This window comes from Nocardioides exalbidus, assembly GCF_900105585.1.
Classification (GTDB): domain Bacteria; phylum Actinomycetota; class Actinomycetes; order Propionibacteriales; family Nocardioidaceae; genus Nocardioides; species Nocardioides exalbidus.
Genome location: NZ_FNRT01000002.1, coordinates 848,324 through 903,960, shown reverse-complemented (window position 1 = coordinate 903,960; position 55,637 = coordinate 848,324). Strand labels below are relative to the sequence as shown.

Here is a 55,637-nt window from a genome sequence, read left to right as displayed (position 1 = left end):
AGGGCCTGCCCGTGCTCGGCATCTGCAACGGCTTCCAGATCCTCTGCGAGTCGCACCTGCTGCCCGGTGCCCTGATCCGCAACGACCACCGCAAGTTCGTCTGCCGCGACCAGCGGCTGCGGATCGAGCGCGTCGACACCCCGTGGACGTCGGCGTACTCCGCGGGCGACGAGGTGACCATCGTCCTCAAGAACGGCGAGGGCGGCTTCGTCGCCGACGAGGCGACGCTCGACATGCTCGAGGGCGAGGGCCGGGTGGTCGCGCGCTACCTCGACGACAACCCGAACGGCTCGCTCCGCGACATCGCCGGCATCTCCAACGAGCGCGGCAACGTCGTCGGCCTGATGCCCCACCCCGAGCACGCGGTCGAGGACCTCACCGGTCCCGGCACGGACGGGCTCGGCTTCTTCACCTCCCTCGCCTCGCAGGTCTTCGCGTGAACGCTCGCTGGACCCCCACCCGTCTCTACCGCCTCGTCGCGCGCGCCGAGGCGGTCACCTGGGCGCTGCTCCTGACGGGCATGTTCCTCAAGTACGTCACCGAGACCACCGAGCTCGGCGTCCGCGTCGGCGGCATGCTCCACGGCGTGGTGTTCATCGCCTACTGCCTGACCACCGTGCTCCTCTGGGTCGACCAGAGGTGGACGCCCGGCCGCCTCGCGCTGGGCCTCCTCGCCGCGATCCCGCCGTTCGTGACGATCCCCTTCGAGCGGTACGCCGAGCGCGCGAGCCTGCTGGGTGACGCCTGGCGGCTGCGCAGCGAGTCGCCCACCGGACTCCTCGAGAAGCCGACAGCGTGGCTGCTCCGCCGCCCGGCCCAGGGCCTGCTCGTCGGGGTCCTCGCCGTCGCCGGCCTCACCGGCGTCGCGCTGGTCGTCGGCCCGCCCGCCTGACGCCCTCCCTCGTGGTTTCCCCGCTCATGCGGTGAAACCGAAACTTCCAGGGTCTTGCAAACCCCCAGAAGTCCGGGAATCCCCGCAGAGGCGGGGGAATCGGGAAAGCAGGACGCGTCAGCGGCCCTGCTGGAGCTTGTTCCAGGTCTGGGCCGTGGCCACGCCGGAGACGGCGATCCTGAGCCGTGACTGGTACGCCTTCAGTGCGGCCTCGGTCTTGGCATCGAACACGCCGGTCGCCCGGAACTTCCCGGCGCCCGCCGCGTTGAGCGCGCGCTGGAGCCGGTTGACCGACTCGTCGGCGGAGCCGCGCTTGATCGTCGTACGCGCCCCGGCGGAGAGCAGCGCGATCCAGTGGCGCTTCTCGAAGGTGTCGGTCGGGGTGAACCGGCGGGCCGCCTGCCAGGCGCGGGCCGAGGCGATCGTCGCGGCGTCGTAGGAGCCCGAGATCGGGCCGGCGTAGGCGCCCTGCTCGGTCAGCAGGCACTGCAGCACCTTGACCCGGGTCGCCTGCGCGGAGGCGGGGGAGAGCGTGGGGTACTTCCAGAAGCCGAGCTTCGTGCCGGGGCACCGACCCTCGGGGCGCGCGACGGAGCCGGCGCCGAGGTCGATGTAGTTGCTGTCGATGTTGATCGTGACGCCGCCCCACGTCTCGTTGTGGCCGCCCCTGTACTGCTTCATCCGGCCACCGGGACGCCACCCGTCCTCGGGGATGTACGTCGTCGAGGTGTTCGCGGCGCCGTCCCAGCGGGCGATCCAGATCCGGTCCGGCAGTGCGAACTGGCCGGGGCGCTGGGTGCGGGCGTCGTCGAGCATCTTGATGCCGGAGCTGGCGCTGGAGTAGAAGCCGGCGACGTAGCCGAGCTCCTTGATCCGCGTGACCCACGCCGACGTGAAGACGAGCGCCGACTCGCGGCAGGCGATGTTCGTGAGGTCGAAGCCCTCCAGGTCGTACCAGATCGTGCTGCCCGGGCCGATGCCGTACGCCGTCGCGTCGGTGGCGTTCTTGTCGGCCTCGACGACGCCCTGGGCGGCCGCGGTGGCGTAGCCGCCGACGGGCTTGGCGGAGATCGTGAAGTCGTCCTTGTAGCGCGGGAAGCGCGGCTGGCACGACGCCTGCGGGCCGAGCGCGATCGGCAGCAGCCGCCAGCCGCGGGCGACCTGCGTCGCGACCCAGGTGGGGCTCAGGTTCGGCTGCGACCGGCACGCGCGCGAGTCGCCGGAGATGTAGATCCCGACCGCGGAGTAGGGCGACTTCGTCCACCAGGTGTCCATCGCGGACTGGGTCGGGGCCAGGCACTGGTCGAACCCGTAGCCGGTGAAGTCACCCGGCGTGGCGAGCGCGACCTGGCGCTTCGAGGCCAGCCGCTGGGTGCTCGCCGGCTCCCCGGCCGTGGCCGGGGCCGACGCGACGACCGGCGTGACGAGGACGAGCGTGAGGAGGGCGAGGACGAGGCGACGCATGCGGTGACTCCAGGGGATGGACTGGCGCGAGCAGCGGCCAGACAATCACACGAGTCACACCCGTAACAGGCCTTCTCGTGAACTACAGTCGTGTAGTTCAGGCGTCGCTCGTGGGCACCTCGTCGAAGATGAAGTTGCCCTTGGCCTCTTCCTCCTCGATGAGCTCCTCGAAGGCCAGCGCGAGGTCCTCCTTGTGCTCCTCGAACATCTTGGTGAGGTGGCCCTGGAGGAGGGCGCCGTTGGGGGACTCGCCGGAGAAGACGTTGTCCCACGTGTCCTCGCCGCCCTTGATCTTGCCGACGAGCTCCAACATGTCGTCCCCCAGCTCGCCCGACTCCGCCTGCTCCTCGAGGGCTTCCTTCTCCTCGTCGGTGAGCAGCGGCTTCGCGTTGAGCTGGTCGACGGTCGCCTTCAGGTCGGCCAGGCTCGCGGTCAGGTCCTCGCGGGCGGCGCTGATCGCCTCCAGGATCTCGGCCTGGCTACGGGGGTCGCTCATGAACGGGATTATGCCGTGACGACCGTCGGCGCCACGGGTGCGGCGGGCTTCTGGCCGACCGTCGGCGTGGTGATCGTGCTCGGGTCGCGCGTGACGCTGGACGGCGCACCGGTGGCGGTCGGCGCGCTGGGCGTGGAGACCGGGGCCTTGTCGCCGTCGAAGAAGTTCTTCACGGTCTCGATGAGGGACTTGACCTGCTTGAGGATGTTGATGAACTTCATGATCGCCTTGTAGGCCTTCATCACGGCCTGGAACGCCTGGAACACGGCCTGCACCACGCGGGCCCAGCCGACGCCGGGGATGCTCATCGTGGCGAGCGCGGACGACACCGTCTGCACGGCCGACTTCACGCACTGCACGACGGAGAGCGCGGTCTGCCAGGCGTCGCGGCAGATCTGGACGATGTTCTGGCCCATCTGGATGAGCTGGCCGGCCTGGGTGTTGAGCGAGCCGACCCAGGTGCCGATCTGCTTGATGGCGGCGTCGGAGGTCGAGCCCTGCCAGGTCTTGGTGATCGTCTGGCCGCCGCTCTGCAGGTTGGCCGCGACCCCCTTCATCGAGGTGCCGAGGCTGCCGAACGAGGAGCCCTGGCCGGAGGCGCTGACGACGTCGCCGCCGATCTTCTCGGCGAGCTCGGCGCGGATGTCGAAGCCGGTGAGCATGCGCACGAGGTCGCACACGGTGTCGTAGGGGAAGCCGAAGCTGATCCTGGGGAGCTCGCCCTCGGTCGGCGCGGCCCGGCGGATCGTGGTGTCGGCGACGTCCCAGAAGCTGGTCGAGCCGTCGCGCGCGTCGACGCCGGTGGCGTTGTGGCGCCGGACGATGCCGTCCTCGGTGAGGGTGAAGTCGCGGGCGGTGGCACGCAGCGCCTCCGCGTGGTCCTTCATGCCGGTGCCGTTGTCCTCGAGGGACTGGTTCACCGAGGGGAGCAGCGCGTTGTAGGCGCCCATCATGGTCTCGAGGATGGGGCCGAAGTCGCTCTGGACCAGGCTGTTGCCGCCGTTGCGGGCGATCCCGGTGAGGTCGTCGCTCGCCCGCTGGACCTGGGCGGACCAGGCATCGAGCTCCGAGAGGTCGACGGTCATCACGGCATTCATCGCAGCTCCTGGCTTTCCGAGAGGGACACTGGCTTGTGCTGGCTGACTTCCCCGAACTCCGAGCCGCGAAACCGCCGGCCCTGAATTGTTTACCGAGCGATTTGTTTACCCACAGGTTCGCCGGTCGGGTGTTTGGGCCTCGCCCGCGGGGGTAGGCCGCAAGGGTGAGCGCAACCGGAAAGCGATCCCTGATGCAGGTGGAGCCGACCAAGCTGGTCGAGCTCGCCGAGTCGTCCGAGAGCACCCTTGCCGCGATGCAGCAGGACTGGGCGCTCGCCGTCGACCAGCTCGCGAGCGCGTGTGCGGAGCTCGGCGACGCCGACGGCATGCGCAACGTCGCAGCGTCGTACGCCGACTCGCTGACCGACGCGGGCGAGACGCTCGCCGCGCTGTCGGAAGCCCTCGGCCTCGGGGTGGCCGGGCTCATCGACGCGGCGCGCGACGCGGTGCGCGCCGACGACACGGTGGCCGGCGAGCTCGATCGGGCCGCCTCGCAGATCGGCTCCAGCGAGATGGGTCGGATGCCCAGCCCGGGGGGTCGCTGACGTGCCCGCCAACGCCTGGGAGCTCCGTGCCGACGTCCGACCGCTTGAGGCGGCGGCCGTGCGGTGGGAGGAGCTCAGCACCCTGATGACCCGCCGTGGCGACGAGATCGTCACCGCGGCCCGTCGCGCGACCGAGGGCTGGGACGCCGAGGCCGCCGAGAGCTACGACAACCACCGTCGCCAGGTGCTGGTCAACCTCGACCGGTTCACCACCCTCGCCCTGCAGATCGCCGGCTCGTTGCGCGGGATCAGCGCGATCATCACCGCGGCCCAGGTGGAGCTCGACCAGTCCTGGGCCAAGGTGGCCCTGATCCCCCACGAGGTGGTCGGCGAGTCGCGCTACCTCGTCTTCCGGCCCTCCGAGGACGACGACCGCGGCAAGGTCACCTCGGGTGAGCAGGAGACCGGCGAGATCCGTCGCCGGATGAGTGCCACCCTCGACCAGGAGAGCGGCCGGCTCCGCACCGCGCGTGCCGAGTTCGTCATGGTGCGCACCGAGCTCAAGACCCTGGCGGGTGGCTTCTTCCCCGCCGGCACGGAGCCGGGCGAGGACGTCACCGGCGTCGGCTCCGTCCCGCCGGCGTCGGCGTCGACGTCCGTGCCCGGATCGGCGCAGGCGGGCATCGCCGCGCTGCCCCCCATCGGTCCGATCTCGGTGTCGATGCCCGACCTCCAGGGCGTCTCCGGCAACGTCGCGCCCTTCGTGGCCAGCGCAGCCGGCGGCCTGCTCGGGCGCCGCGGCGACAAGAAGCCGTCCAGCGGCACGCCGCCGATGGGCGGGATGGGCGCCGGCGCGATGGGTGCCCGCGCGGGCACGATGTCGCGCGGCATGGCGAGCGGCCGTTCCGGTCCGACCCGGCTCGCGACCCCGAAGCTCGAGGGCCAGGCCGGCGCGCGCGGCACCGCCGCCGGCGGGTCGGGCGGGTCGGCGGCCGAGGACGAGGCGACCCGCGTCGCACGCGAGAAGGAGGCCGCCAAGGAGGCCAAGCGCGCTGCGCTGGAGGAGAAGCGCGCCGAGCGCGCCGCCCGCAAGGCCGAGCGCGAGCAGGAGAAGGACGAGGAGAAGAAGCGCTTCGACGGCGTGCCGACCGAGGAGGTCACCGTCGGCTCCGACGCCGAGGCCGACGACGAGCTCGGCGACGAGCTCGGTGAGGAGCTCGACACGGACGCCGGCGCCGACGGCGGTGCCGAGGGGGCTGCGGACCGCGAGGGGCGTACGACCGCCGAGACCGGCTCGGAGCCGAGGGGCTCGCGCCGGTAGATTGTCGCCGTGCCCGACACGAGCGCCCCGCAGTCCACCCTGACCACGTCCGGCGCGACCGGCACCCTCGACACGGTCGCGATCGCCGCGACCGACGCCGAGCGCGAGCAGCCGTGGGCCGAGCTCGGCCTCAAGGCGGACGAGTACGCGCGGATCCGCGAGATCCTCGGCCGCCGCCCGACGAGCTCCGAGCTGGCGATGTACTCCGTGATGTGGAGCGAGCACTGCTCCTACAAGTCGACCAAGGTGCACCTCAAGCAGTTCGGTGAGATCCCGCAGGAGACGCCCGTCGGCAAGATGCTGGCCGGCATCGGCGAGAACGCCGGTGTCCTCGACATCGGCCAGGGCTACGCCGTGACCTTCAAGGTCGAGAGCCACAACCACCCGTCGTTCGTCGAGCCCTACCAGGGCGCCGCGACCGGTGTCGGCGGGATCGTCCGCGACATCCTCGCGATGGGCGCGCGGCCGGTCGCCGTGATGGACCCCCTCCGCTTCGGGCCGCTCGACGCGCCCGACACCGCGCGGGTGCTGCCCGGGATCGTGGCCGGCGTCGGCGGCTACGGCAACTGCCTCGGCCTGCCCAACATCGGCGGCGAGGCCGTCTTCGACGAGACCTATGCCGGCAACCCGCTCGTCAACGCCCTCTGCGTCGGCGTGCTCCGCCACGAGGACCTCCACCTCGCCAACGCCTCCGGCACGGGCAACCAGGTCGTGCTCTACGGCGCCCGCACCGGCGGCGACGGCATCGGCGGGGTGTCGGTGCTGGCGAGCGAGACCTTCGACGAGGGTGGTCCGGCCAAGCGGCCCAGCGTGCAGGTCGGCGACCCCTTCATGGAGAAGCTGCTCATCGAGTGCACCCTCGAGCTCTTCCGGGCCGGCGTGATCGCCGGCATCCAGGACCTCGGCGGCGCCGGACTCTCCTGCGCCACCTCCGAGCTCGCGTCCGCGGGTGACGGCGGCATGCACGTCGAGCTCGACCGCGTCCCGCTGCGCGACTCCACGCTCGCTCCCGAGGAGATCCTCATGAGCGAGTCGCAGGAGCGGATGATGGCCGTCGTCGAGCCCGGTGACGTCGAGGCCTTCATGGCCATCTGCGAGAAGTGGGACGTCGAGGCGGTCGTCGTCGGCGAGGTCACCGACACCGGCCGGCTGCACATCGACTGGCACGGCGAGCGCGTCGTCGACGTACCCCCGCGGTCCGTGGCGCACGACGGTCCGACCTACCAGCGCCCCTTCGCCCGCCCCGACTGGCAGGACGAGCTCCAGGCCGACGACGCCTCGCGCCTGCCGCGTCCGGCGTCCGGCGACGAGCTGCGGGCCACGCTGCTCCAGCTGGTCGCCTCGCCGAACCTCGCCGACAAGTCGTGGATCACCGACCAGTACGACCGCTACGTCCAGGGCAACACGGTCCTGTCGCAGCCGGCCGACTCCGGCATGGTCCGCGTCGACGCCGACACCAACCTCGGCGTCGCGGTGTCCACCGACTGCAACGGCCGCTTCGCCAAGCTCGACCCCTACACCGGCGCGCAGCTCGCGCTGGCCGAGTCGTTCCGCAACGTCGCCACGGGCGGCGCGCGGCCGCTCGCGGTCTCCGACTGCCTCAACTTCGGCTCGCCCGAGGACCCGGCCGTGATGTGGCAGTTCGCTGAGGCCTGCCGCGGCCTCAAGGACGCCTGCCTCGAGCTCGGCATCCCGGTCACCGGCGGCAACGTCAGCCTCTACAACCAGACCGGCGAGACGGCGATCCTGCCGACGCCCGTGGTGGCGGTCCTCGGCGTGATCGAGGACGTGACGCGTCGTACGCCGACCGGCTTCCGCGCCGCGGGCGAGCGGGTCTTCCTGCTCGGGTCGACCGCCGACGAGCTGTCCGGCTCCGAGTGGGCGCACGTCGTGCACGGCCACCTCGGCGGCCTGCCGCCGCGCCTCGACCTGGCGGCCGAGCAGGCGCTCGCCTCGCTCCTGCAGGACGCCTCGCGCGACGGCGTCGTCACCAGCGCCCACGACCTCGCCGACGGCGGCCTCGCCCAGGCGCTCGCCGAGTCGACCTTCACCGGCGACGTCGGCGTCCAGGTCTCGCTCGCCTCGGTCGCCGACGACGCGTTCGTCGCGCTCTTCTCCGAGTCGACGGCCCGCGTGCTAGTGACGGTGACCGACGAGCAGGCCGACGCCCTCGTCGCGCTCGCCCAGCAGCACGGCGTGCCGCTCACCCCGATCGGCCGCACGGGCGGCGACACGATCTCGGTCGAGGGCGTCTTCGACCTCCCCGTCGCCGAGGCCAAGGCCGCCTGGCGCGCGACTCTGCCGGCGGTGCTCGGCGCCTGACGGCGGCTCGGCGGGGCAGACTGCCCCTCGTGCGTACGACGATCGCGACCCTCGCCCTGCTCCTCCTCGCGCCGCTGCCGGCGGGCGCGGCGCCCGCGACCGAGCGCGCCGTGCCGGAGGGGGCACCCGACGGGCTGGCCGTCACCGGCTACGCGCTGCCCAGCACCCCTCCGGAGGTCATCGGGCGTGACGCCGGCGCGCTGACGACGGTCACCGTCGCCGCGGTGTCGCTGCGACCCGACGGCGCGTCGGTGACCCGGCCCGACGACCGGGTCGCCGCCCTGGTCGAGTCGACCCACGCCGTGGGGCTCCGCGCCGAGCTGCTCGTCGGCAACTACAGCGACCGCCTCGGCGGCTTCGACCCCGACGCGCTCTCGGCCCTGCTCTCGTCCGACGCCCACATCGGCGCGGTCGCCGACAGGCTCGCCGCGCTCGTCCGGGCCGGTGGGTGGGACGGCGTCAACGTCGACCTCGAGCTCGTCCGGCGCCGCGACTCCCGAGGTCTGGTGGCCTTCGTGACCGCGCTCCGCGAGCGGCTGTCCGACACTGCCTCGGTCACGATCGACGTGTCGGCGTCCAGCACCTCGTCGGCGTACCTCTCCCGGGGGTACCGGATGGCCGAGCTCGCTGCCGTGGTCGACGCGATCCAGCTCATGGCCTACGACCAGCACGGCCCCGGCTGGTCCGGTCCCGGGCCGGTCGGTGGCCTGCCGTGGGTGGAGAAGAGCGTCGCCGCGGCCCTCGAGCTGGTGCCGGCCGACAAGCTCGACCTCGGCATCGCGGGCTACGGCTACCTCTGGAACCCCGACGGCACCGGCCGGACCCTAACCGTCAAGGCCGCCCGGAACCTCGTCGGCCGCGCGGGTGGCACGGCCCGCTGGCGCGCCGGCGCGGGGGAGTGGTCGGCCCGCCTGTCCGGCGGCCGTCGGGTGTGGTGGTCCGACGGCAGGTCGTACGACGCCCGCGCATCGCTCGCCGCCGGCCTCGGCCTCCGCGGCACCGCCATCTGGCGCCTCGGCTCGGCCGGTCCGCTGGACTGACGCCGTACTTCGCACCCGAGTCTCCCGCTTCGGCACCCAGATTTCGGCCGACAAGCGGGGGAGTCACCGGATATCCGGTGACTCCCCCGGCAGAGCGGGCCAGACCTCAGCTCGAGCGACGCATCGCCCGCACCCCGACCCAGAGCCCGAGCGCGGCGACCACGGCGGCGCCGGCGACGCCCTGGAGCACGACGTCGGCGGGGAAGGTGCCGGCGAAGAGCGCGCGGGTGGCGTCGACGACGTACGTCATCGGGTTGATCGCGGAGACCACCTCGAGCCAGCGGGGCGCGCCGTCGACCGGCAGGAGGACGCCCGCGGTGAGCAGGGTCGGGAACAGCAGGGTCTGCTGGATCGTCCAGAACATCCAGTCCTGGCCCTTCGAGGCGAGCGCCAGGGCGAAGGACAGGGCGCCGATCCCGACGCTGAAGAGCGACAGCACGAGCGCGGCCACGACCACGCCGCCGAGGTGCAGGTCGAAGCTGAACGGCGTCACGACGGCGACGATGATCGCCACCTGCATCAGCATCGGCACGACCTCCTTCAGCGCGCGTCCGACGAGCAGTGCCGGGCGGCCGAGCGGTGAGACGAGCTGTCGCTCGTGCGAGCCCGACTGCATCTCCTCCATGAGGTTCGAGCCGGTGAACGACGCGCCCATCAGCGCCGTCATCGCGACGATGCCGGGCACGAACCACTGCAGAGCCGAGCCGGTCGCCATCTCCGGCAGGAGCGGCGCGAACAGCCCGAGGAAGACCAGCGGCTGGATCATCGCGAACACCACTGCCATCGGCTCGCGCCAGACGGGCTTGAGCTCGCGGTTCATCACGTTGACGGTGTCCTGGACGAAGGTGCTCATGCTGCGACCTCGCTCTCGATGGAGGTGGGCTGGTCGGACGCGGCGTCCGAACCGGGGGTGGGGGACTGCTGGGACTCGCGCAGGCTGCGACCGGTGAGGTCGAGGAAGACGTCGTCGAGGGTCGGTCGTGCGACCTCCACCCGCGTCGGAGGTACGCCGTCCGCGGCCAGGTCGGCGAGCAGCCCGCCGACGAGCGTCGAGCCGTCCTTCACCCGGAGGTCGACGCCCCGGTCGGTGACGTCGACGCGCGACGCGGGCACCCGGGACAGGCGCGAGGCCGCACGCGCGGCCCCGGCCGGGTCGGCGTACTCCATCCGGACGAGGTCGCCGAGGCCGGACTTGAGTCGCGCGGCGGAGTCGTCGGCGATGACCGTGCCGTGGTCGACGACGATCACGCGGCCGGCGAGGGCGTCGGCCTCCTCGAGGTAGTGCGTGGTGAGCACGACGGTGCTGCCGGTCTCGGAGTGGAGGCGCTGGATGAGCTCCTGCAGGTTGATCCGGTTCTGCGGGTCGAGCCCGGTCGACGGCTCGTCGAGGAACAGCACGCGGGGCAGGTGGACCAGCCCCATCGCGATGTCGAGGCGGCGTCGCTGCCCGCCGGAGAGCGAGGAGACCTTGCGGTCGGCGACCGCGGTGAGGTCGAGGTCCTCGATCAGCTCGCCGGCCCGGCGTCGGGCGTCGGCGCGCGAGAGCCCGTGGGCGCGGCCCTGGCTGATCAGCTCGTCGCGGCCGAGCTGACGGTGCCCGGCACCGTTGCCCTGGCCGACGAAGCCGATCGCCTGGCGCACGTGGCGCTGCCCGGTGACGACGTCGTGCCCGGCGACGCTCGCGGTGCCGGAGGTGGGTGGGACGAGGGTGGTGAGCATGCGCAGCGTGGTCGACTTCCCGGCCCCGTTGGGTCCGAGGAAGGCGACCAGCTCGCCCTGCCCGATCTCGAGGTCGAGGCCCTTCACTGCCTCGACGGTCTGCTTGCGCGAGGTGAAGTGGCGGGTGAGGCCACGGGTCACGATCGCCGGTCCTGTGTGGGTGGTGTGGGTCATGCAGATGACGTTAGGAACCCATCAGGTCAGGAAGTGTCCGCATTGAGAATATCCTGGAGGACATGAGCACGAGCGAACGGATGCTGCGGCTGCTGTCCCTCCTCCAGACCCACCGCTACTGGCCGGGTCCGGAGCTGTCCGAGCGCCTCGAGGTGAGCGACCGGACGCTGCGTCGCGACGTCGACCGGCTGCGCGAGCTCGGCTACACCGTCGACGCCGTCCGCGGTGCCGCCGGTGGCTACCAGCTCCGCGCCGGCGGCTCGCTCCCGCCGCTCCTCCTCGAGGACGAGGAGGCCGTCGCGGTCGCCGTCGGGCTGCGTACGGCCGCGGCCGGCGCCGTCGCGGGGATGGACGACTGGTCGGTGCAGGCGCTGTCGAAGGTGCTGTCCCTCATGCCACCGCGACTGCGCCGGCAGATGGACGCCGTCGCGAGCCAGACCGACTCGCCCGGCCCGTGGGAGGGCGCCCCGGTCTTCGACGCGGCCGTCCTCACCACGCTCGCCCAGGCCTGCCGCGACAGCGAGATGCTGCGCTTCGACTACGCCGCGCGCGAGGCCGAGGTCACGCACCGCCGGGTCGAGCCGCTCCGCCTCGTGTCCATCGGCCGCCGGTGGTACCTCGTCGCGTGGGACCGCGACCGGATGGACTGGCGCAGCTTCCGCCTCGACCGGATCTCCGACCCCGAGCCCACCGGCCAGCGGTTCCGTCCCCGCGACCTCCCCGGCGGCGACGCGCTCGCCTTCGTGCAGCAGGGCATCAGGCGGATGCCCCAGCGCCACGCCGTACGCGTGCGGCTGGCGATGACCGCCGACGACCTCGCCGCCCGGGTCGGGCGCTGGGGCACGGTGACCCCGGACGGTGAGGGCTGCGTGCTGGAGATGAACGTCGACGACCTCGACTGGCCGGTCATGGTGCTCGCCGGCTCGGGCGCGGACTTCGTGGTCGAGTCGCCGCCCGAGCTGGCCGAGAAGGTCGCCGAGGTGGGCGCCCGCTTCTCGCGGGCCGGATGAGGACTTGGCACCCGAGTCTCCCGCTTCGTCACCCAGATCTGGGCCGACAAGCGGGGGAGTCACCGGATATCCGGTGACTCGCTAGGCAGCGAGCACCGGCTCCTCGGCCGGGATCGCCCACTCCGACGGCTTCGGCACGGAGCGGATCGTCCGGCTCGAGGTGAGCAGCACGGCGAGGAGCGCGGTCGCGACGACGAGGACGCCGATCGCGAAGGTGCCGCCCCGGTGCTCGAGGAGGTAGCCGCCGAGCAGCGGGGCCAGCGGCATCACCGACATCGACACGAACTGGCTGGTCGACCCGACGCGACCCTGCAGGCGGGCGGGTGTTACGGCCATCCGGTACGACCCGATGCCGGCGTTGCCGACCGGGTTGAGCAGCAGCAGGAAGAACGTGCTCACGCAGGCGGTCCAGGTGCTGGCGGAGAAGGCGAGCGGCACCAGCGGCAGGCAGCACATCCAGCCGATCAGCACGGTCAGCCGCCCGGTCGCCAGGCGCTGGATCAGGCTGGGCGCCATCATCGCGCCGAGGATCCCGCCGATGCCGGCGGCCGTCGAGACGAGCCCGATCTGGGCGGCCGGCACGCCCTCCTGCACCATCCGCAGCACGACCACGAAGAAGATCGCGTTGGTGACCAGGTTGGTCATCGACGACCACGCCAGCAGGGTCCGGAAGAACGGCCGCGCCCACATGAAGCGGAAGCCCTCGGTGAGCTGCTGGCGCAGCGGCTCGGCCGTCCGGTGCGGGGCCGAGAGGTCGGTCCGCACCCGGCTGACGGTCACGCAGGCGATCGCGAAGGTGATCGCGTCGACCGCGAAGGGCAGCCAGCGCGTGACGGCGTACAACGCACCCCCGAGCGGCCCGCCCAGCAGCGAGGCGACGTGCTGGCGCGCCTGGTTCTGGCTGAGCGCGGTCGGCAGGTCCTCGGTCGCGACCACGGACCGGATCGCCGACATCTGCGCCGGGTTGAAGACGCCGGCCGCGACGCCCGACACCAGCGCGGCGCCGACGAGGTGCGGGAGCGTGAGGCGGTCGGTCGCACCGGCGACGGCGAGGGAGGCGTACGCCGCGCAGCCGCTCGCGCTCGACAGCAGCATCAGCCGCTTGCGGTCGACGCGGTCGGCGAGGACCCCGGCCGGCAGGAGCGTGGCGCAGAGGCCGCCGAGGTAGGCCGCCTCGACGACCGCCGCGGTCAGGGCCGAGCCGCTCAGCGCGTAGGCGATGAGCGGGAAGACGAACATCGACAGCGCGCTGCCGAGCTCGCTGACGGTGTCGCCGATCCAGAGGACGGTGAAGTCGCGGTTCTTCGCGAGCTGGCGGTATCCGGGCATATCCGCACCATATGGTGCGCAAGTAATGTTGCGCAATATTTCGTGCGCAACTCGGTAGAGTGCGCGCATGGCCGAGTCACGACCCCTGGGCGACCCCCGCGTGCTGCGCGCGATCGCGCACCCCGTCCGCAACCGGATCCTCGACGAGCTCTCCGCGTCCGGCCCGGTGCGGGCCGCCGACGTCGCCCGCCTGCTCGGCATCCCGGCCAACCAGGCGAGCTTCCACCTGCGCCAGCTCGCGAAGTACGGGCTGGTCGAGGAGGCCCCGGAGGAGGCCCGCGACAAGCGGGACCGGGTCTGGCGCGCGGCCGCTCCCGCCGGCTACACCGTCAACCTCGGCACGATGGCCGACGAGCCCGGCGGCCGGGCTGCCGTCGAGGTCTTCCGCGCGAGCCAGCTGGCCCGCCTGCACGCCGTCATCGACCGCACCTTCGTCATCGACCGGCCGAAGGGGAGCGGGGTCTTCTCCACCTCCGACCACACGCTCAAGCTGACCGACGAGGAGGCCCAGGAGCTTCGCAAGGAGGTCGACGACCTCATCGACTCCTGGGCCGACCGGACCCGCGGCCGCGACCCCGAGCGCCGGACGTACCTCCTCCTCCAGGTCGTCCAGCCCTACCCCGACGCGGACGACCCGGCCGACGCCGGACAGTGACGGCACCCCGGACCGAGCCGACCGGCGCCCGGCTCCGAACCACCGGCATGCGCCGTCGTTCGCTGCTCGCCCTGCCCGCCGCGGGTCTCGCGGCCGCCGCCCTGGCGGCCTGCTCCGACCGCCCGTCGGGCAGGGTGGGACCCGTGGCGGACGAAGCGAGCACCGAGCGGATCACCTACGGCGAGGACCCGAGCCAGTGGGTCGACCTGCACACGCCGGGCGATGCGAGCCGCGGGCTCGTGGTCGTCATCCACGGCGGCTTCTGGAAGGCGCAGTACGGCGCCGACTACGGCGCCCCGCTGGCCGAGGACCTCGTCGGCCGGGGCTGGACGGCCGCCAACGTGGAGTACCGCCGGGTCGGCAACGGCGGCGGCTTCCCCGAGACGCTCGACGACATCCACGCCGCCATCGGCGCGGTCGCGGCCCGCGCCGACGGCCCGGTCGTCACGCTCGGCCACTCCGCCGGTGGCCACCTCGCGACGTGGGCCGCTGCGCGCGGCCGCTTCGACCGGTGGTCCGGCGGTCCGGCCCTCACGCACGTGGTCAGCCAGGCCGGCGTGCTGGACCTGCGCGACGCCGTCGCACAGCACCTCGGCTCCGACGCCGCGCTCGCGTTCCTCGGCGACGCGGACGCGACGACGTACGACCAGGCGGACCCGCTCACCCAGGTGCCGCTCGACGTGCCGGTCTGGGCGGTCCACGCGAGCGACGACGACGTCGTGCCCGTCGAGCAGTCGAGGACGTACGTCGACGCCGCCAGGGCCGCGGGTGCGGAGGCCACGCTGGTCGAGGTCACCGGTGGCCACTTCGGCGTGATCGACCCCTCCAGCGACGCCTGGGCCGCCTGCGTGCGGGTGCTCGACTCCATCGCATAACTTGGGGACGTGCCCGCACGCCTCAAGGTCCTCACCGCAGCCGAGCTCGAGTCCGCAGACACGAAGGCTCGTGTGAAGCACTACCTGGCGGTCCTCGAGACCCGCGCGCCCGGCAAGTCGGTCGAGGTCCGCGTCCCGCCCTTCGCCGCCGTGCAGGCCATCCCCGGCGTCCGCCACACGCGCGGCACGCCGCCGGCGGTCGTCGAGACCGACGCCGAGACGTGGCTGGCGGTCGCCACCGGACGTACGACCTGGGCCGAGGCCGTCGACTCCGGGAAGGTGGCCGCGAGCGGCGAGCGCACCGACCTGACCCCCTACCTCCCGCTGACCGAAGGAACCGCCCCGTGAAGGCCGTCATCTCCTCCCGCACCCTCGCCGACGCGGTCGGCCCGGTCGACGGGGTCGAGGTCGACGTGTGGAACGGCGAGGGACCCGCGCCCGAGGGCGACGTCGACCTCTGGGTGCCGCACTACGCCACGAGCGCCGGCGTCCTCGACCAGGCAGGTCAGCTCCGGGGCCTGCAGGTCGTCCAGCTGCAGAGCGCCGGGTACGACGGCGTGCTGGAGCGGCTGCCCGCCGGCATCACCCTCTGCAACGCGAGCGGCGTCCACGACGACGCGACCGCCGAGCACGCGGTCGGCCTCGTGCTCGCCAGCCTGCGGGGCATCCCGGAGGCCGTGCGCAGCCACGGCCACTGGGAGACCGACAAGATGCGTCGCTCGCTGGCCGACTCCCGGGTGCTGGTCCTGGGCTACGGCTCGATCGGGCGCGCGCTCGCCGAGCGGCTCCTGCCGATGAAGGCGGTCGTCACCGCCGTCGCCTCCCGCGAGCGCCAGGACGACCTCGTCGGCCGGGTGCGCGGCATCGCCGACCTCGCGCAGCTGCTGCCCGAGCAGGACGTCGTCGTCGCGCTGGTCCCGCTCAGCGACGCGACCCGCGGCCTGCTCGGCGCCGAGACGCTCGCGCTGCTGCCCGACGGTGCGCTCGTGGTCAACGTCGCCCGCGGACCGGTCGTCGACACCGACGCGGTGATCGCGGAGGCGGGGCGCCTGCGCTTCGCGCTCGACGTCACGGACCCCGAGCCGCTGCCCGACGGCCACCCGCTCTGGGACGCCCCCGGCGTGCTCATCACGCCCCACATCGCCGGCGGCACCACGGCCATGCTGCCCCGCATCGCTGCCCTCGTCCGCGACCAGCTCCGCCGCCGCGTGGCCGGCGAGCCGCTCGCCAACGTCGTGTCTGGGTAGGTTTCGCCCATGCACGTCAGCTCGCTCGGCTTCCAGACCGACCTCGCCCTCCTGACCTCGTCCGGCAGCGTGGTCGAGGACCGCGGCACCCACCTCGTCGTCCGGTCGCCGGAGAACCCGTCGTACTTCTGGGGCAACTTCATCCTGCTCGCCCAGCCGCCGGTGCTGGGCGGCGAGAAGGAGGTCGTGGGCGCCTTCCACACCGAGTTCCCGCTGGCCGACCACGTGAGCATCGGCATCGACACCGCCGACCTGTCCGAGGAGTCGCGGGCCGCCTTCGAGGCTGCCGGGCTGGTCGTCGACGTCGCCACGGTGCTCTCCGCGTCGCGCGTGAACCTCCCGCGCAAGGTGGAGGGCGAGGTACGCGAGGTCACGAGCGACGAGGACTGGGAGGGGCGGGCGCGGCTGAGCCAGCAGCTCTACCCGCGGACGTCCGAGGACACATTCATGACCTACGCCCGGCAGAAGAACGCCCAGGAGCGGCGCCTCGTCGACGCGGGTCGGGGGAAGCGGTTCGGCGCGTTCGTCGACGACACGATCGTCTCGACCGCCGGCGTCTTCGTCACCGAGGACGGCGTCGCGCGCTACCAGAGCGTCGAGACCCACCCCGACCACCGCCGCAAGGGGCTGGCCGCGGCCGTCGTCCACGCCGCGGGTCAGCACGCGCTCGACCACCTCGACGTACGCCGTCTCGTGATCGTCGCTGACACCGACGGAGAGGCCATCGGGATCTACCGACGGCTCGGTTTCAACGACGTCGAGCGCCAGCTGATGATGGAGAAGCGCAGCGGCGAGTGGGCGACCCTCGACTCGTAAGAGGAGGGTGTGGGTTTCGACGCGCCCGACGCGGGTTCGCAGGCTCACCCGCGGGCTTGCTCAACCTCCCGACCCACGCCGTCAGCGACTCCGTCGCTCCCGGCTAGGGTCGTGACATGACTGTCGACATCGCCGCTCGTCTCGCCGAGGTCATGCCCGGCCTCCGCCGAGACCTCGAGGACCTGGTCCGCATCCAGTCCGTCTCCGCCGACCCCGCCCGCGCCGGCGAGGTCGAGCGCAGCGCCGAGGCGACCCGCGACCTCTTCGCGGCCGAGGGGTTCGACGCCGAGATCGTGAGGGCGTACGACGGTGCGCCGCCGGCCGTGATCGCGAAGAAGGCCGGCCCCGAGGGGGCGCCCACCGTCCTCCTCTACGCCCACCACGACGTCCAGCCCGAGAACGACCACGCCGACTGGGACTCCCCGCCGTGGGAGCCGACCGAGCGCGGGGACCGGCTCTACGGGCGCGGTGCCGCCGACGACAAGGCCGGAATCGCCGCCCACCTCGGCGCCGTCCGGATCTTCGGCGACGAGCTCCCGGTCAACCTCGTGATGTTCATCGAGGGCGAGGAGGAGGTCGGCTCCGACACCCTCGTCGACCTGCTGAACGCCCACCGCGACCGCCTCGCCGCCGACGTCATCGTCATCGCCGACTCCGGCAACTGGGACATCGGCGAGCCGGCGCTCACCACGTCGCTGCGCGGCCTGGTGCGGATGGACGTCGAGGTCCGCACCCTCACCCACGCCGTGCACTCCGGCATGTGGGGCGGCCTCGTGCCCGATTCGATCATGACGCTGAGCCGCCTCATCGCCTCGCTGAACGACGACGCCGGCGACGTCGCCGTCGAGGGCCTCCACTCCGGCCCGGCCGCGGACGTGGAGTACCCGGAGGCCCGGCTCCGCGCCGAGTCCGGTGCCGCCGAGGGCATCGAGTGGATCGGCACCGGCTCGATCGTCGAGCGCCTGTGGACCAAGCCGTCGATCAGCATCACCGGCTTCGACGCGCCCAAGGTCGAGGGCGCCTCCAACACGCTCGTCCCCGCCGCCCGCTGCCGCATCTCGATGCGCATCGCGCCCGGTGACACCACCGCCAACGCCGTGGCGTGCCTCCAGGCGCACCTCGAGAAGCACACGCCCTGGGGCGCCACGCTGACCGCGACCGTCGTCGACACCGGCGAGGCCACGCAGATCGACGCCAGCGGTCCGGCGTACGACGCCGCGCGCGCCGCCTTCGCCGAGGCCTGGGACGGCACCGCTCCCGTCGACATGGGCGTCGGCGGCTCGATCCCGTTCATCGCCGAGTTCCTCGAGGCGTTCCCGCAGGCCAGCGTGCTCGTCACCGGCGTCGAGGACCCCGACACCCGCGCCCACGGGGCCAACGAGGGTCTCCACCTCGCCGAGTTCGAGAAGGTCGTCAAGGCCGAGGCGTTCCTCCTGCGCAACCTCGGCGCCCTGCCCCGCTGATCGTCGCTCCCCCCGACATCCCGTGCTGAAGCACCACCGCGTCGCCGCACCGCTGCGCGGGTGGTCCGCAACGCTGGAGCACGCGGATACCGTGGAGGCATGGCGACCTTCCACGCGCGCGACCGCTCGTCCGCGGTCCTGCAGTCGGGCCGCGCCGAGGTCTGGGAGGTCCTGACCGACGCCGCGCTCATCGCGCGGATGACGCCCTACGTCACCCGCATCGACGTCGAGGGCGACCGGTGGACCTGGCGGATGGCCACGCTGCCGGTGCTCGGCACCTCGGTCGCGCCGACCTTCACCGAGGTGATGGACCTCGAGCCGATGAGCCGGATCCGCTTCACCCACGACCCCGACCGGCCCGACGAGATGACCTCGGTCATGGGCACCTACGAGCTCGCGGACCACGACGGCGGCGGGACCTCGGTGAGCATCGACCTCCAGATCGCCTGCGACCTGCCGCTGCCCGGGCTCGCCCGCCCTGCCGTCGAGCGGGTGATGGCGGGGGTCGTGAAGCACATGGGCGCGGTCTTCTCCCGCAACCTCCTCCAGCACCTGGGCGAAGAGGCCGCGTGAGGGTCCTCGTCCTCGGCGCGACCGGCTACGTCGGCTCCCGCCTGGTCCCGCACCTCCTCGAGCGCGGCCACGAGGTGGTCGCCGCCTCGCGCTCGGTGCCCGACCCGGGCCGGTTCGGCTGGGACGACCGGGTGGAGGCGATCCGGTGCGACGTCGCCGACCCGTCGGCCGTGGCCGAGGCCCTGGCCGACGTGGACGCCCTCGTCTACCTCGTCCACTCGCTCGACCGCACGGACTTCACCGACGTGGACCGCAACGGTGCCGAGGTCGTCGCGGAGGCGGTGGCCGCGGCCGGGCTGCGCCGGATCGTCTACCTCTCCGGACTCGTCCCCGACGTCGCCGAGGACCAGCTCTCCGCCCACATCTCCTCGCGGCTCGAGGTCGAGCGGATCCTGCTCGGCGCCAGCGACGACGCCGTCGCCCTCCGTGCCGGGGTCGTGCTCGGCGCCGGCTCGACGTCGTTCGAGATCGTCCGGCAGATCGCGACGCTCTTCCTCGTCCAGCCGGTCCCGACCTGGATGCGGAGCACGGTCCAGCCGATCGCCGTGTCCGACGTGCTCCGCGCCTTCGACGACGCCCTCGCGGGCGAGATCAGCGGCGCCGTCGACGTCGGCGGCCCTGACGTCCTGCCCTATCCCGACCTGATGCGCGCCTGCGCCCGGGAGGCCGGGCTGCCGCGCCTCCGGGTGCCCGCCCCCGTCGCCCCCGAGGGCCTGGTCGGCATCGCCACGGCGCTCGCCACGACCGCGCCGTTCCACACCGTCACCGCGCTCATCGAGTCGTTGCGCCACGACATGGTCTGCCGCCCCGACCACACGTGGGCGCCCGCGACCGGAGGTCCGCTCCTCGGCGTCGAGGAGGCGATCGGGCGGGCGACCACACGGCAGTACGCCGGCCCCGAGGGCGCGCTGCCCTCCGACCCGACCTGGACGCGTCCGCACCCGCTCCTCGACGTCGTACCCCTCCCGGCGTCGGCGCGGGCCGCCGCCCGGCTCGCCCTCCACCGGCTCGGATCACTCCTCGGATGACCAGTGGGTGAGCAGCCGTCGCCTCGGTTCGTGGGCCACCCCCGATCGCCCGTAGACTGACGGCCGTGCCCTACCAGAAGAGCAAGCCGACTGGTGGCGACGGCCGCCTCACCACGGCCCTCGACCCGCAGGACCAGGGCCCGCAGGACGCCTGCGGCGTCTTCGGCGTCTGGGCCCCCGGCGAGGACGTCGCCAAGCTGACCTACTTCGGGCTCTACGCCCTGCAGCACCGCGGCCAGGAGTCGGCGGGCATCGCGGTCAGCAACGGCCGCCAGATCCTGGTCTACAAGGACATGGGGCTGGTCTCGCAGGTCTTCGACGAGTCGACGCTCGACTCGCTCAAGGGCCACCTCGCGATCGGCCACTCGCGCTACTCCACCACCGGCGCGTCGACGTGGCACAACGCGCAGCCGACCTTCCGCCCGACCGCCGACGGCTCCATCGCGCTCGGCCACAACGGCAACCTGATCAACACCGCTGAGCTCCGCGACATGGTCACCGCCCTGCCCGGCCCGGCCGGCGAGCTCGACATCAAGGGCGTCGAGGGTGCGACCAACGACACGAGCCTCGTCACCGCACTGCTGGCCCACCACCCCGACACCTCGCTCGAGCAGCGTGCGCTCGAGGTGCTGCCGCAGCTGCGCGGGGCGTACTGCTTCGTGTGGATGAACGAGAACACGCTCTACGCCGCCCGCGACCCCCAGGGCATCCGCCCGCTCGTCCTCGGTCGCCTCGACCGCGGCTGGGTCGTCGCCAGCGAGGACGCCGCACTGGCCACCATCGGCGCCAGCGTGGTCCGCGAGGTCGAGCCCGGCGAGATGATCGTCATCGACGAGAACGGCCTGCGCTCCCACAAGTTCGCCGAGCCCGCGCGCAAGGGCTGCGTGTTCGAGTACGTCTACCTCGCCCGCCCCGACGCCACCATCAACGGTCGCAACGTCCACGAGGCGCGCGTCGAGATGGGCCGCCGCCTCGCGCGCGAGTTCCCCGTCGACGCCGACCTCGTGATGCCCGTGCCCGAGTCCGGCACGCCCGCCGCGTCCGGGTACGCCGCCGAGTCCGGGATCCCGTTCGGCCAGGGCTTCGTGAAGAACGCCTACGTCGGCCGCACGTTCATCCAGCCCAGCCAGACGCTGCGCCAGCTCGGCATCCGGCTCAAGCTCAACGCCCTCGAGCACATGATCCGCGGCAAGCGCATCGTCGTGGTCGACGACTCGATCGTGCGCGGCAACACCCAGCGCGCCCAGGTGCGGATGCTCCGCGAGGCCGGCGCGCTCGAGGTGCACGTGCGGATCTCCAGCCCGCCGGTGAAGTGGCCGTGCTTCTACGGCATCGACTTCGCGACCCGCGCCGAGCTCATCGCCAACGGCCTCGACGTCGACGAGATCGCCGCGAGCGTGGGCGCCGACAGCCTCGGCTACATCTCGCTCGAGGGCATGATCGAGGCCACCAAGCAGCCGGCCGAGCAGCTCTGCCAGGCCTGCTTCACCGGCGAGTACCCCATCGAGCTCCCCGACGAGAGCCTGCTGGGCAAGCACCTGCTCGAGGCGACGCTGCAGTCGCCCACGATGGGCCGCGCGCTGCCGGTCCTCAACAACCCCTGATCCGCCCAGCACCGTCACCGAGGGAGCCCCGTTGACCGACCAGCCCGCCGCACCTGAAGGGGCCTACGCCGCTGCCGGGGTCTCGATCGAGGCGGCCGACCGCGCGATCGACCTCATGAAGGGCTGGGTCGAGAAGGCCCGACGCCCCGAGATGATCGGCGGCCTGGGTGGCTTCGCCGGGCTCTTCGACGCCTCCGCCCTGACCCGCTACGAGGCGCCGCTGCTGGCGACCTCCACCGACGGCGTCGGCACCAAGGTCGCGATCGCGCAGCTGATGGACGTCCACGACACCATCGGCTTCGACCTCGTCGGCATGGTCGTCGACGACCTCGTCGTCTGCGGTGCCGAGCCGCTCTTCATGACCGACTACATCGCCTGCGGCCGGGTCGTCCCCGAGCGCATCGCGGCGATCGTCAAGGGCATCGCCGAGGCCTGCGTCGTCGCCGGCTGCGCGCTCATCGGCGGCGAGACCGCCGAGCACCCGGGCCTGCTCGGCCCCGACGACTACGACGTCGCCGGCGCCACGACCGGTGTGGTCGAGGCCAGCAAGCTCCTCGGGCCCGGTCGTGTCCGTCCCGGCGACGTGGTCATCGCGATGGAGGCCAGCGGCCTGCACTCCAACGGCTACTCCCTCGTGCGCCACGTGCTGCTCGACCGGGCCGGTTGGACGGTCGATCGCCAGGTCGACGACTTCGGTCGCTCCCTCGGCGAGGAGCTCCTCGAGCCCACCCGGATCTACGCCAAGGCGTGCCTCGACCTCGCCGACCGCACCGAGACCCACGCGATGTCGCACGTGACCGGCGGTGGTCTGGCGGCCAACCTCGAGCGCGTGATGCCGCAGGAGCTCTCGGCCCGCATCGACCGTGCCACGTGGACGCCGCAGCCCGTCTTCGACGTCGTACGACGCGTGGGCGACGTGTCGCAGGCCGACCTCGAGGCCACCCTCAACTGCGGCGTCGGCATGGTGTCGCTCACCGCGCCCGACTCGGTCGACACGGCGATCTCGGTGCTCGCCGGCCACGGCGTCCGGGCCTGGGTCGCCGGTGAGGTCACCGCCGATGCCGACAACGGCGGGCGCGTGCTCCTCGAGGGCCAGCACCCCGGTTGGTGACCCGCCGGCGAGGCCGCTGGAGAGAAATCCGTGGGCTCGGCGACGAAATGCCGGACCACGGTGTGCGGGAACAGCCACCGCTCAGGTAGCGTTGTCCCCACGATATGTAACCGATCAGACCGGGCGCGTCGAGTGCTCCTCGACAGCCCCGGCCAAGTGTGCGAGGGGGTCGACCCTATGGGGCGCGGCCGAGCGAAGGCGAAGCAGACCAAGGTCGCACGCGACCTGAAGTACCGGACTCACGAGACGGACTTCGGCGCGTTGGCGAATGAGCTGCACGGCAATGGCAATTCTCATCCCCGGCCGACCGAGGTCGAGCCGGACGAGGACGAGTGGTCGGACTATGCCGATCCTCGTCGTCGCGAGAGCTGACTGAGCCCACCTGATCGCCACCCGGCACCCCGGGTGGGTCGGCGTACACGCACGCCCTCAGGTGACCGGGCAGCTCCTCCCCGTCAGCGACGGTGACCGGGCACTTCATCGCGCCACGACGGGGACGAAGTGCCCGGTCAGCAACCGGGACGGGGACGACGTGCCCGGTCAGAGGTGGATGCCGCGCAGGCGGCCGACCTCGCGCATCCGGCGCTCGGCGAGCCGGTCGGCTGCCTCGGCGGTGGTGACGCCGTCGGTCTTCGCGAGCGCGAGGACCTTGCGGGTGGTCTCGAAGATGCCCGACGCGCGCTGCTGCGCGCGCTCGAAGGAGAAGCCCTCGAGCTCGTCGGCGACCTGGATCACGCCGCCGGAGTTCACGCAGTAGTCGGGGGCGTAGAGGATGCCGCGCTCCTCGACCTGCTTCTCGATGCCGGCGTGCGCGAGCTGGTTGTTGGCCGCGCCGCAGATCACCGTCGCGGTCAGCACGTCGAGCACCTCGTCGGTGATCGCACCGCCCATCGCGCAGGGGGCGTAGACGTCGAGCTGGCTGCGCACGAGCTCGTCGGTCGAGCCGACGCCCTGCACCTGCGGGAAGGCCTCGCGGATCGCGACGACCGAGGGCGCGTGCACGTCGGTCACGACGACCGTCGCGCCGTCCTCGACGAGGTGGCGGACCAGGTGCTTGCCGACCTTGCCGACGCCCGCGACGCCGACGGTGCGCCCGGCGAGCGTGGGCTCGCCCCACAGGTGCTCGGCGGAGGCACGCATGCCCTGGAAGACGCCGTAGGCCGTCAGCACCGAGCTGTCGCCGGCGCCGCCGTGGGCGACCGTCCGGCCGGTGACGAAGTCGCACTCGCGCGCGATGTGGTCCATGTCCTCTGAGAAGGTGCCCACGTCGCACGCGGTGAAGTAGCGGCCGTTGAGCGACTGCACGAAGCGGCCGTAGGCGCGGAGCAGGGCCTCGGTCTTCAGCTCGGCCGGGTCGCCGATGATCACGGCCTTGCCGCCGCCGAGGTCGAGGCCGGCGAGCGCGTTCTTGTAGGACATGCCGCGCGAGAGGTTGAGCACGTCGACGATCGCGTCGTCGGTGCTGGCGTAGGGGTAGAACCGCGTCCCGCCGAGGCCGGGCCCGAGGGCGGTGGAGTGGATCGCGATGATCGCGCGGAGGCCGGTCGCGTGGTCGTTGCAGAAGACGACCTGCTCGTGCTCGCTGCCGAGCTCGAAGACGTCGACGCCCGAACTGACTGCTCCAGACATGCTGTGGGTCCTTTTCTCGTGGGTGCGGCCGCGGGGTGTGCGGGCCTGGTCAACGCGGTCGAGGGGTGGTGACCGCGATCACCTCAGGGTAGTCCCGCGCGCTCAGGTGCTCCGCATCACCACGAGGTCGCCGTGCGTGCCGTAGCCGAGGAGCCTCCCGCCCGCCGGTCGCCCGTTGAACGTCGCCATCAGCCAGCTGCCGTCGACGTGCGCCAGCGTCGGCCACGGCAGGTTGGTGGGGTACGCCGCGTCCAGCACGCCGACGTCGCGCATCGCCAGGTCCAGGACGGGGAAGCGCGCCCGCTGCCCGCGGTGTGAGTCGCGGCCGTCGCTCGCGAGGACGACCAGCTCGCCGTCGACGTCGAGGACGGTCGTGCCCTCGGTCGCCCGTCGGTCGGTCGCCGCACCGAGGAGGCGGAGGTCGTCGAGGGACGGGCCCCCGGCGAGCACCGGGTGGAAGTCGAAGAACTTCCGCGCGCTGACGAAGCCGACCAGCCAACCGCCGTCGCGGCGCACCAGGTGCGGGTCCCAGGTCGCGATCGACTCGAGTCCGTCGGTGGGCAGCGGGAGCTCGCGGGTGTCGAGCACGTGGGTGCCGCGGAGCAGGTCGTCGCCCGACTCGGCGAGGGTGACCCGCAACCCGGACGGCGTACGACGACCAGCTCGCGTGGTCGGCTGCTCGAAGTCGCCCCACGTGCTGGTCGCCACCAGCCAGCGGCCGCCGCTGCGGAGCAGGTGGGTCGCGTGGTCGCCGAAGACCCCCGGTCGGTCGGGGCGGCGGAAGAACAGGTCGGCCGAGTGTGACAGCGCGAGGTCCACCGGGTCGAAGCGCCACACGCTCGTGTGGGCGGTGTCGAAGAAGCCGGGGCCTGCCGACGTCGCCGTCAGCCACAGCTGGTCGCCGTCGCGCAGCGGGCTGCCGTCCTCCTCGGTGACGAATCGGACGTCGCGCAGGCCGAGCTGGCCGAAGCCGCCGGCCGACCCGCCGCCGTCGGGGAGCACGACGTGGAGGTCGGCGAGGGCCGCCTCGTCGCGGGTGTCGACCACCTCGCGCAGGTCGTGCCGGGCGCGCGCGACCCATCCCTCGGCCTCCCGGCTCCACGCGGTGAGGTGGGTGCCGGTCAGCGTCACGCCGAGGGCGGTCGGTGACTCGGCGCGGTGGAAGCGCCGGCTGCGGAGCTCGCGCGAACCGTGCGCGCCGGTCACGGTCAGCGACACCGACCCGTCGTCGAGGACCGCGGCCAACCGGTGACCCGCCAGGTGCAGGGCCACCTCGCCGCTCGCGACGGCGGCAGTCGCAGCGACGTACGGCGCCGGGCTGGGCAGCGCGTGCCTGCCCGCGCCGAGCTGTCGGGCGCCCGGCGCGAGGAGGTCGAACGGGCGCAGCCGTCGGACGACCTCGAGGCGGGGGAGCACCCCGACATGGTGCCGCACCACCCGACCTGACCACGCTCCTGGCTCGACCGGACCATGCCGGCGGTCGGGCCTCGAGAACGTTTCGCCAGCAAGGGCCAACCGTTGGCCCGGCGTTCACCTGCGACGGCGCATCCGTTCCGAATCGGCCCTGATGCTTGCGGCGCTCGCCAGCCGCCACGATCACAGGCCGACTGGAGCGCACACCGTCAGCAGCATTCTCGGGTCCGTTTCGAAAGTCAGCCGTGACCACCACTCTCCCTGCCCAGGACTCTGTCCTGCCCACGGGCCAGCCGACCCCGCGTCGGCTCTCCCGGAAGGCCACCGGTGCCGACCGGGTGTTCGAGCTCAGTGCCCGGACCATCGGCGCGACCGTGCTCGTGGTCACCGGCGGCATCGGCGTCTTCCTCGCCTGGCAGTCGGTGCCGACGCTCGAGCGCTACGGGTGGAGCTTCTTCACCGAGAGCGCCTGGCAGCCCGAGTCCGACCAGCTCGGCATCGCCGCGGTGCTCGTCGGCACGGTCTCGATCGCCGGCGTCGCGATGGCGTTCGCCTTCCCGCTGGCCCTGCTGACCGCCCTCTTCATCAGCGAGTACGCACCCGCGGGCATCAAGCCGACCCTGGTCTCGCTCGTCGACCTGATGGCCGCCGTCCCCTCGATCATCTACGGGATGTGGGGCTACTTCCTCGTCATGCCCCACGCCGCGGCGTTCAGCCTGTGGCTGCACCAGAACTTCGGCTGGATCCCGCTCTTCCGGGTCGACGCCGATCCGAACGCCGCCGTGTGGGACCAGTCGCGCTACATCGGCAGCGCGTTCTGCGCCGGCATCGCGGTGGCGATGATGGTGCTCCCGATGTCGTGCGCGGTGATGCGCCAGGTCTTCTCCCAGACGCCGCCCGGCGAGAAGGAGGCCGCCCTCGCGCTGGGCGCCACCCGCTGGGGCATGATCCGCGCGGTCGTGCTGCCCTTCGGTCGCGGTGGCATCATCGGCGGCACGATGCTCGGCCTCGGCCGCGCCCTCGGCGAGACCATCGCCGTGCTGCTGATCATCTCGCCCGACTTCATCATCAAGCCACGCATCCTCGAGGTCGGCACGAGCTCGGTCAGCGCGCTGATCGCCGGACGGTTCGGCGATGCGAGCGCCGCGCAGCTCTCCGCGCTCCTCACCGCCGGCTTCGTGCTCTTCCTCATCACCCTCGTCGTCAACACGCTCGCCGCGGTGATCGTGTCGCGCAGCCGCTCGGGAGCGGGGACGGACGCATGACGACCACCCGGGACACCACCACGCAGGGCGCGGGTACGACGACCCGCACCGCGACGACGTACCTGCCCGTCCGCGACCTCGACGCACCGCCCGCGGTGCGCCGGGCCAGCCTCGGCAAGCCCACGGCCGAGGAGCGGTTCACCGTCGTCGGCGCTTGGGTGAGCGCCTTCGCGCTCGCCTGGATCATCACCCAGCGGCTGCTCCCGCTGAACGGGCCCGCCTGGCTGCTGTTCGCCTGGTTCGTGCTCGGCCTGCTGATGAGCGCCGTCACCACCTCGATGTCCGGCCGCCGGGTCGACGTGGTCGACCGCGTCGTCAGCGGCGTCGTCACGTCGGGTGCGCTGGTCGTCGGCGCCGCGCTCGTGAGCACCGTGGTGTTCGTCGTCTACCGCGGCTGGGAGCCGCTGCTCCACCTCAACTTCTTCGTCGACGACATGGCCGGCGTCGGTCCGCGCGACCCGTTCGACAAGGGCGGCATCGGCCACGCGATCCTCGGCTCGGCCATCGAGCTCGGCATCGCGATCGCGGTGACCCTGCCGCTGGGCATCGGCACCGCGGTCTTCATGACCGAGGTCGGTGGCCGCTTCGCCGTGATCGTCCGCACGATCGTCGAGGCGATGACCGCGCTGCCCTCGATCGTCGCCGGGCTGTTCATCTACACGGTGCTCATCGTCGCCCTCGGGTTCCCCCGGTCGGGCTTCGCTGCCGCCATGGCGCTGTCGGTGATGATGCTCCCGATCATCGCGCGCGCCGCCGACGTGGTCCTCCGCGTCGTGCCGGGCGGCCTGCGCGAGGCGAGCCTCGCGCTGGGCGCGAGCCGGTGGCGCACCGTGTGGCACGTCGTGCTGCCCACCGCCCGTCCCGGCCTGGCCACCGCGCTGATCCTCGGTGTCGCGCGCGGCGTCGGTGAGACCTCGCCCGTGCTGCTCACCTCGGGTGTCGCGACCTTCTTCGTCACCAACCCGACCGACGGCGTCATGAACTCGCTGCCGCTCTACATCTTCAAGGGCGCCCGCAGCCCCGAGCCCATGGACATCGAGCGCGCCTTCGCGGCCGCCACCGTCCTGCTCGTCCTGGTGCTGGTGCTCTTCGTGATCGCCCGCCTCGTCGCCCGTCCCCCGCGCGCCAGCGCCCGCCCCCGTCGTACGACCCGCGCCAAGCGCACCGCTGAGGAGTCCTGATGAGTCGACGTTTCCACCGTCTCGGCGCCGCCCTGCTGGCCGCCGTGCTCCTCTCCCTCTCCGGACTCGGCGCCGCCAACGCGGACGAGCTCGGACCGGGTGGCCTCGGCAACGCGACCCCGCGCGCGGCGTACGCCCAGATCGAGGGCTCGGGCTCCACCTGGTCCGAGGTCATCGTGCAGCAGTGGATCTCCGACGTCGACGCGCTCGGCATGAAGGTCACCTACAACGGCGGTGGCTCCTCGCAGGGCCGCAAGAACTTCGCGCAGAACGTCACCGACTTCGGCATCTCCGAGATCCCCTACCCGGGCGTCGACGAGTTCGGCAACGCCGACAACAGCAACGGCCGCGAGTTCGCCTACCTGCCGATCGTCGCCGGTGGCACGGCTTTCACCTACCAGCTCAAGATCGGCAACGAGCTGGTCCGCAACCTGCGGCTCTCGGGCGAGACGCTCACCAAGATCTTCACCGGCGTGATCACCGACTGGTCCGACCCGGCGATCACCAAGGACAACAACGGCCGCGCCTTCCCGAAGCTCGCGATCACCCCGGTGGTCCGCTCCGACGGCTCCGGCACGACGGCACAGCTGACGACCTGGATGGACGCGGAGTACCCCGACGTCTGGCGGCCCTACTTCGGCAAGAGCGGCTTCACGTCGTACTACCCGCGCAAGGGCCGGATGCTCGCCCAGTCGGGCTCCGACCAGGTCATGAACACGATCTCCGGCTTCGCCGGCAACGGCACGATCGGCTACGTCGAGTACGCCTACCCGCTCAACAAGGACTACCCGGTCGTCAAGGTCCTCAACAACGGCGGCTACTACGTCGAGCCGACGCAGTACAACGTCGCGGTCGCGCTGACCAAGGCCAAGATCAACGAGGACACGTCCTCACCGCTCTACCTCACGCAGATCCTCGACGGCGTCTACAACGCCACCGACCCGCGGGCCTACCCGCTCTCGTCCTACAGCTACATGATCATCCCGACCGGTGCGAGCGACCAGCGCATGTCGACCGCCAAGCGCCAGACGCTCGGCGACTTCATGTACTACTCGTTGTGCGAGGGACAGGCCAAGGCCGGCCCGTACGGCTACTCGCCGCTCCCGCTCAACCTGGTGCAGGCCGGCTTCACGCAGCTGGCCAAGCTCAAGGCCGCCGACCCGGCCGTCGACATCGAGAACCGGGACGCGACCAAGTGCAACAACCCGACCTTCGTCTCCGGCAACCTCAAGGAGAACCGGCTCGCGAAGATCGCGCCGCAGCCCGCTGCGTGCGACGAGGAGGGCCAAGGCCCGTGCGGCACCGCGACCGGCACTGGCGAGCCGTCCACCGACGAGGGCCAGCCGACCGACTCGGGTGACGGCTCGGACAAGTCGGGTGGCAAGGGCAACGGCGGCGCCACCGGGACCACCGGCGGCGGCGGTGGCGGAGGTGGCGGAGGCGGCGGCGCCGGCGACGGCGCGACCACCGAGGTCGACCCGGTCACCGGCGAGACGGTCAGCACCGGTGGTGGCGGCGGTGGCGGCGGCGGTACGACGGACGCGGCGGGCACCACGACCGACCCGATCTACGCCACCCCGACCGAGCTCTCGGCCAGCCGTCCCGGCGACGACCGGGCCTTCGGCGCCCTGGCGGCGCTCGAGCTGCTCGCGCTGATCCTCGTGCCCGGACTGCTCATCGCGCGCGGCGTACGACGTCGGGGTGCGGGCCAGTGAAGCGCCTCCTGGATCGATCCCGCCTCCTGGTGGTCGCCGTCCTCGGCATCACCGTCAGCCTCCCCGCCGCGCTCGGCGTCGGGCTCACGACAGGAGTCGCGACCGCCGCACCCGGGGGGAACAAGCCGGCCTACGAGCAGACCAGGCACCTCGACCGGTCGATCGTCGTGGGCGGTCAGTCCCTGGCGATCGACTCCCGCGACATGACGGTGACCGTCGACCGGACCACCCAGCTGCGCGGTCGCGAGCGGGTCAACATCTCGTGGACCGGCGCGCACCCGACGGGCGGGCGGGCGTCGAGCCCGTTCGGCGAGCAGGGGCTGCTGCAGGAGTACCCGGTCGTGATCCTCCAGTGTCGCGGCCTCGACGACCCCAGCCTGCCGCTGGACAAGCAGCTCTCGCCGGAGACGTGCTGGACCTCGTCGCGTGCGCAGCGCAGCCAGGTCGTCGACGAGACCGAGGCGGTGTGGCGCCACGACGCCTTCGCCACGGATGCCGCGCGGGGCCAGAAGTACGGCCTGGACCCGATCCCGGCCGAGTGCAACGACGTCGCGAACTTCTCCACGCACATCACGCCGTTCCGCGCCGCCAACGGCACCGTCTACGCCAGCTGCACCTCCGAGACGATGCCGCCGGAGGCGGCGATCGGAGCGGCCTTCCCGCCCGCGGAGCAGGCCGCCTACAGCGACCTCGAGGGCAACGGCCACACCAAGTTCGAGGTCCGCTCGGACATCGAGAACGAGTCGCTCGGCTGCAACGACAAGGTCGCCTGCTCGATCGTGGTCATCCCGATCCAGGGCATCAGCTGCCTCGACGAGGACCCCGCCTGCAGCCGCGGCGGCCAGTTCGAGCCCGGGTCGAGCAACTTCGCGAACCAGGGCGTGGACCTGACGGCGTCGCCGACGCTCTGGTGGGCGGCGTCGAACTGGCGCAACCGGTTCTCGATCCCGATCACGTTCGGCCTCCCGCCGGACGCGTGCACCGTGCTCGACGACCGCGCGCCCACGGGCTTCTACGGGTCCGAGCTGATGTCGCAGGCCTCGCTGCAGTGGTCCCCGTCCTTCTGCCTCAACAAGAAGCGGTTCAAGTTCCAGCACAACAAGATGGCCGACGCCGCCGGCTTCACCCTGGCCGAGAACGGCGGCGGCGCCGCGGCGTTCGTCTCCGGCGAGCACGCCGTCAAGGGCACCGACCCGATGGCGTACGCCCCGACGGCGGTCACCGGCTTCTCCATCGGCTACGTCATCGACCGGCCGGGCAACAGCGGCGAGTTCACCGGGCTGAAGCTCAACGCGCGGCTCATCGCGAAGCTGATGACCCAGTCCTACCTCGGCAGCGAGCTCGGCCGGGCGCACCCCGGGATGTCCACGAACCCGGTGTCGCTGAACGTCGACCCGGAGTTCCAGAAGCTCAACCCGGGCCTGGACACCATCACGCGCGAGGCCGCCGCCACGCTGCTCTCGCTGTCGGAGTCGAGCGACGTGATCGAGTCCCTCACGTCCTACATCGCGCAGGACAAGGACGCCGCGGCGTTCGTCGCCGGCAAGGCCGACCCGTGGGGCATGAAGGTCAACCCGAGCTACAAGAAGATCAAGCTGCCGACCCCGGAGTGGCCGCTCCTCGACGACTTCGTGCCGGTGACCGCCGACGAGTGCCGCCAGCAGAACCCGACGCCGTACTTCACCCAGCTGGCCGCGCCGGTCAACTCGATCCGCAAGATCGCCGAGGCCATCCTCGACGCCTGGCCCAACGTGCAGACCAAGTGCGAGCGCTCGACCATCACCGACCCGTGGAAGATCGGTCGCGTCGACCGCCAGGGCGTCGGCACCCGCTTCATGCTCGGTGTCGTCAGCATGGGTGACGCGGAGCGCCTCGGGCTCGACCAGGCTCGGCTCCAGACGCGGAACACGTTCGTCGCCCCGTCGAGCGCCGGGATCTCCAGGGCGCTCCGCCTGGCGAAGCCGAGCAAGAGCGGCGAGGAGCCCTTCACCCTCGAGATGGCCGACATGGTCAAGGCCAACGCCTACCCGGGCACGATGATCGTCTACACCGCGGCGCGTACGGCCAACCTGCCGCAGGAGGACGCGGACAAGGTCGAGCAGTTCATCGAGGTGGCGACCACCGAGGGCCAGAAGGAGGGCTACGGCAACGGCCAGCTCCCTCCCGGCTACTACCCGCTGAAGAAGACGGGCATCACCGCCCCGCTCTGGAAGCAGGCGCAGTCCGTGGCGGCTGCCATCGGTGAGCAGAAGGGCGCGACCGACAGCGACGGGTCCACCGGAGGCTCCGGTGGCGGCGCCGGCGGTTCGGGTGGCGCCGGCGGCGGTGGCGGCACCACCGACCCCGGTCCCGGCAGCGTGACCGAGGTCGGTGGCAGCGGCACCGAGGAGTCGCCGACCGACGAGGGCGGCACGGGCCAGAACGGCAAGGGCGGCGAGGGCGACCAGGGCAAGGGCGACACGACCGACGACGAGGCCGACGAGCCGGAGCTCGTCGCCATGCCGCCCACGACGGAGGTCTCCTCCCCGGTCGCCGAGCGCGCCCTGCCCCTCCTGCTCCTCGTCGCGCTCGTGAGCGCCATCGCGGCGAACCTGATCCGGCTGCGCCACCTGCGCCGGAGGCGGTCATGACGATGACGACCCCGCGCCCGACGACGCCGGCCTCACCGGCTGGGGGCACCGCTCCCGCCGTGAAGGCCCCGGCCGCCCGCCGCACCGAGCCCCGCCCTGCGCCGAGCCAGGGCGACGACCTCTGGTCCGTCGTGTCGACCACCTCGGTGATGGTGTGCCTGGTGGCCGGCTGGATGGTCGCGCAGATGCTCTACCTCGGCGGGCTGGCCCAGGACCGCGCCCAGGACGAGCTCTACACCGAGTTCCGTGCCGAGCTGGCTGCCGGCACGGCGCCGATCGGCCCGGTCACCGAGGTCGGCAAGCCCGTCGCGACCCTGTCGATCCCGCACATCGGCGTCGACCAGGTCGTCGTCGAGGGCACGGCGTCGGGCGACCTCCTCGACGGTCCCGGCCACCTGCGCAACACGGTGCTGCCCGGCCAGGAGGGCACCTCCGCGGTGTTCGGCCGCGCCAGCACCTACGGCGCCCCCTTCGCGCGGATCGGCGACCTGGTCGACGGCGACCAGATCAACGTCACCACCGCGCAGGGCGAGGTCCGCTTCCGCGTGATCGGCGTACGCCGTGCGGGCGACCCGCTTCCCCAGCCCCGTCCCGACGGTGCCGCGCGGCTCGTCCTGGTCAGCGGGGAGGCGAGCGGCTCCCGGCTGCCGTCGCTCTCGCCCGGCCAGGTCGTCTACGTGGACGCCGAGGCGGACGAGGCGTTCCAGACCCCCGCGGGCCTGCCCCGCGTGGTCCCCGAACCGGAGCAGGCGATGGGCACGGAGTCTGGAGCGGTCATGCCGCTGCTGACGCTGTGCCTGGGGCTGCTCCTGGCGTTGACGCTCGGCGTCATCGCCGCCCGGCAGCGGTTCTCCACTGCCCTGGTCTGGGTCGTCACGACACCCGTCGTGATCGCCGTCGCCTGGCTCACCACCGATGTGGTCATGCGGCTGCTGCCCAACCTGATGTAACCGAAGTGACCTGCTCCACCCGTCAAGGAACCACCCACAGCACCATCCGAGAAAAGGAACCAGAATGTCTGTTCGCAGGCTCCTCGCGGGCGTGGCCACCACGTCCATCATGGCAACGGCCCTCGCCGTGGCCGCCCCGGCCCAGGCCGACCCCGCCTTCGTCCCCGACGCCGACGACATCGTCGGTGTCGGCTCCGACACCTCGATGTACGCGCTGAGCTACGCGGCCGACGGCCACGGCGGCGTGGCGGGCTACAACGCCGGCGGCGCGGCGCAGCGCCTCGTCTCGTTCGACGCGAACACCGTCGACGCGGCCGGTGCCCAGACCAACTCGACGACCGTCGTGCTCCGCGCGGGTTCGGCCGCGATCACGCGCCCGAACGGCTCGACCGCCGGCAAGAACCTCCTCTACGGCGCCGGCAACAACGCCAACGTGAGCTTCGCGCGCTCCTCGTCGAAGAACTCCGACGCGGAGACCGCCGCCGGCCTCCAGGCCTTCCCGTTCGCGAAGGACACCCTGGCCATGGCCACGGCGACCACCTCGAACGCCCCGGCGACCCTCACCCCGGCCCAGATCGTCGGCATCTACAAGGGTGAGATCACCAACTGGAACCAGGTCGGCGGCACCGCCGGTGTCATCAAGCCGCTCATCCCGCAGCCCGGTTCGGGCACCCGCTCGTTCTTCACCGGCGAGCTCCAGGCGATGAACGGCGGCGTCGCGGTGACGCTGGCCGGCACCGTCACCCCGGTGCAGGAGCACGACGACTCCGCGCTCAAGGGCGACGCCAACGCGGTCGCGCCGTTCTCCGTCGGTCGCGCCGGGCTCCTCGGCACCCTGCGCATCGAGCAGGGCTGGACCGCTGCGCGCGCGCTCTACAACGTCGTCCGTCCGGCCGACGCCGGCAGCTCGTGGGCGCAGGGCCTGTTCGGCCCGTCCGGCTTCATCTGCTCGCCGGCCGCCACCTCGCTGATCCTCGACGCCGGCTTCGAGCAGCTCCTCTCCGCCTCCCAGGGTGGCAAGTGCGGCGTGGCCACCACCACCGCCACCGCCACGAGCGACCTGCTCACGGCCAAGGTGAACACCACCACCGCTGTCGCCGGTACGTCGGCCTCCGCCGGTGCGCTCTCCCTCACCGCCACCATCGGCGGCGGCGGCACGCTCAAGCCGCAGGGCGTCGTCTCCTTCAGCGTCGACGGTGTCGCCAAGGGCAACGGCGTCGTGACCGGTGGCCGTGCCACGCTCAACCTGACGGGCATCGCGGGCGGCGCCCACACCGTCAAGGCCACGTTCGTCCCGACCGGCCAGGCCTTCAACGGCTCCGCCTCCGCCGACACCGCGGTCAACGTCCTCGCGGCCACCCCGGCTCCCACCCAGGCCACGACCACGATCAAGTCGACCTTCAAGAAGTCCTACAAGGCCGGCGACAAGATCTCGGGCAAGATCACGATCAAGTCGTCCGCGGACAGCAAGGCGTCGGGCAAGTTCACGATCAAGCTCGGCAAGAAGGTCGTCGCCAAGGGCAAGGTCAAGAACGGCGTCGCCAAGGTCAAGAACATCAAGGGCCTGAAGAAGGGCAAGAACAAGCTCGTCGTCGCGTACGCCGGCAGCTCGGCGTTCAAGGCCTCGAAGCTGAAGCTGACCATCACCATCAGGTGATCGTCCGCTCGTGATCCGGAGGCGGGCGGCTCGCTGACGGCCGCCCGCCTCCTCCCTCTCCACCCGCACACCCGAGACGAAGAAGAACCCCATGACGCAGACGACGCTGCCGCCCATCCCGACCCACGAGTCGGGCACCGGCCCCGCGGCCCTCGAGGCGCGCGACATCACCGCGTGGTTCGGCAACCACCAGGTCCTCGACCGGGTCTCGCTGACCATGCCGGCCTCGGGCATCACCGCGCTCATCGGCCCGTCGGGCTGCGGCAAGTCCACGTTCCTGCGCATCCTCAACCGCATGCACGAGCTCGTGCCGTCCGCCGCGCTCGCCGGCGAGGTGCTGCTCGACGGTGAGGACATCTACGACCCGCAGAAGAAGCTCACCGACGCCCGCCGCAACATCGGCATGGTGTTCCAGAAGCCCAACCCGTTTCCCGCGATGTCGATCCGGGAGAACGTGATCGCCGGCCTGCGCCTCACCGGCACCAAGATGGGCAAGTCGGCCAGGGAGGAGCTCGTCGAGGAGTGCCTCGTCCGCGGTGGCCTCTGGAAGGAGGTCAAGGACCGCCTCGACAGCCCCGGAGGCGGCCTGTCCGGCGGTCAGCAGCAGCGCCTCTGCATCGCCCGCTCACTGGCGATCAAGCCGCGCGTGCTGCTCATGGACGAGCCCTGCTCGGCCCTCGACCCGACCTCGACCCGCGTGATCGAGGAGACGATGAAGGACCTCGCCCAGCAGGTCACCATCGTCATCGTTACGCACAACATGCAGCAGGCCGCGCGCGTCTCCGACACGTGTGCGTTCTTCCTGGCCTCCCAGGGCACGCCCGGCGTGATCGTCGAGCACGGCGACACCGAGGCGATGTTCACCAGCCCGCGCGACGAGCGCACCAGCGACTACGTCAACGGCCGCTTCGGCTAGGTCGTCACCGCAGGACTCCTCCGGGAGTCGCAGAAGGGCCCCGATCGGGACGCGATCGGGGCCCTTCTGTGCGGTGGGCAGGGGCGGGGTCGAACCGCCGACCTATCACTTTTCAGGCGATCGCTCGTACCAACTGAGCTACCTGCCCAAGCGCGACAAAGCGTACATGAGCGCGCGTCCGGACAGGAATCGGGACCCGTCCGAGGACGACTACGACGGGTCCTTCGTCGCCGCGGCCGGCAGCTCGAGCCAGAAGGTGGATCCGTGGCCGTGGTGGGACTCGCCGCGGACCGCGCCGCCGTCGCGTTCGGCGATGGTGCGGGAGATCGACAGGCCCAGGCCGCTGCCCTTGGTGTCGCGGTCGGCGAAGCGGACGAAGGGCTCGAAGACGTGCTCCATCTGCTCGGGAGCGAGGCCGGGGCCGTCGTCGCGCACGATGATCCGCACCATCGGGCGTCCGCTCTCGCCGAGCAGGCGCTGGGCCGAGAGGTGCACCGTGCCACCGCCGGGGTGGTGGTGGGTGACGGCGTTGCCGAGCAGGTTGGTCAGCACCTGGCGCACGCCGGCGGCGTGTGCCCAGACCGTCACGTCGGGCTCGACCTCGTTGAAGATCTCGACCTCGGCCGTGCGGGCCGGCGTCCGGTGCCAGTGCACGACGTCGGCGACCGCGTCGGCCACCGAGACGTGCTGGCGCTGGTCGTCCTCGGAGAGGGTGCGGCCGGAGCCGAGGAGGCTGTCGACGACCGAGATCAGCTGCTCGCAGGCCCGCACGATGACCGGGCCGTCGCGCAGCATGTCCTCGGCGACCAGCTCGGGGGTGCCGTGCTCGGCGTCGTCGAGGAGGACCTCGCTGTAGCCCAGGACCGCGGCCAGCGGCGTACGCAGCTCGTGCCCGACGGAGCCGAAGAACTGCCGGTAGGCCAGCTGCACCTCGGACCCGGTCTCGATCGCCTCCGCCAGCGCGTGGCGCGACTCCTCCAGCAGCAGGCGGGCCGTGAGTGTCGCGCGGAGCAGGCGCAGGTCGGCCACGGCCTCCTCCGGCCAGTGCCCCGACGTTCGCCTGGCCGCCGACATGCTGCCGAACATCTCACCTCGGGCGAAGAGGGAGGTGGCCGCGAAGCTGCCCACACCGATCCGCTCGAGCTCGCTGCGGTCCTGGGCGGCTTCCGCGGGCAGGAGCTCGCCGTCGACCACGACCACGAGGCCGCTGCTGCGCGCCTGGGCAGACATCCACGGCATGGTGAGGGCCGCCTCCGGTCCGGCACCCGGTGGGGGGAGGAAGGTGATGCTCGATCCCGGTTGGACCCACTCGCGGAGCCAGGCGCGACCACCGAGCCGGATCCACCCGGACGGGTCGTCGGGCGCGAAGCGGGTGAGGGCGCAGACGACCACGTCCGCCCCGGTCGCGCCGAGCAGGTGCCCGGCGACGGCGGCGATGGCGGCCGAGGACGTCATGTCGCCGAGAAGGACGTCCTCGGCCAGGGCGGTGGCCTCGGTGGAGGGAGCGCCGATTCTCGACGTGTCCTGCAGGGCAGCGTGCGAGACCACGGCGGGCGCTCCCTTCCGGTGAGGACGTGACGCGAGGGTGCCCCGGGGCCCTGGTCGATCACGAGCAGTCAGGCCACCTCGTTCGAGGCAGGACTGTTCGTCCGTACCCCGCCAGCCGCCGGACATACGTGATCACGAGCGGCCGGACGGCTCCTCCTCGGGGAGCTCGAGCCAGAAGGTGGATCCGTGGCCGTGGTGGGACTCGCCGCGGACCGCGCCGCCGTCGCGTTCGGCGATGGTGCGGGAGATCGACAGGCCCAGGCCGCTGCCCTTGGTGTCGCGGTCGGCGAAGCGGACGAAGGGCTCGAAGACGTGCTCCATCTGCTCGGGAGCGAGGCCGGGGCCGTCGTCGCGCACGATGATCCGCACCATCGGGCGTCCGCTCTCGCCGAGCAGGCGCTGGGCCGAGAGGTGCACCGTGCCGCCGCCGGGGTGGTGGTGGGTGACGGCGTTGCCGAGCAGGTTGGTCAGCACCTGGCGCACGCCGGCGGCGTGTGCCCAGACCGTCACGTCGGGCTCGACCTCGTTGAAGATCTCGACCTCGGCCGTGCGGGCCGGCGTCCGGTGCCAGTGCACGACGTCGGCGACCGCGTCGGCCACCGAGACGTGCTGGCGCTGGTCGTCCTCGGAGAGGGTGCGGCCGGCGCCGAGGAGGCTGTCGACGACCGAGAGCAGCTGCTCGCAGGCCCGGACGATGACCGGGCCGTCGCGCAGCATGCCCTTGGCGACCAGCTCGGGGGTGCCGTGCTCGGCGTCGTCGAGGAGGACCTCGGTGTAGCCCAGGACCGCGGCCAGCGGCGTACGCAGCTCGTGCCCGACGGAGCCGAAGAACTGCTGGTAGGCCAGCTGTGCCTCGGACCCGGCCTCGATCGCCTCCGCGAGAGCCCGGCGGGAGCGCTCGAGCGTCATGCGTGAGGTGATGGCGGAGTTGAGCAGCTTGAGGTCGGCGACCACCTGGTCTGGCCACTCTCCCGCGGTCCGCGAACCCGCCGACATGCTGCCGTACATCTCACCGCCGTGCGTGTACGAGAATCCCGCGAGGCTGCGGACGCCGATGCGCTCCAGCTCGAAGCGATCCTGCTCCGCCTGGGCCGGCAGGAGTTCGCGGTCGACGAGGACGGCAGGCGCCGACCGCACGTGTTGGGAGAGCCACGGCATGGTCAGTGCGGACTCGGGTCCGGCTCCGGGGGGTGGAGCGACCCGCAAGTCGCTGTCCGGTCGGGTCCACTCGCGCACCCAGGCACGTCCGCCGAGCCGAACCCAGCCCTCCTCGTCCTCCGGGGCGAAGCTGGTGAGGGCGGCGATCACCGCCTCGACGCGCGGGCTGGTGAGGAGGTGGAGCGCCGTGCGGCCGATCGCCTCGTCGACGCTGATCGCTCCAGCGAGGATGACCTCCGCGAGTGCCGCGGCCTCCTGGGACGCGGGACCGCTCGCCGTGATGTCCTGCAACGTGGCGGGCGGGTTCACGACGGCACCTCCCTCCTCGTCGCCACGCTGAAGCGGCAGGGCAGCGGGGCGATTCCCCGACTCTGGTCGATTGTGGCGCGCTCGCTCAAGGAAATATCAAGCAGCTGGCCCCACGCCGCGAGATGTGTGAGCTGTGCCATGCCCAGGTTGCGTCCGGGACAGGCGTGCGGGCCGGCGCCGAACGGCAACCAGGCGCCAGGACGCCGGTCGCCCTCGTGCCACCTGTCGGGCCGGAAGGCCGCGAGGTCGCCCCCCGGCACCAGCTCGTCCAGGCGGCCGAGCAGCAGCGGGCTGACGAGGACCAGGGAGCCGGCAGGCAGGGACGTGCCGTCCACGTCCACCTCCCCGGTCGCGACCCGGGCGGTGATCCAGGTCGGCGGTGTCAGGCGGAGGGTCTCCCACACGACGTGGGTGGGGTCTGCATCGGGGACGTCGGCTCCGGCGAGCCAGGCGATGAGGAAGGCACCGGCCGCGATCGGGACCTGGATGCCGGCGGCGAGGAGCGCGGCGAGCTCGCCGGCCGGCTGGACGCGTCCCGGCAGCGCGTCGAGGGCGACCTCGAGCGCCGTGCGGGCGGCCTCCTCGGTGCGCCGCGTCCGGCTCCAGCGACGGGGCGGACGACGGGCGGCGATCACCGGGCCGAGGGCATCGATCCAGGCCAGCGCCAGGTCGCCGATGCGGTCACGCTGTGACTCGTCGACCGAGGGGAGCACGGCGGCGGTCGTCGAGCGCGCGACCGGACGTCGCAGCAGCTCCATGGCGTCGTACGGCCTGCCGGGTGCGGCGCGATCGTGCTCGTCGAGGGCCAGGCGCCACTGGCGTGCGAACACCTCGGTGCCGATCGCCACCTGCGCGGGCGCCACCGGCGCGAAGACGCTGTGGCCCGAGCGGGTGTCGCCGACGCTGCCGGAGAGGTCGCCGCTGCGGCTGACGTCCCCGGGGAAGTCGAAGTCGGAGGGGGTGGCCAGGACCTGCCTGACCAGCTCGGGGGTGGTCGCCAGCCACGGCCCTCCGGGGCTCAGCCGGACGAACCCGGAGCGAGGGGTGGAGAGGACAGCGCCGAGCCGGCCGCCGGCCGACTCGACGCTGTCCAGGTGCATCACAGTGCGTGAGTCACGTGAGGTGAATCACCCGGTGTTCAGCCGCGCGGCGGGGCCGGACGCCACATGTACATGGACTGCATGGCGTTGGCGTTGCGCTTGGCCTCGATGCGGGTGCGGATGCGGTTCATCATGATTCTTCTCCAGGGGGTTGAGTTGGCACGCGCCCGATCGGGCGCGCCCGACACCACCCGGAGGCCGGTCCCGTTGGTGCGTTCAGGGTCGGTCACGGACTCCGGAAGCGTCACGGAGCATGTACCCGATTGGTGCGTTCAGGGACCGGGTTCAGAACTCCGTGTCGCGAAGTGTCTCGCTAATCAGATCAGTCAATTGCTGAATGCGCAGCGGCTTCTGCATGACTGACTTGATTCCGAGCTCCTGGAGGACCGCCCGGTGCTCGCCCGCCCAGGCGCTGATGACCACGATCTTGAGGTCCGGAGCGACGTTGGGGTGGGCCCGCAGCCAGCGCACCACGTCGACGCCGTTCATGCGGGGCATGGTCAGGTCGAGGAGCATGACGTCGAAGGTCTCGCCCTGGAGCGTCTCCACGGCCTCCTGCCCGTCGCTCGCGGTCGAGGCCACGTGGCCCGCACGCTCCACGAGACGGCAGAAGACGTCGCGGATGTCCTCGTTGTCGTCGACCACGAGGAAACGAAGCTCACGCGGCTTCTCTGTCATGGGACAAGATTAGTAAACATGGCGGTCAATGTTCGCATCGTCTCGGAACTGACATGCCGTCCCAGTACCCAACACGGGCGGGTTGGGAGCGTGGGCCGCGCTGGCCCTATGCTGGTCGGCGCCCGACCGGGTGCTTCCCGGCCGAGCGGGCCCCCATCGTCTAGCGGCCCAGGACCCCGCCCTTTCACGGCGGTAGCGCCGGTTCGAATCCGGTTGGGGGTGCCACCGGACCGGGTGGGCACGCCGATTGGGTGCCGCAGAACAGCATGGGTTAGAGTTCCGACGCTTCACCAGCACGACCAGCAACACCCCAGCACCACATGGCCCCGTAGCGCAGTTGGTTAGCGCGCCGCCCTGTCACGGCGGAGGCCGCGGGTTCGAGTCCCGTCGGGGTCGCAGGAAGAACAGGGTGGGCCTCCAGGCCCGCCCTGTCCTGCATTTCGGGCGCGTTCGCGTTTCCCACGCCTCCCTACGCTGTGGCCATGCCGATCGACCTGGACCCCGCTGCGTTCGACGCGATGGTCGACCGCGCCCTCGACGGCCTCCCGGACGACCTCGCGGCGCTCGTGGACAACGTCGTGGTGCTCGTCGAGGACGAGGCGCCCCCGGACGACCCGGACCTGCTGGGCCTCTACGACGGGCTCGCGCTGACCGAGCGACAGGCCAACCACGCCGGCATGCTGCCCGACCGGATCCTGCTGTTCCGGGGACCGTTGCTCGACATGGCCGACACGGAGGAGGACCTCGAGGAGGAGGTCCGGATCACGGTCGTGCACGAGGTCGCGCACCACTTCGGCCTCGACGACCAGCGCCTCCACGAGCTCGGCTGGGGATAGCCGGACGCGTCTTGACGAGCGTCCAAAGATTTTACCTTTTCAGTGGGCTAGTCCACCGCGGTCCCGAGGGCCCATCCGGCCGCGCAGGCCCCGACGGCGAGCACGGTGGTCGCCGCGACGTAGGCCCACCGCAACCGTCCGCGGTGGTCCACCGACTGCACGGCGAAGGTCGAGAACGACGTGAAGCCTCCGCAGAAGCCGGTGCCGAGCAGCGCCCACGCCCGGTCGCCGAGCGCGAGTGCCCCGAACACCCCGAACAGCGCCGACCCGAGGACGTTGACGAGCAGCATGCCGGTGGGGAACCGGGCGTCGAGCCGGGACAGCACGAAGCGCAGCGGAGCGCCGACGGCGGCGCCGATCGCGACGAGGAGGGCGGTCACTGCGTGCTCACCGGAGCGCCTCCTCGGGCTCGGGCCGGTGCGCGAGCCGCTGCCCGACGGCCGCAGCCAGCAGGCCGGCGCCCAGCGTGACGGCGAGGTAGGTCCCGGCGAGCGCCACGTGCCCGTCGTCGGCGAGGGACCGGACCTGGCCCACCCACGCCGACACCGTGGTGAACCCGCCCAGGACGCCCGGCCCGAGGAAGGCCGCGACCCGGTGCGAACGGCGTACGGCACCGAGCGCGGGCAGCGCGCCGAGGAGGAACGCGCCGACGACGTTGATCGCCAGCGTCGGCCAGGGCAGGAGCGTGCCGGGTGCGGCGGAGTCGATCGCGAAGCGCAGGACGGCACCGAGCGCCCCGCCGACAGCGACGACGGCCAGGTCCGCGGTGCGCAGCGGGCGCGCGCTCACCCGACCCGGCTGGTCGACGACGACGTGGTGCGGGAATATCCGGGCCACGGCTGGGCCGACCGGCCGTCGAGCTGGTGGATGAGCTCGCCGAGGAGCCAGTTGTGGAGCGTGCGCTGGGGGCCGGTGCGCGCCATCGAGAGCAGTCGCTCGGCCCGGCAGAAGGCGTCGGCGACGTCGAACATCTCGGTCATCGTGACGAAGATCGGTGCCGACTCGCGCATCATCGGGAAGGTCAGGTCGACGCGGGGCAGGCCGCGGTCCTGCGCGTCGCGCAGCTGGGTGCGGTAGGTGTCGGGGAACTGGCGCTCGAAGTTGGCGAACATCGAGGTGAGGTCGCCGGCCAGCGGGTAGTCGGACTGGTGCGAGAGCGAGAGCAGCCGGAGCTCGCGGCGCAGCTCGTTGTACTGCCGGCCCAGCGCCGAGTAGAGCGCGACGTCGACGCCGAGCAGCTGCACCTCGACCGCGGCGTCGCTCGTGGGCTCCGGGCCGGTCTCGTCGAGGTGGTCGACGACCCACTCGGCGACGACCTCGTCGGTCATCTCGTCCGACGGCTCGAACCAGACGACCTTGCCGTCGGCCTCGATGGTCGCGCCCCAGGCCACCGCGCACTGGGCGACCATCGCGAGGCCGCGGCCGAACGTCAGGAGCAGGTCGAGGTCGTCGCCGTCGCGGGGAGCCGGCAGGGCCGGCGGGAGGGGCGGGTTGGTGGACCCGTCGACCACCTCGATGCGTGGGTGGCTGGCGGTGCCGCGGACCCGCACCTTGAAGGGGGCGGTTGCGTGGAGGATCGCGTTGGCCACCAGCTCGGAGACGCCGAGCTCGGCGCACTCGACGAGGTCGGCCCGCTCGAGCTTGCGGCACACGTCGCTCACCCAGCGACGCGCGTCAGCCGCAGCGCGCGGCGACGAAGCCAGCGTCAACTCTGAGCTCAGCGGCACCGGGACTCTTTTCAGAGGGGGGTGGACTGGACAGTCCGGTGGATCTCTCGGTACCCATGGGACTGATGGTTCAAACCTCGACGACACCATAGTTCTTCGAGGCCCCGCACGGTGTCGTGTGAGCAACCAGACGCGCCCGCGTTTCGCAGTCACGCAGGGTCAGGAGGACAATGGTGGGAGCAGCACGACGAGTCCCGCACGACGACAACAGGAGAGCCCCATGACCACGACGCAGACGCCCCGCCACAAGGTGGTCGTGATCGGCTCAGGGTTCGGTGGTCTCTTCGGGACGAAGGCGCTGCGTCGTGCCGACGTCGAGGTGACGATGATCGCCAAGACGACCCACCACCTCTTCCAGCCGCTGCTCTACCAGGTGGCGACCGGCATCCTCTCCGAGGGCGAGATCGCCCCGCCCACCCGCGAGGTGCTGAGCGGCCAGGACAACGCGAAGGTCATCCTCGGCGAGGTCACCGCCATCGACCTCGAGGCGAGGACGGTCACCTCCCGGGTGCTCGGCCGCGACACCGTGACGTCCTACGACTCGCTGCTCGTCGCCGCCGGCGCCAGCCAGTCCTACTTCGGCAACGACCACTTCGCCGAGTTCGCCCCCGGTATGAAGAGCATCGACGACGCCCTCGAGCTGCGCGGTCGCATCTTCGGCGCGTTCGAGATGGCCGAGCTCGGCGCCACCCGTGGCGAGAACGTCGACCACCACCTCACCTTCGTCGTGGTCGGCGCCGGCCCGACGGGCGTGGAGATGGCCGGCCAGATCGCCGAGCTCGCGCACAACACGCTCCGCAAGGACTTCCGCGCGATCAACACCCGCGAGGCCCGCGTCGTGCTCGTCGACGCTGCGCCCCAGGTGCTGCCGCCGTTCGGCGCCAAGCTCGGCGAGAAGGCCCAGAGCGAGCTCGAGAAGCTCGGCGTCGAGGTCATGCTCGGCGCGATGGTCACCGACGTCGACGAGCGCGGGCTCGAGATGAAGTTCAAGGACGGCCGGGTCGAGCGCATCTCCAGCGTCACCAAGATCTGGGCCGCGGGCGTGCAGGCCAACCCGCTCGGGCGCACGCTGTCCGAGCAGACCGGTGCCCCGCTCGACCGCGCCGGACGCATCGCGGTCAACCCCGACCTGACCCTGCCCGGCCACCCGGAGGTCTTCGTCGTCGGCGACATGATCGCCCTCGACAACCTCCCCGGTGTCGCGCAGGTTGCCATCCAGGGCGCGAAGTACGCCGCCAAGGAGATCAGGAACCGCGTCGAGGGCAAGCAGCCGCAGGGCCCGTTCAAGTACTTCGACAAGGGCTCGATGGCGATCATCAGCCGGTTCCGCGCGGTCGCCATGGTCGGCAAGGTCCGGCTCAGCGGCATCCTCGCCTGGCTGATGTGGCTCAGCGTCCACCTCGTCTACCTGACCGGCTTCAAGAACCAGGTCTCCGCCCTCATGCGGTGGGCGATCACGTTCGTCAGCAACAACCGCTCGGAGCGCACCACCACCGAGCAGCAGATCTTCGCCCGTGCGGCGCTCGCCAGGCTCCGCGGCGGTGCGGCCGACCTGGTCTCCGACCCGGGCATCTACGACGCCACCCGGGCGATGCTCGAGGAGACCCGCCGCCAGGAGCTCGAGGCAGCCGCGATCCGCGAGGCCGAGCTCACCGACTCCGGCGTGCGCGGCGTGCACGAGGTCAGCTGACCCCAGCCCGTCGGGCCACAGACGCATCGACCTCCCCGGGATCTCCCGGGGAGGTCGTGTCGTCTGGTGCGAGGGGCTCAGCGTGCTGGGGAGACCACTGCGCGGCCGGCAAGCTCACCGGCGATCAGCTTCTCGTAGGCCAGCGGGGCCTCGTCGAGGCTGAAGAGCTCGACCTGCGGCGTGATCTTGCCGGCGCGGTACAGGTCGACCACCTCGTGCAGCTCCTCGACGGTGCCCCAGTAGGTGCTGGTGAGCTCGACCTCGTAGGGCACGCCGTAGAAGTTCCAGTCGTAGCTGCCGTTGCCGATGCCGACGACGGTCACCCGGCCCTGCAGCGCGACGACCTTCATCGCCAGCTCGATGGTCGGGGCGATGCCGACGAGGTCGAAGACCGCGTCCACGCCGCGACCGCCGGTGAGGGCGCGGATCTGCTCGGCCTGGTCCGGGCCGCTGTCCACGGTCAACGCGCCGTTGGTGGCGGCGCGCTCCATGGCGGCGGGGTTGGAGTCGGTGGCGATGACGGTGGCGCCGGTGAGCGCGCTGATGATCTGCACCGCCAGCTGGCCGAGTCCGCCGAGGCCGATGACGAGGGCGTAGGTGCCGCCGCCCGCGAGCTTCGGGAGCGACTTCTTGACGGCGTGGTACGGCGTGAGGCCGGCGTCGGCGAGCGGCGCGGCGGCGACCGGGTCGGCGTCGCCGAGGGGCACGAGGTTGCGGGCGGGGACGGTGACGTACTCCGCCATGCCGCCGTCGCGGCCGAGGCCGATCGCGAGGTAGGGCATGGTGGCGGCGTTCTCGCAGTAGGTGTCCTGGCCGCGGGAGCAGGCGCGGCAGTGGCCGCAGCCGGTGGGGCCGTACACGAGGTAGGCGTCACCCTTCTCGAAGCCGCTGACGCCGGCGCCGAGCTCCTCCACCCAGCCCGAGGTCTCGTGGCCGAGCGTGAACGACGGGCGGAGCTGGGCCGGGCCGAACTCCTCGTCGAACTCGGTGAAGACCGCGACGTCGGAGTGGCACGCGCCCGCACCGGCGACCTTGAGCAGCACCTCGCCGGGACCCGGCACGGGGCGCCCGGTCTCGACCAGCTCGGGGGAGGACTTGTAGGCGTCGAAACGAAGACTCTTCATGTTTCAACTATCTGCCTCAGGGGGCCGGGTCTCCAACACGTGTGGGTGTGATGCTCGCGATATCCGGCGCCTCGTCGTCGATCGGACGCTGGCCCGTGACGCGTGCGGCGACCTTGTAGGCGACGATCGCGATGGCCGCGCCCGCCACGTCGTCGGCGATGTAGTGCCAGCCGAAGTAGAGGGTCGCGATCACCGTCAGCACGAAGTTGACCCAGAAGGCCGTCCGGATCGCCTTGCTCCGGATCGTGGCGCTGGCCATCAGGGCCCACAGGAGTGCGATCGCGGTGTGCAGGCTCGCGAAACCGGCGACGCCCTGGTAGTCACCTCCGCCCCACAGGAAGCCCTGCCGGGAGTAGACGAGCGAGTCCATCAGGTCGGAGGCGCCGGTGGTGGCCAGGTCGCTGGTGAGCCAGGGGTACATGATCCCCGGGCCGAGCGTGGGGAGCACGTAGTAGGAGACGGCGCCGAGCGTCCAGGCGATGCCCTGCGCGGTGACGAACCACCAGCCGAAGCCGATCCGCGACCACACCAGCCAGGCGGTCACGAAGATGGCCACGAGCGGGATGTAGGTGAGGTAGACCGCCGACAGGACGTGGGCGGTGAGGTCGGTGCCGAGCACGTCGTGCAGCAGCGTCGACGGGTCGTGGCCGAACAGCAGGAACCGGTCGAGCAACCTCAGCTCCCGGTCGTACTTCTCGTCGTGCAGCAGCGGCAGGAGCGACTTGAGGTTGCGGTAGGAGACGTAGACGACGTAGAAGCTCGAGATGCCGACGACGACGAGCTGCAGGCGCGCGCGGGTCCAGTGCGTGCGCGCCCGGTGGACCACGGCGTCCCACGTGCGTCCCGGGTGGAGCCGACCCTGCCAGAGGGCCTGCGGGACCAGGTCGAGCACGATCGCGGATGCGCACAGCACGGGCAGGCGGACCCACGACGGGCCGAGGAAGCTGCCCTCGGGGTCGGCGATCGGTCGCTCGAGCAGTGCGCTGGCGAGGAAGGCGGCGCCGCCGATGATCGCGGCGTTGACGACGACGAAGGCCCAGACGGGGAGTCGCGACAGTGTTCCGGGTGCTGTGGCCGGGGGCGGTGACATGGACATGCGGCTCCTGGCGCTCGTCGGGGCGTCACGCCCAGTCTGCCGTCGTCACCCAAATGTCGCCGAACGTTCACCTGGACCGAGCCGGGGCGGCAGGTCTGCGGTAGGCCTCCAGGGACTCGAACCCTGAACTAACGGATTAAAAGTCCGCTGCTCTGCCAATTGAGCTAGAGGCCCGGGACATGGGAGGTGTCACCCGGCGAGGCCGGTCGACCCATGCTCCGAGCCCGCATCCTTCCAGACCCGGGGACCCGGACGACGAGCGCGGGTCGTGACGGTCCACCCGGCGTGGAGGCGCCCGGCGGGCAGCGGACCGCCGGCGCCCGACGGGGGGGCGCCGGGGGGACACGCGGGTCACTTCTTGAAGGCGTCCTTGACGTTCTCGCCGGCCGACTTGAGGTCCGACTTCGTCTGGTCGGTCTTGCCCTCGGCCTTGAGGCTGTCGTTGTCGGTCGCTTCTCCGACGACCTCCTTGGCCTTTCCGATCAGGTTCTCGGCGGCGTTCTGGGCCTTGTCTGCGATTCCCATGACGTGCTCCTTCTCTGGATGGGGTGTGGTGCTGGGCCTCGGCGGTGCCGAGGACGTGTGGGTGCGGGTCGGGTGCGGCGACGGTTGCCCTGGCGGGTCTCGTGGGGCTCGGGGTCAGAGGTCGAAGTAGCGCCGGCTGCCCGGCCAGCCCCGGGGGAGCCGGGCCTGGCCCGCGCGCCGCACGGACCGGAGCTCGCGCCGCACCCTCGTGACGACGCGTCCGATCCGGCGTACGGACGGGCGCCGGTCGTCGAGCGGAACCTCCAGCCGCGCGTAGCGGGCATCCAGCTCCTCGAGCCGGGTGCGCATCGCCTCCGCGTCGCCGCCGCGGTCCGGGTGGTGGTCCCGGATCACGGCGCGGCGCTCCCGCAGCCAGCGGCCGCGCAGGTCCGGGTCGACCGGTCCGCTGGTCGGCATCAGCGTGATGTGGTGGGGGTGATGTCCTCGACGACCACCTCGACAGGCCCCCGAGCAGGGTCGAGACGGTGTCGCGGACCTGCCCGGCGACGGCCAGGACGTCCGAACCCATGGCCACGGTGACGTGCACCTGGGTCGAGTCACCGAGCCTGACCCCGCTGACGCGACGACCCGGCAGGTAGGTCCCCACCTCACCGAACGCGCCACCGTGCAGGCCCGAGACCCCCGGCACCGCGAGCACGGCAGCAGCCACCACGTCGGCGGTCGTACCGTCGGGTGCTGCGGTGCCGTCACCCTCGGTGGGGAGGTCGGGCGCGGTCACTGGACCCGCGGCTCGCTGCCGGCACCCGAACCCGTGCCCGAACCCGTACCGGTGCCGTTGGCCTCGGCGTGGTCGTCGTCGGAGTCGATGTGGACGTCCTGGACCTCGATGTTGACCTCCACCACGCGCAGGCCGACCATCCGCTCCACCGCAGCGATCACGTTCGACCGGATCCCCGCAGCCAGGTCGGCGATCGCCACGCCGTACTCCGCGACGAGCTGGATGTCGATCGCGGCCTCCTTCTCGCCCACCTCGACCGAGATGCCCTGCGAGTGGTTGGTCGAGCTGCCCGGGATCCGCTCACGGATCGCACCCACCGCACGCGCCGTGCCGCCACCAAGGGCGTAGACACCGGAGACCTCCTTGGTCGCCAGGCCCGCGATCTTCGACACCACGGTGTCCGCGATCGTCGTACGACCCTGCGTCGACTCCAGCTCCCCACCAGCCGTGCTGGTGGCGGTCGTCCTCGCGATGCTCTTCTCGCTCACGTGATCAGTCCTCTTCCATGCTCCGGTGCACTGCTCGTGCACGCTGCTGCCGGCGTGATGTGTGTACGCCGATCGTTCGAAGGTGAGACGAGGACGGATTCCCGATCGTCACGCGTGTGTGACACACCGCACACTTGAGGTCCTCTGTCACGATGTGACGGTGCTGACCGCCCGGGTCGCACTCGTGCGCTGGGGGTGGTCTTGACGATCGACGGCGGGCCGCCCGGGCCTCCAGTGGGGGACGCCTCCGACAACGCCCTGGCGCGACGTGCCGGGCTGGGCGACCGGGCAGCGTTCGAGGAGCTCTTCGACCGGCTCTTCCCCGGGACGCTGCGGTTCGCGTCGCACATGCTCGCCGACGACCCGGTGCTGGCCGAGGACGTGGTGCAGGACGCATGGGTCAAGGCATGGCAGGCGCTGCCGGAGTTCCGGGGCACGTCCAAGGTGCAGACGTGGCTCTTCACGATCGTCCAGCGCACGGCCCTGGACCGGCGCCGGCTCCGACGTCCCCTCGCCGTCGACAACGAGATCCTCGAGCCGCTGGCACGCGGTGATGCACGCACGACGCTCACCGACCGGGGAGAGGGTGACCCCGAGCGCGCCGTCCTGAGGCGCGAGCTGTGGGAGACCCTCCAGCTCGCGTTGAGCGAGCTGCCATGGACGCAGCGCGCGTGCTGGGTCCTGCGCGAGCTCGAGGACATGAGCTACGGCGAGATCGCCCACGTCCTCGACACCACCCCTACGGTGGTGCGCGGACAGCTGCACCGAGCACGGCGTACCCTCGCGATCAGGATGGAGCAGTGGCGATGAGCGACCTGGAGCCGGTGCCCGACGGCATCGAGCTGCGACGGGGCGAGGCGGGCCTCGACGAGGCCGCCCGTCAGCTCCGCGCCCTCGACCACCCGCGACGGGTCGAGATCGCCGACCGGGTGCTGACCCGCGCGCTGGCCGCACCCCGCCGCTCGCACCTGGTGCGGGCGCACGGGCCCCACGACTACCTCCGGGTGTCGACGCTGGCGATCACCGGCGCGATGCGCGAGCACCTCGATCGGCACCTCGTCGGGGCCGCCGTGGGGCGGATCCTGTTCGACGTCGACCGGGACGGGGAGCTCACCGCCCTGACCATCGAGCTCTACGTCCAGTACGGCACCGAGATCATGCCGACCGGCGACCTCGCGCGCGAGCTCGGGCGTGAGGTGCTCACGTCGCTGCTGGGGGAGCGACCGGCCGGTGAGGACCTTCCCGTGACCCTCAGCCACGTCCACGTCTCCGACGTCACCGTGGGCGACCCCCACGTCGTCGACCCGAGCGACGAGCTGCACTGACAGCGCCGCCGTGGCGTGCTCAGCCGTGCTGGGCGTACGCCCGGGCGCGCTCGCGGTAGCCCGACGTGTTGCGCGCGATGCCGGCCACCTCGTCCTCGGTGGTCTCGCGTCGCACCTTGGCCGGCACCCCGGCGACCAGCGAGCGGGGCGGGACGACGGTGCCTTCCGTGACGAGAGCGCCCGCCGCGACGATCGAGCCGCTGCCGATGTGGGCGCCGTTCATCACCACCGCGCCCATGCCGACCAGGACGCCGTCGTCGACGGTGCAGCCGTGCAGGACGGCCGCGTGCCCGACCGCCACGTCGGCGCCGAGGGTCAGCGCGAAGCCAGGGTCGGCGTGGAAGACGGCGTTGTCCTGCACGTTGCTCCGGGCGCCGACGGAGATGTGCGCCCCGTCGCCGCGGATCACCGCGCCGAACCAGACGCTGGCGTCCTCCCCGACCGTCACGTCGCCGATCAGGGTCGCGTTCGGCGCGAGCCAGGCGGTGGGGTCGACCTCGGGCGTGTGGTCGCCGAACGGCAGCAGGGTCGCCATCAGGCCTTGACCGCGAGCACCGGGCGCGGGGCGTCGAGCAGGATCTGCTGCTCGGTGCTGCCCAGGATCAGCTTGCCGACCGGGGTGCGGTGGCGGATGCCGAGCACCAGCAGGTCGACACCGGGCTCGTCGGCCGCGGCGAGGAACTCGTCGACGCCGGTGCCGCCGTCGTCCGGGCCGAGCACGGTGATGAGCTCGACGCCCGCGCCGGCCGCGGCACCCGACGCGAGCGCGGAGACCTCCTCGGCCTCGGCCGCGTCGTGGGGCAGGTTGTGGACCACGAGGGTGGTGCCGAAGAAGGCGGCCTGCTGGGCCCCGGCGCGCACGGCCTCGGCCCCCTCGGGGGTGGGCTTGTGGAAGACGAGGACGCTCACGGGCTCTCCTGATCGGTGGGGGATGACGGAGGGAAAATATCGGAGTCCGCGAACACGCATAGCGTGTGGCCCATGAGCGAGACCCACACCCTCGTCGAGATCTGCCTCGAGGACGTCGGAGGCGCCCGGCTCGCAGCCGAGGCGGGAGCCGATGCGCTCGAGGTGTGTGCCGGCCTCGTCGACGGAGGTACGACGCCCACGCTGGGGTTCGTCCGCCACTGCGCCGCCGCGGCGCCGGCCCTCGAGATCCGGGTGCTGGTCCGCTCCCGGCCGGGCGACTTCGTCCACGGCGCCGAGGACGTCGACGTGATGGTCACCGACATCGAGGCCGTCCGCTCCGGAGTGGAGCCGTCCACCCGGCTCGGCTTCGTGATCGGCACGCTCGAGCCCGACGGCACGGTCGACGCGGACGCCGTACGACGACTCGTCGCCGCGTGCGGCGACGCGCCGGTCACCTTCCACAAGGCCTTCGACTCCGTGCCCGACAAGCCGACGGGACTGGCGCTCCTCGCCGACCTGGGCGTCACCCGGGTGCTCACCAGCGGAGGCCCCGGGCCGGCGCTCGAGCACCTCCCCGAGCTCGCCGACCTCGTCGCCCGCGGCGGTGAGGACGTGCGGATCGCGGTGGGAGGCGGCGTACGACCCGCCAACGTGGCCGAGGTCGTCGCCGCGACCGGCGCCCGCGAGGTCCACCTCCGCGCGCCCGGCACCGTCGCGTCGGTCGGGGTGTCGGCGGGCTACGACGACGGCACCCGCAGCGTGACGAGCGCCGAGGTCCTGGCCGACGTGATGGCGGCCCTGGGCCGACAGGTGCAGCGCTAGGCGGTGTCTCCCGGGAAGAGCACGGCGCCCGCCACCGGGTCGACCCCGGACACGTCGTCGAGCGGGAACATCGGCCGCTGCACCCGCTGGTGGCCGAGCCGCACGAGGTCCTGGTCCACGCCGCCCGGGGTGAGCGCCAGCATCCAGTCGGCGGCCATGTCGAAGAGCTCGGGCTCGAGGTAGCCGATCTTCACCACCACGATGTCGGCGCTGCGCGGGTCGAGCCCGAGCCGGGTGAAGTCGGCCTCGAGGTGGTACGGCCGTCGCCGCCGGGTGAGGACCACGTCGACCGTCGGCGTGCGCACCACGACCTCGAGGTTGTCCTCGCTCGGCACCACCGCGACGACCTCGCCGGCGACCTCGACCGGCGGGGCCGGGCGGTCGTCGACGCGCGCGCCCAGCGTGAGGCGTACGTCGGCTCCCACGCCCGCCTCCGCGGCGGCGAGGGCGCCCATGCTGTCCGGGATCGATGCGTAGATCGCGCGCTTGCCGCTGGCGGCGAGGTCCTCGCTCGCGAGCAGCTCGGCCAGCGTCCACGTGACGTCACCGGCACCGCCCGCGGTCGGGTTGTCGCCCGAGTCCGAGATGAAGTAGGGCCGGAGCGGCGACGCGGTCGCCGCGGCCAGCACCTCGGCGAACGAGCCGGTCGGCGCGACGAACCCGAAGTCCTCACGCCGCTCCCACAGCTCACGAGCCAGGTCGCCCGCCTCGGCCATCGCCAGCTCGGCGTCGTCGCCGACCACCATCACCACCGCGCAGTTGCGCGGCTCGTCGGCCCACGGGTAGCCGATCCAGATCCCGGCGTCGAGGATCCCGTCGAGGGCCTCGATCTCCGGCACCCGCGCGTAGAGGCTCGTCGCCGGCTCCTGCCGGGTGCTCGTCATCTCGCCGGGCAGCAGGATCGGCACCGGCACCCACGCCTTCGCAGGCCGGCGCCGGCCGGCGGGCAGCGCGAGCCGGGCGACGAGGTTGGCCGCCGCGCGCTCCTTGGTCTCCTGCCAGTCCACGTGCGGCGCGGTGCGGTACGTCGTCAGCAGGTCGACGGTCTCCGCCAGCGTGCGGGACACGTTGCCGTGCAGGTCCATCCCGCTGCTGAGGAGGCAGTCGGGACCCACGACGTCGCGCACGGCCACCGCGAGGTCGCCCTCCATGTCGTCGAGGCCGACGACGCTCCCCGCGCCGTGGATGTCGAGGACGAGTCCGTCGAGGGGCGCCTCGGCGACCGCGGCCACGAGCCCGCCGAGGATCTCGGCCTTGAGCTGGGCGTAGTCGTCGGCCGGGATCGCGCCGCCGGCGATGTTGCGTGCCTGGAGGATCCCGATCCACTCCGCCCGGTCGGCGAGGGACCCGCCGGTGCTCCAGAACGGCCAGGCGTCGAGCACCTCGCGGCCACGCTTGGGCGACAGCATCGCGGCCGTGGTGAGGGCGGGGGAGAAGGTCGACGCCTCGAGGCTGATGCCGCAGACGGCGATGCGCGGAAGAGGTGTGCTGGTCACGCTCCCGATCGTGTCAGGCCCGACCGCTCACCCCCTCGGACGGGCCGTTGGTCGAGAGTTCACGATGCGCTACCAACGGACAGGTGACAACGGCCGTCTTGTTGGTAGGGTTTGGAGTGCAACAGGTGCAAGTTCCAGCAGGTAGACGCCCGCGGAGTTTGTGATCCAACGGCGTTTTCTTCTTCGGGCCCTGCCAGCTCGTGAGTCGCAAGCGGCGTGTCACCGCATCTGGTGTGGGTCGCCGAGGTGGCGGCTCTCGCCCCGACAAAGGAGTAACGAGCATCATGGCTCAGGGCACCGTTAAGTGGTTCAACGCCGAGAAGGGTTTCGGCTTCATCGCGCAGGAGGACGGCGGCGACGACGTCTTCGTGCACTACTCGGCCATCCAGACCAACGGCTACAAGTCGCTGGACGAGAACCAGAAGGTCGAGTTCGACGTCACCCAGGGTCCGAAGGGCCCGCAGGCGGAGAACGTCCGCCCGCTCTGATCGGCTGACTCTGGACCTGTTCCAGATCTGATCAAGGCTTCGACCCCATCCCCCGAGGGCTGGGGTCGAAGTCGATTTCGGGGCAGACTAGTAGCACGTTCGGGTCATACACACCGACGTGGCTCTGCGTCACACTTGGCGACAACACCTAGAGTCGGAAGATCCGACCGGGGCGGACAGGAGGAGGGTGACATGCACGACCAGTTCGACGTGACCCTCGAGGACGGCGACCTCCTCAGCGAGGTGGAGCTGACCACGACCCTGATCATCGCCGCCAGCGAGTCCGAGGAGCACCTCTCCCAAGAGGAGATCGACGTGCTGCTCGGGGTCACCCCGCGCAAGCCCATCGACTGACGCCGCGCGCCAGTCGGGCCCGGTCAGCAGGTGGCGAACAGGACCGGGCCGCTCGTCAGGTCCGAGAGCACGTACTCGCCCTCGCGCGGACGCAGGTCCAGCGTCACCACGCGGCCCTCCGCGCTCGCGTCCTCCAGCGAGAACCGGTCGGCGAAGTCCCCGCCCTGCCCGGGCGCCGGGCCAGATGCCAGCCCGGCTCGCGCGTCGGCGTCGTCGGGTGCGTCGTCGGAGTCCTCCACCTGCAGCAGCGCGCGCACGTCGCCGTCCGGCAGCAGGCCCATGGCGAAGCCGGTCAGGGGATGGACGCCGCCTGCCGCCGCCACGAGCTGGTCCGCCTCGGCCTGCGCGTCGTCGTCGGCCTGCGCCATCGCCAGGTGCTCGCAGGCGTAGTCGCCGCTGTAGACCGCCGCGGCGACCGGGTCCTCGAGCCCTGCGGCGAGCCCGGCGAGGTCGCCGGCTCCGTCCGCGTCGCCCTTCGCGACCTCGACGGCCTGCTCGAGGAACGCCGCCTGGTCGGAGGCCATCACGATGCCGCGGTCGCGCAGCAGCGCGAAGTGCTGGAGCTCCGGCGTGAGCGCGCCGACGCTCGCCAGCACGGTGGTCCCGCCGACCCACACGTCGTCGTCGTCGTCCGGCCTGGTCCAGCCCAGCCCGTCGAGGCGGTCGGCGACGTCGTCGAGGTCCACGTCGTCGCCGACACCCATCAGCTCGACGGCCCCGTCGCCCGACTGCGCCAGCAGCTCCCACGAGATCGTGGCGGGGGAGAGGCCGAGCTCTTCCTGCATCGTCCCGGCCGAGGTGCCCAGCGCGGACATCGAGGTGAGGTCGGCCCCGAAGGCGTCGGCCACGAACGCGTCCACGTCGTCGGCCGACGAGCTCGCGTCGACCTCGGCGCCCACCTCACGGCGTACGCCCTCCCAGTCCGTCCACGAGGACCGGCTGGTGCCCGCGGGCGCGAGCTCGAGGGCGTGGCTGAGTGCGGTCGTCGACTGGCTCGAGCGCCACACGACGAGTCCCCCGACGACCACCACCAGGACGGCCACGAGGGCCAGCACGGCACGTCGTGGCACGGGTGGTCTCCTCAGGGGTCGGGAATGGGTGTGACACTACTTCCATGGAGCCCCGCGACGTGCGCGCTGCTGGTGCCG

Annotated in this window: 57 protein-coding genes and 4 tRNA genes (2 of these 61 running past the window's edge); 35 read left to right on the top strand and 26 right to left on the bottom strand. The window is 71.9% G+C overall.

Annotated features, from left to right (window positions below; all coding sequences use genetic code 11):
* On the top strand, positions 1–440 hold the 3' portion of the coding sequence (gene purQ / locus BLV76_RS04730; RefSeq protein WP_090968098.1) for a phosphoribosylformylglycinamidine synthase subunit PurQ. Its footprint begins 229 nt before the window's first position; only the last 440 of its 669 coding nucleotides appear in the window; its start codon lies beyond the left edge, outside the window; the stop codon is at positions 438–440.
* Complete coding sequence (locus BLV76_RS04725; RefSeq protein ID WP_090968097.1) at positions 437–892, top strand: DUF3817 domain-containing protein; 456 nt, start codon at positions 437–439, stop codon at positions 890–892. The genes purQ and BLV76_RS04725 overlap by 4 nt, the downstream gene beginning before the upstream one ends.
* Positions 893–1,009: 117 nt before the next feature.
* On the opposite strand, the gene BLV76_RS04720 is transcribed toward BLV76_RS04725, so the two are convergent.
* The 3 genes from BLV76_RS04720 to BLV76_RS04710 form a co-directional block, all read right to left on the bottom strand.
* Positions 1,010–2,356, bottom strand: a complete 1,347-nt coding sequence (locus tag BLV76_RS04720) for a glycoside hydrolase domain-containing protein (RefSeq protein ID WP_090968096.1) — start codon at positions 2,354–2,356, stop codon at positions 1,010–1,012.
* Positions 2,357–2,453: 97 nt separating this feature from the next.
* A complete protein-coding gene (locus BLV76_RS04715) occupies positions 2,454–2,852 on the bottom strand; it encodes a hypothetical protein (protein WP_090968095.1) in 399 nt (132 codons plus the stop codon).
* Positions 2,853–2,860: 8 nt separating this feature from the next.
* Complete coding sequence (locus BLV76_RS04710; protein ID WP_090968094.1) at positions 2,861–3,949, bottom strand: hypothetical protein; 1,089 nt, start codon at positions 3,947–3,949, stop codon at positions 2,861–2,863.
* A gap of 164 nt (positions 3,950–4,113) precedes the next feature.
* Between BLV76_RS04710 and BLV76_RS04705 the strand changes: the two genes are divergently transcribed.
* Genes BLV76_RS04705 through BLV76_RS04690 form a run of 4 tightly spaced genes read left to right on the top strand, consistent with a single transcriptional unit; the run spans position 4,114 to position 9,117 of the window.
* The gene (locus tag BLV76_RS04705) at positions 4,114–4,494 is read left to right on the top strand and encodes a hypothetical protein (RefSeq protein WP_139306484.1); all 381 of its coding nucleotides are present in this window, start codon (positions 4,114–4,116) and stop codon (positions 4,492–4,494) included.
* Position 4,495: 1 nt separating this feature from the next.
* Positions 4,496–5,755: a hypothetical protein gene (locus BLV76_RS04700; protein ID WP_090968092.1), complete on the top strand. Its 1,260-nt coding sequence runs from the start codon at positions 4,496–4,498 to the stop codon at positions 5,753–5,755.
* 9 nt (positions 5,756–5,764) lie between these two features.
* Positions 5,765–8,077, top strand: coding sequence for a phosphoribosylformylglycinamidine synthase subunit PurL (purL, locus tag BLV76_RS04695; protein ID WP_245734535.1), 2,313 nt, complete (start codon positions 5,765–5,767; stop codon positions 8,075–8,077).
* Positions 8,078–8,106: 29 nt separating this feature from the next.
* Entirely contained in the window at positions 8,107–9,117 is a 1,011-nt protein-coding gene (locus BLV76_RS04690) for a glycosyl hydrolase family 18 protein (RefSeq protein ID WP_175539579.1), read from the top strand.
* Between the two features lie 106 nt (positions 9,118–9,223).
* Here the strand turns inward: BLV76_RS04690 and BLV76_RS04685 are convergent, their stop codons facing one another.
* Positions 9,224–9,970, bottom strand: a complete 747-nt coding sequence (locus BLV76_RS04685; RefSeq protein ID WP_090968090.1) for an ABC transporter permease — start codon at positions 9,968–9,970, stop codon at positions 9,224–9,226.
* A complete protein-coding gene (locus tag BLV76_RS04680) occupies positions 9,967–11,010 on the bottom strand; it encodes an ATP-binding cassette domain-containing protein (RefSeq protein ID WP_090968089.1) in 1,044 nt (347 codons plus the stop codon). The genes BLV76_RS04685 and BLV76_RS04680 overlap by 4 nt, the downstream gene beginning before the upstream one ends.
* A gap of 62 nt (positions 11,011–11,072) precedes the next feature.
* Between BLV76_RS04680 and BLV76_RS04675 the strand changes: the two genes are divergently transcribed.
* Entirely contained in the window at positions 11,073–12,020 is a 948-nt protein-coding gene (locus BLV76_RS04675) for a helix-turn-helix transcriptional regulator (protein ID WP_217630261.1), read from the top strand.
* Positions 12,021–12,101: 81 nt separating this feature from the next.
* On the opposite strand, the gene BLV76_RS04670 is transcribed toward BLV76_RS04675, so the two are convergent.
* A complete protein-coding gene (locus BLV76_RS04670; RefSeq protein ID WP_090968087.1) occupies positions 12,102–13,349 on the bottom strand; it encodes an MFS transporter in 1,248 nt (415 codons plus the stop codon).
* A gap of 67 nt (positions 13,350–13,416) precedes the next feature.
* Between BLV76_RS04670 and BLV76_RS04665 the strand changes: the two genes are divergently transcribed.
* From BLV76_RS04665 to BLV76_RS04615, 11 genes are all read left to right on the top strand, one after another.
* Positions 13,417–14,004 (top strand): winged helix-turn-helix domain-containing protein, encoded by a 588-nt coding sequence (locus BLV76_RS04665; protein ID WP_090968086.1) that lies wholly within the window; start codon positions 13,417–13,419, stop codon positions 14,002–14,004.
* Entirely contained in the window at positions 14,001–14,879 is an 879-nt protein-coding gene (locus BLV76_RS04660; protein WP_245734534.1) for an alpha/beta hydrolase, read from the top strand. The genes BLV76_RS04665 and BLV76_RS04660 overlap by 4 nt, the downstream gene beginning before the upstream one ends.
* 9 nt (positions 14,880–14,888) lie before the next feature.
* The gene (locus tag BLV76_RS04655) at positions 14,889–15,227 is read left to right on the top strand and encodes a sterol carrier family protein (RefSeq protein WP_090968085.1); all 339 of its coding nucleotides are present in this window, start codon (positions 14,889–14,891) and stop codon (positions 15,225–15,227) included.
* Positions 15,224–16,126, top strand: coding sequence for a 2-hydroxyacid dehydrogenase (locus BLV76_RS04650; RefSeq protein ID WP_090968084.1), 903 nt, complete (start codon positions 15,224–15,226; stop codon positions 16,124–16,126). Before BLV76_RS04655 ends, BLV76_RS04650 begins: the two co-directional genes overlap by 4 nt.
* Positions 16,127–16,135: 9 nt before the next feature.
* Positions 16,136–16,942 carry a GNAT family N-acetyltransferase gene (locus BLV76_RS04645; RefSeq protein WP_090968083.1) on the top strand — a complete coding sequence of 269 codons (807 nt, stop codon included), beginning with the start codon at positions 16,136–16,138 and terminating at the stop codon, positions 16,940–16,942.
* Between the two features lie 116 nt (positions 16,943–17,058).
* On the top strand, positions 17,059–18,405 hold the full coding sequence (locus BLV76_RS04640; protein WP_090968082.1) for a dipeptidase: 1,347 nt from the start codon (positions 17,059–17,061) through the stop codon (positions 18,403–18,405).
* Between the two features lie 99 nt (positions 18,406–18,504).
* Positions 18,505–18,978, top strand: coding sequence for an SRPBCC family protein (locus BLV76_RS04635; RefSeq protein ID WP_090968081.1), 474 nt, complete (start codon positions 18,505–18,507; stop codon positions 18,976–18,978).
* Positions 18,975–20,006, top strand: coding sequence for an NAD(P)H-binding protein (locus tag BLV76_RS04630; protein ID WP_175539578.1), 1,032 nt, complete (start codon positions 18,975–18,977; stop codon positions 20,004–20,006). The genes BLV76_RS04635 and BLV76_RS04630 overlap by 4 nt, the downstream gene beginning before the upstream one ends.
* Positions 20,007–20,071: 65 nt before the next feature.
* Positions 20,072–21,610, top strand: a complete 1,539-nt coding sequence (purF, locus tag BLV76_RS04625; RefSeq protein WP_090968079.1) for an amidophosphoribosyltransferase — start codon at positions 20,072–20,074, stop codon at positions 21,608–21,610.
* Between the two features lie 31 nt (positions 21,611–21,641).
* The gene (gene purM / locus BLV76_RS04620; protein ID WP_090968078.1) at positions 21,642–22,721 is read left to right on the top strand and encodes a phosphoribosylformylglycinamidine cyclo-ligase; all 1,080 of its coding nucleotides are present in this window, start codon (positions 21,642–21,644) and stop codon (positions 22,719–22,721) included.
* A gap of 132 nt (positions 22,722–22,853) precedes the next feature.
* Complete coding sequence (locus BLV76_RS04615) at positions 22,854–23,093, top strand: DUF3073 domain-containing protein (protein ID WP_425433728.1); 240 nt, start codon at positions 22,854–22,856, stop codon at positions 23,091–23,093.
* Between the two features lie 168 nt (positions 23,094–23,261).
* On the opposite strand, the gene BLV76_RS04610 is transcribed toward BLV76_RS04615, so the two are convergent.
* A complete protein-coding gene (locus BLV76_RS04610; protein ID WP_090968077.1) occupies positions 23,262–24,350 on the bottom strand; it encodes a Glu/Leu/Phe/Val family dehydrogenase in 1,089 nt (362 codons plus the stop codon).
* A gap of 102 nt (positions 24,351–24,452) precedes the next feature.
* Positions 24,453–25,766, bottom strand: a complete 1,314-nt coding sequence (locus BLV76_RS04605; protein ID WP_090968076.1) for a hypothetical protein — start codon at positions 25,764–25,766, stop codon at positions 24,453–24,455.
* Positions 25,767–26,008: 242 nt separating this feature from the next.
* On the opposite strand from BLV76_RS04605, the gene pstC reads away from it, so the two are divergent.
* The 7 genes from pstC (at position 26,009) to BLV76_RS04570 (ending at position 36,077) form a co-directional block, all read left to right on the top strand.
* Entirely contained in the window at positions 26,009–27,028 is a 1,020-nt protein-coding gene (pstC, locus tag BLV76_RS04600; protein ID WP_245734533.1) for a phosphate ABC transporter permease subunit PstC, read from the top strand.
* The gene (pstA, locus tag BLV76_RS04595) at positions 27,025–28,209 is read left to right on the top strand and encodes a phosphate ABC transporter permease PstA (protein WP_090968075.1); all 1,185 of its coding nucleotides are present in this window, start codon (positions 27,025–27,027) and stop codon (positions 28,207–28,209) included. Before pstC ends, pstA begins: the two co-directional genes overlap by 4 nt.
* Positions 28,209–29,924, top strand: a complete 1,716-nt coding sequence (locus tag BLV76_RS04590) for a substrate-binding domain-containing protein (protein ID WP_090968074.1) — start codon at positions 28,209–28,211, stop codon at positions 29,922–29,924. Before pstA ends, BLV76_RS04590 begins: the two co-directional genes overlap by 1 nt.
* Positions 29,921–32,554, top strand: coding sequence for a hypothetical protein (locus tag BLV76_RS04585; protein WP_090968073.1), 2,634 nt, complete (start codon positions 29,921–29,923; stop codon positions 32,552–32,554). Before BLV76_RS04590 ends, BLV76_RS04585 begins: the two co-directional genes overlap by 4 nt.
* The gene (locus BLV76_RS04580) at positions 32,551–33,504 is read left to right on the top strand and encodes a sortase (protein WP_090968072.1); all 954 of its coding nucleotides are present in this window, start codon (positions 32,551–32,553) and stop codon (positions 33,502–33,504) included. Before BLV76_RS04585 ends, BLV76_RS04580 begins: the two co-directional genes overlap by 4 nt.
* Before the next feature lie 91 nt (positions 33,505–33,595).
* Entirely contained in the window at positions 33,596–35,161 is a 1,566-nt protein-coding gene (locus tag BLV76_RS04575) for a substrate-binding domain-containing protein (RefSeq protein ID WP_175539577.1), read from the top strand.
* Positions 35,162–35,252: 91 nt separating this feature from the next.
* On the top strand, positions 35,253–36,077 hold the full coding sequence (locus BLV76_RS04570; protein WP_090968070.1) for a phosphate ABC transporter ATP-binding protein: 825 nt from the start codon (positions 35,253–35,255) through the stop codon (positions 36,075–36,077).
* Between the two features lie 74 nt (positions 36,078–36,151).
* On the opposite strand, the gene BLV76_RS04565 is transcribed toward BLV76_RS04570, so the two are convergent.
* From BLV76_RS04565 to BLV76_RS04545, 5 genes are all read right to left on the bottom strand, one after another.
* Positions 36,152–36,225: transfer RNA gene (locus tag BLV76_RS04565), tRNA-Phe, on the bottom strand.
* A gap of 62 nt (positions 36,226–36,287) precedes the next feature.
* The gene (locus BLV76_RS04560; protein WP_175539576.1) at positions 36,288–37,625 is read right to left on the bottom strand and encodes a sensor histidine kinase; all 1,338 of its coding nucleotides are present in this window, start codon (positions 37,623–37,625) and stop codon (positions 36,288–36,290) included.
* A gap of 132 nt (positions 37,626–37,757) precedes the next feature.
* Complete coding sequence (locus BLV76_RS04555) at positions 37,758–39,092, bottom strand: sensor histidine kinase (protein ID WP_090968068.1); 1,335 nt, start codon at positions 39,090–39,092, stop codon at positions 37,758–37,760.
* Positions 39,089–40,192, bottom strand: coding sequence for a cytochrome P450 (locus BLV76_RS04550; RefSeq protein ID WP_090968067.1), 1,104 nt, complete (start codon positions 40,190–40,192; stop codon positions 39,089–39,091). The genes BLV76_RS04555 and BLV76_RS04550 overlap by 4 nt, the downstream gene beginning before the upstream one ends.
* 285 nt (positions 40,193–40,477) lie before the next feature.
* A complete protein-coding gene (locus tag BLV76_RS04545; protein ID WP_090968066.1) occupies positions 40,478–40,870 on the bottom strand; it encodes a response regulator in 393 nt (130 codons plus the stop codon).
* A 149-nt stretch (positions 40,871–41,019) separates the two neighbouring features.
* On the opposite strand from BLV76_RS04545, the gene BLV76_RS04540 reads away from it, so the two are divergent.
* From BLV76_RS04540 to BLV76_RS04530, 3 genes are all read left to right on the top strand, one after another.
* A tRNA-Glu gene (locus BLV76_RS04540) sits at positions 41,020–41,095 on the top strand.
* Positions 41,096–41,192: 97 nt separating this feature from the next.
* Positions 41,193–41,266 (top strand) — tRNA-Asp (locus tag BLV76_RS04535).
* Between the two features lie 86 nt (positions 41,267–41,352).
* Complete coding sequence (locus BLV76_RS04530) at positions 41,353–41,706, top strand: metallopeptidase family protein (RefSeq protein ID WP_090972313.1); 354 nt, start codon at positions 41,353–41,355, stop codon at positions 41,704–41,706.
* Between the two features lie 47 nt (positions 41,707–41,753).
* On the opposite strand, the gene BLV76_RS04525 is transcribed toward BLV76_RS04530, so the two are convergent.
* The 3 genes from BLV76_RS04525 to BLV76_RS22000 are packed head-to-tail and all read right to left on the bottom strand — an operon-like array spanning position 41,754 to position 43,433.
* Positions 41,754–42,086, bottom strand: a complete 333-nt coding sequence (locus BLV76_RS04525; RefSeq protein WP_090968065.1) for a fluoride efflux transporter FluC — start codon at positions 42,084–42,086, stop codon at positions 41,754–41,756.
* A 7-nt stretch (positions 42,087–42,093) separates the two neighbouring features.
* Positions 42,094–42,495: a fluoride efflux transporter FluC gene (locus BLV76_RS22410; RefSeq protein WP_175539575.1), complete on the bottom strand. Its 402-nt coding sequence runs from the start codon at positions 42,493–42,495 to the stop codon at positions 42,094–42,096.
* Complete coding sequence (locus BLV76_RS22000) at positions 42,492–43,433, bottom strand: ATP-binding protein (RefSeq protein ID WP_425433727.1); 942 nt, start codon at positions 43,431–43,433, stop codon at positions 42,492–42,494. The genes BLV76_RS22410 and BLV76_RS22000 overlap by 4 nt, the downstream gene beginning before the upstream one ends.
* A gap of 220 nt (positions 43,434–43,653) precedes the next feature.
* Here BLV76_RS22000 and BLV76_RS04515 point away from each other — a divergent pair, with 220 nt between their 5' ends.
* Entirely contained in the window at positions 43,654–45,123 is a 1,470-nt protein-coding gene (locus tag BLV76_RS04515; protein ID WP_090968064.1) for an NAD(P)/FAD-dependent oxidoreductase, read from the top strand.
* A 77-nt stretch (positions 45,124–45,200) separates the two neighbouring features.
* Here the strand turns inward: BLV76_RS04515 and BLV76_RS04510 are convergent, their stop codons facing one another.
* From BLV76_RS04510 to BLV76_RS04480, 6 genes are all read right to left on the bottom strand, one after another.
* Positions 45,201–46,247 carry an NAD(P)-dependent alcohol dehydrogenase gene (locus BLV76_RS04510; RefSeq protein ID WP_090968063.1) on the bottom strand — a complete coding sequence of 349 codons (1,047 nt, stop codon included), beginning with the start codon at positions 46,245–46,247 and terminating at the stop codon, positions 45,201–45,203.
* A 16-nt stretch (positions 46,248–46,263) separates the two neighbouring features.
* Entirely contained in the window at positions 46,264–47,337 is a 1,074-nt protein-coding gene (locus BLV76_RS04505; RefSeq protein WP_175539573.1) for a phosphatase PAP2 family protein, read from the bottom strand.
* A 107-nt stretch (positions 47,338–47,444) separates the two neighbouring features.
* Positions 47,445–47,517, bottom strand: a tRNA-Lys gene (locus tag BLV76_RS04500).
* Between the two features lie 177 nt (positions 47,518–47,694).
* Complete coding sequence (locus BLV76_RS04495; RefSeq protein WP_090968061.1) at positions 47,695–47,868, bottom strand: CsbD family protein; 174 nt, start codon at positions 47,866–47,868, stop codon at positions 47,695–47,697.
* Positions 47,869–47,982: 114 nt separating this feature from the next.
* Complete coding sequence (locus BLV76_RS04490; protein WP_090968060.1) at positions 47,983–48,285, bottom strand: hypothetical protein; 303 nt, start codon at positions 48,283–48,285, stop codon at positions 47,983–47,985.
* Positions 48,286–48,603: 318 nt separating this feature from the next.
* Positions 48,604–49,095: an Asp23/Gls24 family envelope stress response protein gene (locus tag BLV76_RS04480; protein ID WP_090968059.1), complete on the bottom strand. Its 492-nt coding sequence runs from the start codon at positions 49,093–49,095 to the stop codon at positions 48,604–48,606.
* A 201-nt stretch (positions 49,096–49,296) separates the two neighbouring features.
* Between BLV76_RS04480 and BLV76_RS04475 the strand changes: the two genes are divergently transcribed.
* Positions 49,297–49,905, top strand: coding sequence for an RNA polymerase sigma factor (locus BLV76_RS04475; RefSeq protein ID WP_175539572.1), 609 nt, complete (start codon positions 49,297–49,299; stop codon positions 49,903–49,905).
* Positions 49,902–50,420, top strand: coding sequence for a hypothetical protein (locus tag BLV76_RS04470; RefSeq protein ID WP_139306482.1), 519 nt, complete (start codon positions 49,902–49,904; stop codon positions 50,418–50,420). The genes BLV76_RS04475 and BLV76_RS04470 overlap by 4 nt, the downstream gene beginning before the upstream one ends.
* 19 nt (positions 50,421–50,439) lie before the next feature.
* Here BLV76_RS04470 and BLV76_RS04465 read toward each other — a convergent pair whose 3' ends face one another.
* The gene (locus BLV76_RS04465; RefSeq protein ID WP_090968056.1) at positions 50,440–50,955 is read right to left on the bottom strand and encodes a gamma carbonic anhydrase family protein; all 516 of its coding nucleotides are present in this window, start codon (positions 50,953–50,955) and stop codon (positions 50,440–50,442) included.
* Positions 50,955–51,329 carry a universal stress protein gene (locus BLV76_RS04460; RefSeq protein WP_217630260.1) on the bottom strand — a complete coding sequence of 125 codons (375 nt, stop codon included), beginning with the start codon at positions 51,327–51,329 and terminating at the stop codon, positions 50,955–50,957. The genes BLV76_RS04465 and BLV76_RS04460 overlap by 1 nt, the downstream gene beginning before the upstream one ends.
* Before the next feature lie 72 nt (positions 51,330–51,401).
* Here BLV76_RS04460 and BLV76_RS04455 point away from each other — a divergent pair, with 72 nt between their 5' ends.
* Positions 51,402–52,151, top strand: a complete 750-nt coding sequence (locus tag BLV76_RS04455; protein ID WP_090968055.1) for a copper homeostasis protein CutC — start codon at positions 51,402–51,404, stop codon at positions 52,149–52,151.
* Here BLV76_RS04455 and BLV76_RS04450 read toward each other — a convergent pair.
* Positions 52,148–53,647: a M81 family metallopeptidase gene (locus tag BLV76_RS04450; protein ID WP_245734532.1), complete on the bottom strand. Its 1,500-nt coding sequence runs from the start codon at positions 53,645–53,647 to the stop codon at positions 52,148–52,150. The genes BLV76_RS04455 and BLV76_RS04450 overlap by 4 nt on opposite strands.
* A 284-nt stretch (positions 53,648–53,931) precedes the next feature.
* On the opposite strand from BLV76_RS04450, the gene BLV76_RS04445 reads away from it, so the two are divergent.
* Together BLV76_RS04445 and BLV76_RS22405 are read left to right on the top strand one after the other, a co-directional pair.
* Positions 53,932–54,135, top strand: a complete 204-nt coding sequence (locus BLV76_RS04445) for a cold-shock protein (protein ID WP_045548871.1) — start codon at positions 53,932–53,934, stop codon at positions 54,133–54,135.
* Positions 54,136–54,327: 192 nt separating this feature from the next.
* The gene (locus BLV76_RS22405) at positions 54,328–54,489 is read left to right on the top strand and encodes a hypothetical protein (protein WP_175539570.1); all 162 of its coding nucleotides are present in this window, start codon (positions 54,328–54,330) and stop codon (positions 54,487–54,489) included.
* A 23-nt stretch (positions 54,490–54,512) separates the two neighbouring features.
* Here the strand turns inward: BLV76_RS22405 and BLV76_RS04440 are convergent, their stop codons facing one another.
* A complete protein-coding gene (locus BLV76_RS04440) occupies positions 54,513–55,559 on the bottom strand; it encodes a hypothetical protein (protein ID WP_139306481.1) in 1,047 nt (348 codons plus the stop codon).
* Between the two features lie 44 nt (positions 55,560–55,603).
* Between BLV76_RS04440 and BLV76_RS04435 the strand changes: the two genes are divergently transcribed.
* On the top strand, positions 55,604–55,637 hold the start of the coding sequence (locus BLV76_RS04435; protein WP_090968053.1) for an NUDIX hydrolase. The gene runs 824 nt beyond the window's last position; only the first 34 of its 858 coding nucleotides appear in the window; it begins with the start codon at positions 55,604–55,606; its stop codon lies off the right edge, out of view.

Excerpts from the sequence above, each read along its gene's own strand:
- BLV76_RS04530 (WP_090972313.1), top strand. The coding sequence starts at position 41,353 with ATGCCGATCGACCTGGACCCCGCTGCGTTCGACGCGATGGTCGACCGC.
- BLV76_RS04665 (WP_090968086.1), top strand. The coding sequence starts at position 13,417 with ATGGCCGAGTCACGACCCCTGGGCGACCCCCGCGTGCTGCGCGCGATC.
- BLV76_RS04685 (WP_090968090.1), bottom strand. The coding sequence starts at position 9,970 with ATGAGCACCTTCGTCCAGGACACCGTCAACGTGATGAACCGCGAGCTC.
- BLV76_RS04570 (WP_090968070.1), top strand. The coding sequence starts at position 35,253 with ATGACGCAGACGACGCTGCCGCCCATCCCGACCCACGAGTCGGGCACC.
- BLV76_RS04545 (WP_090968066.1), bottom strand. The coding sequence starts at position 40,870 with ATGACAGAGAAGCCGCGTGAGCTTCGTTTCCTCGTGGTCGACGACAAC.
- BLV76_RS04715 (WP_090968095.1), bottom strand. The coding sequence starts at position 2,852 with ATGAGCGACCCCCGTAGCCAGGCCGAGATCCTGGAGGCGATCAGCGCC.
- BLV76_RS04580 (WP_090968072.1), top strand. The coding sequence starts at position 32,551 with ATGACGATGACGACCCCGCGCCCGACGACGCCGGCCTCACCGGCTGGG.
- BLV76_RS04590 (WP_090968074.1), top strand. The coding sequence starts at position 28,209 with ATGAGTCGACGTTTCCACCGTCTCGGCGCCGCCCTGCTGGCCGCCGTG.
- BLV76_RS04710 (WP_090968094.1), bottom strand. The coding sequence starts at position 3,949 with ATGAATGCCGTGATGACCGTCGACCTCTCGGAGCTCGATGCCTGGTCC.
- BLV76_RS04445 (WP_045548871.1), top strand. The coding sequence starts at position 53,932 with ATGGCTCAGGGCACCGTTAAGTGGTTCAACGCCGAGAAGGGTTTCGGC.
- BLV76_RS04470 (WP_139306482.1), top strand. The coding sequence starts at position 49,902 with ATGAGCGACCTGGAGCCGGTGCCCGACGGCATCGAGCTGCGACGGGGC.
- BLV76_RS04670 (WP_090968087.1), bottom strand. The coding sequence starts at position 13,349 with ATGCCCGGATACCGCCAGCTCGCGAAGAACCGCGACTTCACCGTCCTC.
- BLV76_RS04490 (WP_090968060.1), bottom strand. The coding sequence starts at position 48,285 with ATGCCGACCAGCGGACCGGTCGACCCGGACCTGCGCGGCCGCTGGCTG.
- BLV76_RS04465 (WP_090968056.1), bottom strand. The coding sequence starts at position 50,955 with ATGGCGACCCTGCTGCCGTTCGGCGACCACACGCCCGAGGTCGACCCC.
- BLV76_RS04680 (WP_090968089.1), bottom strand. The coding sequence starts at position 11,010 with ATGACCCACACCACCCACACAGGACCGGCGATCGTGACCCGTGGCCTC.
- BLV76_RS04515 (WP_090968064.1), top strand. The coding sequence starts at position 43,654 with ATGACCACGACGCAGACGCCCCGCCACAAGGTGGTCGTGATCGGCTCA.
- BLV76_RS04495 (WP_090968061.1), bottom strand. The coding sequence starts at position 47,868 with ATGGGAATCGCAGACAAGGCCCAGAACGCCGCCGAGAACCTGATCGGA.
- pstA (WP_090968075.1), top strand. The coding sequence starts at position 27,025 with ATGACGACCACCCGGGACACCACCACGCAGGGCGCGGGTACGACGACC.
- BLV76_RS04505 (WP_175539573.1), bottom strand. The coding sequence starts at position 47,337 with ATGTCACCGCCCCCGGCCACAGCACCCGGAACACTGTCGCGACTCCCC.
- BLV76_RS04610 (WP_090968077.1), bottom strand. The coding sequence starts at position 24,350 with ATGTCTGGAGCAGTCAGTTCGGGCGTCGACGTCTTCGAGCTCGGCAGC.
- BLV76_RS04635 (WP_090968081.1), top strand. The coding sequence starts at position 18,505 with ATGGCGACCTTCCACGCGCGCGACCGCTCGTCCGCGGTCCTGCAGTCG.
- BLV76_RS04675 (WP_217630261.1), top strand. The coding sequence starts at position 11,073 with ATGAGCACGAGCGAACGGATGCTGCGGCTGCTGTCCCTCCTCCAGACC.
- BLV76_RS04640 (WP_090968082.1), top strand. The coding sequence starts at position 17,059 with ATGACTGTCGACATCGCCGCTCGTCTCGCCGAGGTCATGCCCGGCCTC.
- BLV76_RS22405 (WP_175539570.1), top strand. The coding sequence starts at position 54,328 with ATGCACGACCAGTTCGACGTGACCCTCGAGGACGGCGACCTCCTCAGC.
- BLV76_RS04455 (WP_090968055.1), top strand. The coding sequence starts at position 51,402 with ATGAGCGAGACCCACACCCTCGTCGAGATCTGCCTCGAGGACGTCGGA.
- BLV76_RS04550 (WP_090968067.1), bottom strand. The coding sequence starts at position 40,192 with ATGCACCTGGACAGCGTCGAGTCGGCCGGCGGCCGGCTCGGCGCTGTC.
- BLV76_RS04720 (WP_090968096.1), bottom strand. The coding sequence starts at position 2,356 with ATGCGTCGCCTCGTCCTCGCCCTCCTCACGCTCGTCCTCGTCACGCCG.
- BLV76_RS04510 (WP_090968063.1), bottom strand. The coding sequence starts at position 46,247 with ATGAAGAGTCTTCGTTTCGACGCCTACAAGTCCTCCCCCGAGCTGGTC.
- BLV76_RS04645 (WP_090968083.1), top strand. The coding sequence starts at position 16,136 with ATGCACGTCAGCTCGCTCGGCTTCCAGACCGACCTCGCCCTCCTGACC.